This window comes from Kitasatospora sp. NPDC002522, assembly GCF_053595195.1.
Map to the genome: position 1 here is coordinate 111,025 of NZ_JBSFXE010000013.1, position 54,931 is coordinate 165,955.

The 54,931-nt window shown below is 74.4% G+C and carries 54 protein-coding genes (2 of these 54 running past the window's edge); 20 read left to right on the top strand and 34 right to left on the bottom strand.

All coding sequences use genetic code 11. The features are described 5' to 3' along the window. Window positions 1-639 carry the 3' end of an AAA family ATPase gene (locus tag ACWD4U_RS13960; protein ID WP_449787190.1) on the top strand. 2,601 nt of this gene lie to the left of the window's left edge, so 639 of the gene's 3,240 nt are visible here — the last part of the coding sequence; its start codon lies off the left edge, out of view; the stop codon is at window positions 637-639. Between the two features lie 40 nt (window positions 640-679). Here the strand turns inward: ACWD4U_RS13960 and ACWD4U_RS13965 are convergent, their stop codons facing one another. From ACWD4U_RS13965 to ACWD4U_RS13985, 5 genes are all read right to left on the bottom strand, one after another. Beyond that, window positions 680-1,480 carry an alpha/beta fold hydrolase gene (locus ACWD4U_RS13965; protein WP_363458966.1) on the bottom strand — a complete coding sequence of 267 codons (801 nt, stop codon included), beginning with the start codon at window positions 1,478-1,480 and terminating at the stop codon, window positions 680-682. A 116-nt stretch (window positions 1,481-1,596) separates the two neighbouring features. Then, window positions 1,597-1,809: a hypothetical protein gene (locus tag ACWD4U_RS13970; protein WP_363458965.1), complete on the bottom strand. Its 213-nt coding sequence runs from the start codon at window positions 1,807-1,809 to the stop codon at window positions 1,597-1,599. Between the two features lie 91 nt (window positions 1,810-1,900). After that, the gene (locus tag ACWD4U_RS13975) at window positions 1,901-2,323 is read right to left on the bottom strand and encodes a secondary thiamine-phosphate synthase enzyme YjbQ (protein WP_363458963.1); all 423 of its coding nucleotides are present in this window, start codon (window positions 2,321-2,323) and stop codon (window positions 1,901-1,903) included. Between the two features lie 265 nt (window positions 2,324-2,588). Beyond that, window positions 2,589-2,858, bottom strand: a complete 270-nt coding sequence (locus ACWD4U_RS13980; RefSeq protein ID WP_363458962.1) for a hypothetical protein — start codon at window positions 2,856-2,858, stop codon at window positions 2,589-2,591. 297 nt (window positions 2,859-3,155) lie between these two features. Next, window positions 3,156-4,031, bottom strand: a complete 876-nt coding sequence (locus tag ACWD4U_RS13985) for a hypothetical protein (protein WP_363458960.1) — start codon at window positions 4,029-4,031, stop codon at window positions 3,156-3,158. 572 nt (window positions 4,032-4,603) lie between these two features. On the opposite strand from ACWD4U_RS13985, the gene ACWD4U_RS13990 reads away from it, so the two are divergent. Both ACWD4U_RS13990 and ACWD4U_RS13995 read left to right on the top strand, forming a co-directional pair. Then, a complete protein-coding gene (locus ACWD4U_RS13990; RefSeq protein ID WP_363458958.1) occupies window positions 4,604-6,784 on the top strand; it encodes a bifunctional glycosyltransferase/CDP-glycerol:glycerophosphate glycerophosphotransferase in 2,181 nt (726 codons plus the stop codon). Window positions 6,785-6,924: 140 nt separating this feature from the next. Continuing rightward, entirely contained in the window at window positions 6,925-7,596 is a 672-nt protein-coding gene (locus ACWD4U_RS13995; RefSeq protein ID WP_363458956.1) for a lysophospholipid acyltransferase family protein, read from the top strand. 22 nt (window positions 7,597-7,618) lie between these two features. Here ACWD4U_RS13995 and ACWD4U_RS14000 read toward each other — a convergent pair whose 3' ends face one another. Both ACWD4U_RS14000 and ACWD4U_RS14005 read right to left on the bottom strand, forming a co-directional pair. Next, window positions 7,619-9,436: an ABC transporter ATP-binding protein gene (locus ACWD4U_RS14000; RefSeq protein ID WP_363458955.1), complete on the bottom strand. Its 1,818-nt coding sequence runs from the start codon at window positions 9,434-9,436 to the stop codon at window positions 7,619-7,621. A 70-nt stretch (window positions 9,437-9,506) separates the two neighbouring features. After that, window positions 9,507-10,280: an SDR family NAD(P)-dependent oxidoreductase gene (locus ACWD4U_RS14005; RefSeq protein WP_363458953.1), complete on the bottom strand. Its 774-nt coding sequence runs from the start codon at window positions 10,278-10,280 to the stop codon at window positions 9,507-9,509. A gap of 490 nt (window positions 10,281-10,770) precedes the next feature. Here ACWD4U_RS14005 and ACWD4U_RS14010 point away from each other — a divergent pair, with 490 nt between their 5' ends. Then, window positions 10,771-12,828, top strand: coding sequence for a discoidin domain-containing protein (locus tag ACWD4U_RS14010; protein ID WP_363458952.1), 2,058 nt, complete (start codon window positions 10,771-10,773; stop codon window positions 12,826-12,828). Window positions 12,829-12,900: 72 nt separating this feature from the next. Here ACWD4U_RS14010 and ACWD4U_RS14015 read toward each other — a convergent pair whose 3' ends face one another. Genes ACWD4U_RS14015 through ACWD4U_RS14025 form a run of 3 tightly spaced genes read right to left on the bottom strand, consistent with a single transcriptional unit; the run spans window position 12,901 to window position 16,336 of the window. Next, a complete protein-coding gene (locus tag ACWD4U_RS14015) occupies window positions 12,901-13,791 on the bottom strand; it encodes an SDR family oxidoreductase (protein WP_363458950.1) in 891 nt (296 codons plus the stop codon). After that, window positions 13,788-14,783 (bottom strand): alpha/beta fold hydrolase, encoded by a 996-nt coding sequence (locus tag ACWD4U_RS14020; protein WP_363458949.1) that lies wholly within the window; start codon window positions 14,781-14,783, stop codon window positions 13,788-13,790. The genes ACWD4U_RS14015 and ACWD4U_RS14020 overlap by 4 nt, the downstream gene beginning before the upstream one ends. Beyond that, on the bottom strand, window positions 14,780-16,336 hold the full coding sequence (locus ACWD4U_RS14025) for a flavin-containing monooxygenase (protein WP_363458948.1): 1,557 nt from the start codon (window positions 16,334-16,336) through the stop codon (window positions 14,780-14,782). Before ACWD4U_RS14025 ends, ACWD4U_RS14020 begins: the two co-directional genes overlap by 4 nt. A 196-nt stretch (window positions 16,337-16,532) precedes the next feature. Here ACWD4U_RS14025 and ACWD4U_RS14030 point away from each other — a divergent pair, with 196 nt between their 5' ends. Next, complete coding sequence (locus ACWD4U_RS14030; protein WP_363458946.1) at window positions 16,533-17,282, top strand: MerR family transcriptional regulator; 750 nt, start codon at window positions 16,533-16,535, stop codon at window positions 17,280-17,282. A 243-nt stretch (window positions 17,283-17,525) separates the two neighbouring features. Continuing rightward, on the top strand, window positions 17,526-18,326 hold the full coding sequence (locus ACWD4U_RS14035; RefSeq protein ID WP_363458978.1) for an inositol monophosphatase family protein: 801 nt from the start codon (window positions 17,526-17,528) through the stop codon (window positions 18,324-18,326). 21 nt (window positions 18,327-18,347) lie between these two features. Here ACWD4U_RS14035 and ACWD4U_RS14040 read toward each other — a convergent pair whose 3' ends face one another. The 4 genes from ACWD4U_RS14040 to ACWD4U_RS14055 all read right to left on the bottom strand — a co-directional run bounded on the left by ACWD4U_RS14040 (window position 18,348) and on the right by ACWD4U_RS14055 (window position 23,728). Then, window positions 18,348-19,532 (bottom strand): cytochrome P450, encoded by a 1,185-nt coding sequence (locus tag ACWD4U_RS14040; protein ID WP_363458944.1) that lies wholly within the window; start codon window positions 19,530-19,532, stop codon window positions 18,348-18,350. Window positions 19,533-19,574: 42 nt separating this feature from the next. Continuing rightward, window positions 19,575-20,306 carry a tRNA-dependent cyclodipeptide synthase gene (locus ACWD4U_RS14045; RefSeq protein ID WP_363458943.1) on the bottom strand — a complete coding sequence of 244 codons (732 nt, stop codon included), beginning with the start codon at window positions 20,304-20,306 and terminating at the stop codon, window positions 19,575-19,577. 505 nt (window positions 20,307-20,811) lie between these two features. Continuing rightward, the gene (locus tag ACWD4U_RS14050) at window positions 20,812-22,266 is read right to left on the bottom strand and encodes a pyridoxal phosphate-dependent decarboxylase family protein (protein WP_363458941.1); all 1,455 of its coding nucleotides are present in this window, start codon (window positions 22,264-22,266) and stop codon (window positions 20,812-20,814) included. Between the two features lie 94 nt (window positions 22,267-22,360). Further along, window positions 22,361-23,728 (bottom strand): diaminobutyrate--2-oxoglutarate transaminase, encoded by a 1,368-nt coding sequence (locus tag ACWD4U_RS14055; RefSeq protein WP_363458939.1) that lies wholly within the window; start codon window positions 23,726-23,728, stop codon window positions 22,361-22,363. Between the two features lie 168 nt (window positions 23,729-23,896). Between ACWD4U_RS14055 and ACWD4U_RS14060 the strand changes: the two genes are divergently transcribed. Next, the gene (locus tag ACWD4U_RS14060) at window positions 23,897-24,550 is read left to right on the top strand and encodes a class I SAM-dependent methyltransferase (protein WP_363458937.1); all 654 of its coding nucleotides are present in this window, start codon (window positions 23,897-23,899) and stop codon (window positions 24,548-24,550) included. Window positions 24,551-24,785: 235 nt separating this feature from the next. Here ACWD4U_RS14060 and ACWD4U_RS14065 read toward each other — a convergent pair whose 3' ends face one another. Continuing rightward, window positions 24,786-25,481: a response regulator gene (locus ACWD4U_RS14065; RefSeq protein WP_363458936.1), complete on the bottom strand. Its 696-nt coding sequence runs from the start codon at window positions 25,479-25,481 to the stop codon at window positions 24,786-24,788. Next, window positions 25,478-27,208: a sensor histidine kinase gene (locus ACWD4U_RS14070; protein ID WP_363458935.1), complete on the bottom strand. Its 1,731-nt coding sequence runs from the start codon at window positions 27,206-27,208 to the stop codon at window positions 25,478-25,480. Before ACWD4U_RS14070 ends, ACWD4U_RS14065 begins: the two co-directional genes overlap by 4 nt. Window positions 27,209-27,454: 246 nt before the next feature. Between ACWD4U_RS14070 and ACWD4U_RS14075 the strand changes: the two genes are divergently transcribed. Continuing rightward, entirely contained in the window at window positions 27,455-28,810 is a 1,356-nt protein-coding gene (locus ACWD4U_RS14075) for a cation:dicarboxylate symporter family transporter (RefSeq protein ID WP_363458933.1), read from the top strand. Between the two features lie 91 nt (window positions 28,811-28,901). Here ACWD4U_RS14075 and ACWD4U_RS14080 read toward each other — a convergent pair whose 3' ends face one another. The 3 genes from ACWD4U_RS14080 to ACWD4U_RS14090 are packed head-to-tail and all read right to left on the bottom strand — an operon-like array spanning window position 28,902 to window position 31,801. After that, window positions 28,902-29,867 carry a hypothetical protein gene (locus ACWD4U_RS14080; RefSeq protein WP_363458931.1) on the bottom strand — a complete coding sequence of 322 codons (966 nt, stop codon included), beginning with the start codon at window positions 29,865-29,867 and terminating at the stop codon, window positions 28,902-28,904. A 48-nt stretch (window positions 29,868-29,915) separates the two neighbouring features. Beyond that, window positions 29,916-30,617, bottom strand: coding sequence for a response regulator transcription factor (locus tag ACWD4U_RS14085; RefSeq protein WP_363458929.1), 702 nt, complete (start codon window positions 30,615-30,617; stop codon window positions 29,916-29,918). Then, entirely contained in the window at window positions 30,617-31,801 is a 1,185-nt protein-coding gene (locus ACWD4U_RS14090; protein ID WP_363458927.1) for a sensor histidine kinase, read from the bottom strand. Before ACWD4U_RS14090 ends, ACWD4U_RS14085 begins: the two co-directional genes overlap by 1 nt. Window positions 31,802-31,980: 179 nt before the next feature. On the opposite strand from ACWD4U_RS14090, the gene ACWD4U_RS14095 reads away from it, so the two are divergent. Then, the gene (locus ACWD4U_RS14095; protein WP_363458926.1) at window positions 31,981-32,601 is read left to right on the top strand and encodes a DUF2306 domain-containing protein; all 621 of its coding nucleotides are present in this window, start codon (window positions 31,981-31,983) and stop codon (window positions 32,599-32,601) included. 91 nt (window positions 32,602-32,692) lie between these two features. Beyond that, complete coding sequence (locus tag ACWD4U_RS14100) at window positions 32,693-32,881, top strand: hypothetical protein (protein ID WP_363458925.1); 189 nt, start codon at window positions 32,693-32,695, stop codon at window positions 32,879-32,881. A gap of 7 nt (window positions 32,882-32,888) precedes the next feature. On the opposite strand, the gene ACWD4U_RS14105 is transcribed toward ACWD4U_RS14100, so the two are convergent. The 5 genes from ACWD4U_RS14105 to ACWD4U_RS14125 all read right to left on the bottom strand — a co-directional run bounded on the left by ACWD4U_RS14105 (window position 32,889) and on the right by ACWD4U_RS14125 (window position 37,685). Next, entirely contained in the window at window positions 32,889-33,476 is a 588-nt protein-coding gene (locus ACWD4U_RS14105; protein ID WP_363458924.1) for a GTP-binding protein, read from the bottom strand. Then, window positions 33,457-33,783 (bottom strand): DUF742 domain-containing protein, encoded by a 327-nt coding sequence (locus tag ACWD4U_RS14110; protein WP_363458976.1) that lies wholly within the window; start codon window positions 33,781-33,783, stop codon window positions 33,457-33,459. Before ACWD4U_RS14110 ends, ACWD4U_RS14105 begins: the two co-directional genes overlap by 20 nt. Window positions 33,784-33,886: 103 nt before the next feature. Further along, window positions 33,887-34,297: a roadblock/LC7 domain-containing protein gene (locus ACWD4U_RS14115; protein WP_363458923.1), complete on the bottom strand. Its 411-nt coding sequence runs from the start codon at window positions 34,295-34,297 to the stop codon at window positions 33,887-33,889. Further along, entirely contained in the window at window positions 34,294-36,792 is a 2,499-nt protein-coding gene (locus ACWD4U_RS14120; RefSeq protein ID WP_363458921.1) for a sensor histidine kinase, read from the bottom strand. Before ACWD4U_RS14120 ends, ACWD4U_RS14115 begins: the two co-directional genes overlap by 4 nt. 110 nt (window positions 36,793-36,902) lie before the next feature. Continuing rightward, window positions 36,903-37,685 carry an MHYT domain-containing protein gene (locus tag ACWD4U_RS14125; RefSeq protein WP_363458919.1) on the bottom strand — a complete coding sequence of 261 codons (783 nt, stop codon included), beginning with the start codon at window positions 37,683-37,685 and terminating at the stop codon, window positions 36,903-36,905. 292 nt (window positions 37,686-37,977) lie between these two features. Here ACWD4U_RS14125 and ACWD4U_RS14130 point away from each other — a divergent pair, with 292 nt between their 5' ends. After that, window positions 37,978-38,664, top strand: coding sequence for an LppU/SCO3897 family protein (locus ACWD4U_RS14130; protein ID WP_363458918.1), 687 nt, complete (start codon window positions 37,978-37,980; stop codon window positions 38,662-38,664). A gap of 61 nt (window positions 38,665-38,725) precedes the next feature. Here ACWD4U_RS14130 and ACWD4U_RS14135 read toward each other — a convergent pair whose 3' ends face one another. Then, window positions 38,726-40,087, bottom strand: coding sequence for a cytochrome P450 (locus ACWD4U_RS14135; protein ID WP_363458917.1), 1,362 nt, complete (start codon window positions 40,085-40,087; stop codon window positions 38,726-38,728). Window positions 40,088-40,358: 271 nt separating this feature from the next. Between ACWD4U_RS14135 and modA the strand changes: the two genes are divergently transcribed. The 5 genes from modA to ACWD4U_RS14160 all read left to right on the top strand — a co-directional run bounded on the left by modA (window position 40,359) and on the right by ACWD4U_RS14160 (window position 44,571). Then, window positions 40,359-41,159 carry a molybdate ABC transporter substrate-binding protein gene (gene modA / locus ACWD4U_RS14140; protein ID WP_363458915.1) on the top strand — a complete coding sequence of 267 codons (801 nt, stop codon included), beginning with the start codon at window positions 40,359-40,361 and terminating at the stop codon, window positions 41,157-41,159. Then, window positions 41,156-41,995: an ABC transporter permease gene (locus ACWD4U_RS14145; protein WP_363458913.1), complete on the top strand. Its 840-nt coding sequence runs from the start codon at window positions 41,156-41,158 to the stop codon at window positions 41,993-41,995. Before modA ends, ACWD4U_RS14145 begins: the two co-directional genes overlap by 4 nt. Continuing rightward, complete coding sequence (locus ACWD4U_RS14150; RefSeq protein ID WP_363458911.1) at window positions 41,992-43,053, top strand: ABC transporter ATP-binding protein; 1,062 nt, start codon at window positions 41,992-41,994, stop codon at window positions 43,051-43,053. The genes ACWD4U_RS14145 and ACWD4U_RS14150 overlap by 4 nt, the downstream gene beginning before the upstream one ends. A gap of 103 nt (window positions 43,054-43,156) precedes the next feature. Continuing rightward, complete coding sequence (locus ACWD4U_RS14155) at window positions 43,157-44,032, top strand: glycosyltransferase family 2 protein (protein ID WP_363458909.1); 876 nt, start codon at window positions 43,157-43,159, stop codon at window positions 44,030-44,032. A 194-nt stretch (window positions 44,033-44,226) separates the two neighbouring features. Next, complete coding sequence (locus ACWD4U_RS14160; RefSeq protein ID WP_363458907.1) at window positions 44,227-44,571, top strand: hypothetical protein; 345 nt, start codon at window positions 44,227-44,229, stop codon at window positions 44,569-44,571. On the opposite strand, the gene ACWD4U_RS14165 is transcribed toward ACWD4U_RS14160, so the two are convergent. Next, a complete protein-coding gene (locus ACWD4U_RS14165) occupies window positions 44,502-44,675 on the bottom strand; it encodes a TetR/AcrR family transcriptional regulator C-terminal domain-containing protein (protein WP_363458906.1) in 174 nt (57 codons plus the stop codon). The genes ACWD4U_RS14160 and ACWD4U_RS14165 overlap by 70 nt on opposite strands. A 370-nt stretch (window positions 44,676-45,045) precedes the next feature. Here ACWD4U_RS14165 and ACWD4U_RS14170 point away from each other — a divergent pair, with 370 nt between their 5' ends. Beyond that, window positions 45,046-46,071, top strand: a complete 1,026-nt coding sequence (locus tag ACWD4U_RS14170; protein ID WP_449787191.1) for a DMT family transporter — start codon at window positions 45,046-45,048, stop codon at window positions 46,069-46,071. 28 nt (window positions 46,072-46,099) lie between these two features. Here ACWD4U_RS14170 and ACWD4U_RS14175 read toward each other — a convergent pair whose 3' ends face one another. Together ACWD4U_RS14175 and ACWD4U_RS14180 are read right to left on the bottom strand one after the other, a co-directional pair. After that, on the bottom strand, window positions 46,100-46,951 hold the full coding sequence (locus ACWD4U_RS14175; RefSeq protein WP_449787192.1) for a peptidyl-tRNA hydrolase: 852 nt from the start codon (window positions 46,949-46,951) through the stop codon (window positions 46,100-46,102). Between the two features lie 17 nt (window positions 46,952-46,968). Beyond that, on the bottom strand, window positions 46,969-47,889 hold the full coding sequence (locus tag ACWD4U_RS14180) for a hypothetical protein (RefSeq protein WP_363458902.1): 921 nt from the start codon (window positions 47,887-47,889) through the stop codon (window positions 46,969-46,971). A 176-nt stretch (window positions 47,890-48,065) separates the two neighbouring features. Between ACWD4U_RS14180 and ACWD4U_RS14185 the strand changes: the two genes are divergently transcribed. From ACWD4U_RS14185 to ACWD4U_RS14195, 3 genes are all read left to right on the top strand, one after another. Continuing rightward, window positions 48,066-48,437, top strand: a complete 372-nt coding sequence (locus ACWD4U_RS14185; RefSeq protein WP_363458900.1) for a YbjQ family protein — start codon at window positions 48,066-48,068, stop codon at window positions 48,435-48,437. Between the two features lie 220 nt (window positions 48,438-48,657). Further along, window positions 48,658-49,551, top strand: coding sequence for an ATP-grasp domain-containing protein (locus ACWD4U_RS14190; protein WP_363458898.1), 894 nt, complete (start codon window positions 48,658-48,660; stop codon window positions 49,549-49,551). A 167-nt stretch (window positions 49,552-49,718) separates the two neighbouring features. After that, complete coding sequence (locus ACWD4U_RS14195; protein ID WP_363458973.1) at window positions 49,719-50,783, top strand: NAD(P)-binding domain-containing protein; 1,065 nt, start codon at window positions 49,719-49,721, stop codon at window positions 50,781-50,783. A 15-nt stretch (window positions 50,784-50,798) separates the two neighbouring features. On the opposite strand, the gene ACWD4U_RS14200 is transcribed toward ACWD4U_RS14195, so the two are convergent. The 6 genes from ACWD4U_RS14200 to paaA form a co-directional block, all read right to left on the bottom strand. Further along, window positions 50,799-51,182, bottom strand: a complete 384-nt coding sequence (locus ACWD4U_RS14200; protein ID WP_363458896.1) for a hypothetical protein — start codon at window positions 51,180-51,182, stop codon at window positions 50,799-50,801. Window positions 51,183-51,257: 75 nt separating this feature from the next. Next, the gene (gene paaE, locus ACWD4U_RS14205) at window positions 51,258-52,325 is read right to left on the bottom strand and encodes a 1,2-phenylacetyl-CoA epoxidase subunit PaaE (protein ID WP_363458894.1); all 1,068 of its coding nucleotides are present in this window, start codon (window positions 52,323-52,325) and stop codon (window positions 51,258-51,260) included. Next, on the bottom strand, window positions 52,325-52,825 hold the full coding sequence (gene paaD, locus ACWD4U_RS14210; protein ID WP_363458892.1) for a 1,2-phenylacetyl-CoA epoxidase subunit PaaD: 501 nt from the start codon (window positions 52,823-52,825) through the stop codon (window positions 52,325-52,327). The genes paaE and paaD overlap by 1 nt, the downstream gene beginning before the upstream one ends. Then, window positions 52,819-53,700: a 1,2-phenylacetyl-CoA epoxidase subunit PaaC gene (paaC, locus tag ACWD4U_RS14215; protein WP_363458891.1), complete on the bottom strand. Its 882-nt coding sequence runs from the start codon at window positions 53,698-53,700 to the stop codon at window positions 52,819-52,821. The genes paaD and paaC overlap by 7 nt, the downstream gene beginning before the upstream one ends. 32 nt (window positions 53,701-53,732) lie before the next feature. Further along, window positions 53,733-54,029, bottom strand: coding sequence for a 1,2-phenylacetyl-CoA epoxidase subunit PaaB (gene paaB / locus ACWD4U_RS14220; RefSeq protein WP_363458889.1), 297 nt, complete (start codon window positions 54,027-54,029; stop codon window positions 53,733-53,735). Then, on the bottom strand, window positions 54,026-54,931 hold the 3' portion of the coding sequence (gene paaA, locus ACWD4U_RS14225; protein ID WP_363458887.1) for a 1,2-phenylacetyl-CoA epoxidase subunit PaaA. 39 nt of this gene lie beyond the right edge of the window; only the last 906 of its 945 coding nucleotides appear in the window; its start codon lies off the right edge, out of view; its stop codon occupies window positions 54,026-54,028. The genes paaB and paaA overlap by 4 nt, the downstream gene beginning before the upstream one ends.

Sequence of the window (54,931 nt, forward strand, 5' to 3'; positions counted from 1 at the left end):
GACCGGGTGGAGGCGCTGGCCCGGATCGGCCGCACCCTGGTCTCCCTCGCCGCGACCTTCGCCCCGGTGCTCGACGCCCACGCCCGGATCAGCCGCCTGGCCGGGCTGCTGGCCGGCGCGCCCGCCGAGAACGCCCTGCGGATGCGCCTGGAGTCGTACGTGCTGGCCGCCCGGCTGGAGCAGGTCGCGGCGGCGGCCAGCCACCGGCTGCTGAAGATGTCCGGCGGCCGCTACACCCTGGTCCACAGCGACGGCCTGGTCTCCGGCAACCGCCGCTCCGGCCTCTCCCTGCACGTCGTCGACGCGTGGACCGGGCGCGAACGCGACACCGCCACCCTCTCCGGCGGCGAGAGCTTCTTCGCCTCCCTCGCCCTCGCCCTGGGCCTGGCCGACGTGGTCACCGACGAGGCCGGCGGCATGCCGTTGGACACCCTGTTCATCGACGAGGGTTTCGGCACCCTGGACGAGAACGCCCTCGAAGAGGTGATGGACGTCCTCGACTCCCTGCGCGAGCGCGACCGCGCGGTCGGCATCGTCAGCCACGTCGCCGACCTGCGCACCCGGATCCCCGCCCAACTCCTGATCCGCAAGCACCGCCACGGCTCCACCGTCCACCACACCACCCGCGCCGACGCCTGAGCACCGCCCGCCGCCGACCGCTCCCGGCGGCCGGTCGCCGCTACCGCGCCAGGAAGTCCGCCGCGCGTTCGCCCCAGGCGCGGACCTCGGCGAGGTCGCGGGCGACGTGCAGCTCGGCGGCGGGGAGCAGCTCGGCGAGGGCTTCGGCGGTGGCGACCGGGTGGACGGGGTCGGTCTCCCAGGCGAGGAGCAGGGTGGGGTGGACGAGGCCGCGCAGGGCCGCGGGTTCGGGGAGGTCGGCCCCGGCGGCGGCCCGCAGGATGGCCGGCATCAGCGTGTCGGGGACGTCGAACTCGGTGGGGAAGGACGGGACTTCGGCGAGGACGGCGGGCGGCCCGGCGAGCCGGGCGGCAGCGCTGAGTGCGGCCTTCCCGCGGCGTTCGATCAGTGTGGCGGCGGCCCGCAGCCCGTCACGGCGGGCGGCGCGGGCCTGCCAGGCGACGGCGGGGGTGGCGAGCACCAGCCGGGAGAACCGTTCGGGCCGGGCGAGGGCGGCCCACAGGACGGTGGCGGCACCCATCGAGGAGCCGAGCGCGGCGACCGGCCGGTCGGGCGAGAGGTGGTCGCAGAGCGCCAGCAGGTCGGTGGCGAGCGCGGGGTAGGCGTAGTCGGCTTCCACCGGCCGCCCGGTGGACTCCCCGTGGCCGCGGGCGTCGTACTCGACCAGCCGGTGGGTCCGGGTGAGCGCGGACCAGTCGAACAGGTCGGCCCGCCGCTCGTGCCCCTGGCTGGAGAACGCCCCGTGCGCGTAGACGGCCAGCGGCCCGCGCCCCGCGGTGCGGTAGGCGAGCGTCGCGTGCGGGCGGTCGAACAGGCGGGTCGTGCGCTCGGACTCGGACATGCCGCGAGGCCCTTCGGGAGAGACGACCGGTCAACGGGGCCGATCATCACCGCCCGCGCACGGCCGTGTCCAACCATCCCGGTGCCGGCCGGTCCCGCCCCGGCGCTGACGCCCCGTCAGCCCGAACAGGCCTGGCGCTGCGCCTGCTGCCAGGTGCAGACCGGGCAGAGCGTGCTGCCGGGGGTACCGGCCGGGTACTCGGTCCGCTCGCCGCACAGCACGCAGGAGGCCCGCTCGCCCGGCCCGCCGTCCTGCAGCCCGCGCCGGGCCTCCTCGGGGTCGGATCCGACCTCGCACACCTGCTCGTGCTCGTGTTCGTCCACAGCCATGCGACCAGCCTACGGCGTGGGCGCCGGCTGCCGGTGCTCCGCGAGTCCCCGCAGCGGCACGGGGACGGCGGGAGGGACGACGGACGGGGCGTCAGCCGAGGAAGGAGAGCCGCAGGAGCCGGTCGGGGTTGTCGCCGTTGGTGTCGATCAGGACGACGGACTGCCAGGTGCCGAGGGCGAGGCGGCCGCCCACCACGGGGAGGGTGGCGTGCGGGGCGACCAGGCCCGGTAGCACGTGGTCGCGGCCGTGGCCGGGGCTGCCGTGGCGGTGCTGCCAGCGGTCGTCGGCGGGGAGCAGCCCGCGGAGGGCGGCGAGCAGGTCCTCGTCGCTGCCGGCGCCGGTCTCGATGACGGCGATGCCGGCGGTGGCGTGCGGGACGAAGACGTTGAGCAGTCCGTCGCGGCCGTCGGCCACCTCCCGGAGGAAGGCGTGGCAGCGTTCGGTGACGTCGAGGGCGCGTTCGCTGCGGCCCGTGGTGATCTCGAGGGTCTGGGTGTGGAAGGTGTCGGCCATGGCCCTCATCCTGGCCGATCTTGGGCCGCCGCCCGAAGGGGCACCCGGCGAGTGCCACCCGACCGCCACGGGTCACGCCAGGCCGCGCCACCCGACGCCAGCCCGCGCAAGGCCCACCGGCCCGCGCAAGGCCGTATGCCGGGCCTGCCCGGCCCCGGTCATCCGCCGCCGCCCAGGCGTCAACGCCGAACGCCCGACGGACCCCTGGTCCGTCGGGTGGTGGCGCGGGCGGCCGGGTTCCGGCCGCCCGATCGGTGCCGGGGGCTCAGCCGCGGCCGCCGAACAGGCTGCGCTTGAGGCGGCGCAGCGGGGCCATCAGCGAGACCCGCGCCATGCGGCGCGGCGTCGCCGTGGGGGCTCCGGGCCCACGCGGCGTCAGTTCTCTTATCAGGCCGAGGGCCTCGGCCGTCTCCACCGCCGGAAGGGCGGGCGCGCCGAGCACGGCGAGGTGTCGCTCGATCCGGCGGCCGGTCGCGCCGACGCCGCACTGGATCGCGGGCACTCGCGCTCGCGTCCGCACTTGCATCTGATCCATCTGATTCCCACCCCTACGAGGCGCCAGGGCCGTGAGGCGAAGACTATCCGGCTATGACGGCCTTCACACAACCGTCCTGGTGTTCTGCCACCGTATCGTGCGAACGGAAGTGACGCTCCACCAGACGACCGTGCGATCGGTCACGAGTGCGCATCGGTTGCCGTCACACTTTCGGCACACCAACGGTCTTCTCCCAGCATGGGGGTGACTCGCCGTCAGGCGCTGCGGCGGCCGGATGCGTTGCCCGGGCGCGCCCGGGCGGGGCCGGTGCGCCGGGCGCACGAACGGGCCGGCGGCTCACACCAGTTCGACCGGGCGGGGCGGGTCGGTGTCCCGGGGCGGGTCGAGTACCGCGGAGACGCCGTAGCCGCAGAGGCCGAGGCCGAGCAGGGCGGTGAGCACCAGGACGGCGACCCAGGCGGCGGGCTGGTGCCAGGCGACGTGCGCGCCGTAGCGGATCAGGCCGGCCAGTCCGAGCAGGCCGGTGAGGACGAGCGCGGCCATGCCGCTGCGGACCCGGCGCAGCTCGGCCTCGCGGCTGGCGAGCAGCAGCGCGACGCCGAAGGCGAGGGCCCAGGCGCCGAGGGCGCGGACGTCGATCGGGCGGGCGGTCCACGGCCAGGTGGGGGCGAGCGCGGCGGAGCGCAGGCTGAGGACGGCGCCCAGGCCGGCCAGCAGCAGGCCGCCGCTGACCATCGGGGCGGCGACCCACCACGGCGGCCGCGGCGCACGGGCGGGGGCGGGGCCGCGGGTGAGGAGCTGGGCGGTGAGGGCGACCAGGCCGATCGGCAGGGCGGCGAGGTGCACGGCGAGCCAGCCCCAGGCGCCGAGGAAGGCGATCAGGGAGCCGCCGTCGAGGTGCAGGCTGCCCCGGTCGGCCAGGGTGGCGGCGAGCATCAGCACCATCAGCACCGCGCTGGCGGCGGTGACCACCCGGACCTCGGCCCAGCTGCCGGCGCGGACGGCGAGCAGCAGCATCACGCCGGCGCCGCCGTAACCGGCGCCGAGCAGCACGGCGGTGACGGGGGACATCGCCCAGGCGAACAGGGTGTCGGTGGACCCGGCGGCGGGCCACAGCGCCAGGAAGGTGTAGCCCGCGCCGGCCGCGAGCGGTCCGAGCATCAGGGCCTTCAGCACCGGGCTGACCGGCCGCCCAGGCGGTTGCTGGCCCATTTCTCGCACACCCCCGTTGTGAGACGTGGCGTCAATATAGGAGCGGCCCGCCGCACCGGCAATGGCCTGCGCAGATCGCCCGGATCCGGGTCCGGCCCCCCCGCGGCACCAAGAGTTCAGAAATTGAACACAGACGAGGGATTGACGGGGCCGTAACCTCCAAGCAATATCTGTATCGACACGGAAACGCGGGCGACACCCGCACTTCTCTGATCGGATGCGTTCGAGTATGAACGGATCATCCGACTATGTTGTCTGTACTTCCGACCCCACCAAGAGTCACTGTCCGGCCGTCTCGACGCTGCGGCGGCCCGACTCCAACGTGGTGGACGGACCGGCGGTCGATCGTTGAGGGTCGGTCGGACCGCCAAACCGGGCTGCCGGTGCCGCCGCTGGTACGGCGCGGCACCGGCGGTCGCGTTTTCCCCGCGCCGCCGCCCGCCGGCCGCCCGCCCTGCACCCGGGCGGCCGCGGCACCGGCCGCCCCGGAGGGCCCCGAACACTGCTCGGTAGAGTGTGCGGTACCCGGACCCCCGGCCGGAGTCGCCCTTCCCTTCGCGGAGTGAACGCACGTGCCACCCCTGCTCAGCATCGTCCTGCCCGTCCACGGCGTGGAGCGTTTCCTTCCGCAGTGCCTGGAGTCGCTCCGGGCCGACGGCGCCGCCCCCGGCGAGGTCGAGCTGATCGCGGTGGACGACCTCTCCCCCGACGGCTGCGGCGCCCTCCTCGACGCGCACGCCGCCACCGACCCCCGGATGCGGGTGCTGCACCTGACCGAGAACCAGGGCCTGGGCGGCGCCCGTACGGCCGGCCTGGCCGAGGCGAGCGGCACCTACGTCTGGTTCGTGGACAGCGACGACTGGCTGCCCGACGGCACCGTGGACGCGATCCTCACCGAGCTGCGCGCCGAGACCGCCCGCGAGGTCCCGGCCGACGTCCTGCTGACCGACTTCACCCACGTCTACCACGACGGCGGCAGCGAGCCGAACCCCTGGCGGCACGTGCTGGCCGGCTCCCCCCTGGTCGAGGGCTGCACCGCCGCCGAGCACCCCGCGCTGTTCAACGCGGTGCTCGCGGTGTGGAACAAGGTGATGCGCCGCCAGTACCTGCTCGACCTGGACGTGCACTTCGGGCGCGGCTACTACGAGGACATCTCGGTCACCTACCCGCTGCTGCTCGCCGCCGGGCGGCTGCGCTACCTCGACCGCCCCTGCTACCACTACCGGCGCGGCCGCCCCGGCGCGATCACCGCCACCGCCTCGCCCAAGCACGCCGACGCCTTCGCCCAGTACGACGCGATCTTCGCCTTCCTGGACCGCGACGAGCGGGCGAACCGGCTGCGCACCATGGTCTTCGACCGCACCGTCAAGCAGGCGCTGACGATCTACGACACCCCGGGGCTGGTCCCGACCGACCTGCGCGCCGACTTCTTCGCCCGGATCACCGGCCACTTCGCCAAGCACCGCCCGGCCGGCTACCGCTTCCCGTCCGGCGTGCGCGGCGTCCAGTACCGGCTCGCCGCCCGCGGCTCCCGGCTCGCCTACGCCGAGCTGCGCCGCGGCGGGCGGCTGCCCGGCGCGGTCAAGCGCGGCACCCGGGCCGCGGTCCCGGGCGTGAGGAAGGCGGTCCGCAGCAGCGCCCGCTTCACGGCGTACAACGCCTTCCGGCGGCTGCCGATCGACGAGAACCTGGCGGTGTACGCGGCGTACTGGCACCGCGGGTACGCCTGCAACCCGGCCGCGATCTACCAGAAGGCCCGGGAGCTGGCGCCGCAGGTGCGCGGCGTGTGGGTGGTGGAGAACGCCGAGCGGGCCGCCGCGCTGCCGCCGGGCGTGCCGTACGTGATCGTCAACACCCCGGCGTACCTGAAGGCGATGGCCACCGCCAAGTACTTCGTCAACAACGTCAACTTCCCGCACACCATGGCGAAGCGGGTCGGCACGGTGCACGTGCAGACCCAGCACGGCACGCCGCTGAAGACCATGGGCATGGACCTGCTGCACCGGCCCGAGGCCGCCGACGGGATGGACTTCGAGCGGCTGCGCGAGGCGGTGGCGCGCTGGGACTACCTGGTCTCGCCGAACCCGCACACCAGCAAGCACTTCGCCCGGGCCTTCCCCGGCACCTACCAGATCCTGGACACCGGCTACCCGCGCAACGACCGCCTGGTGCTGGCCACGCCCGAGGAGTGCGCGGAGCTCCGCCGCGGCCTGGGCATCGCCGACGGGCAGCGCACCGTGCTGTACGCGCCGACCCACCGCGAGTCCCGCGGCGGCTACCTGCCGCTGCTGGACCTGCCCGCGCTGGCCGAGCGGCTCGGCCCCGGCTGGACCGTCCTGGTGCGCACCCACTACTTCCACGACGGCGGCGCGGGCGACCTGACGACGCCTCAGGGCTCGGCGACGGTCCTGGACGTCTCCGACCACCCGTCGGTGGAGGACCTCTACCTGGCCGCGGACGCCCTGGTCACCGACTACTCGTCGATGATGTTCGACTACGCCGTGCTGGACCGGCCGATCGCGGTGTACGCCCCCGACTGGGAGGAGTACCAGGAGGTCCGCGGCGTGTACTTCGACCTGATGAAGGAGCCGCCGGGCGCGGTGGCCGCCGAGCAGGACGCGCTGGTCGAGGCCTTGCTGGCGGGCGACCCGGAGCCGGAGGCCCGCCGGCGCTTCCGCGCGCGGTTCTGCCCGTGGGACGACGGCCGGGCCGCCGAGCGGGTGGTCAGCCGGATCTTCCCGGTCCGCAAGTGACCGCGTCCCACCAGGTGGGACGCACCATTCCCACCTGGTGGGCGTGACATATCTCGCAGCCGCGCCCGGGGTCCGAGTGGTGGACGGGGCGCGGGGTGGATGTCGTAGTCTGCGGTTCTCCGAACGGCCAGGGAGGGCCCGTGATCTACCCCCTTACCAAGCTCGTCCTCAAGCCGCTCGCCAAGGCGCTGTACCGGCCGGTGATCGAGGGCCTGGAGAACGTGCCGCGCAAGGGCGGGGTGATCCTGGCCAGCAACCACCTGTCCTTCGTGGACAGCGTGGTGATCCCGCTGACCGCGCCGCGCCAGGTGTTCTTCCTGGCGAAGGCCGAGTACTTCACCGGCACCGGCCTCAAGGGCGCGATCTCCCGGGCGTTCTTCACCCACGTGATCAACGCCGTCCCGGTGGAGCGCGGCACCTACCGCTCCGCCGCCGCCTCGCTGGACCAGGCGCTGGAGATCCTCCAGGACGGCCGCGCGTTCGGCATCTACCCGGAGGGCACCCGTTCGCTGGACGGCCGCCTCTACCGCGGCAAGACCGGTGTGGCCTGGCTGGCGCTGACCGCCGGCGTGCCGGTGGTGCCGGTCGCCCTGGACGGCCCGCAGCACATCCTGCCGGTCGGCAAGCGGATCCCCCGGCTGCGGAAGATCACCGTGAAGTTCGGCGCGCCGCTGTACTTCGACGAGCTGCACGGCCAGGCCCGCTCCGCCAAGGCCCGCCGCCAGGTCACCGACGAGGTGATGGCCGCCATCCACGAGCTCTCCGGCCAGCAGCTGGCCGAGGCGTACAACGAGACCCCGAAGGCCGCCTGACGGCCCGACGGCCCCGCCGCGCTCAGTGCGCGGCGCTCGGCACCGGCAGCGCCTCCCGGCGCAGCAGTGCCGCGTAGCGGCCCTCGCGGGCCACCAGCTCGTCGTGGCCGCCGAGTTCGACGATCCGGCCGTGGTCGAGGACGGCGATCTGCGCGGCCTCCCGGATGGTGGAGAGCCGGTGCGCGATGGTGATCGTGGTGCGGCCCGCGGCGAGGGTGTCCAGGGCCTGCTGGACGGCGTGCTCGGTCTGGTTGTCCAGCGCGCTGGTCGCCTCGTCCAGGATCAGCACCGGCGGGTTGCGCAGGATGGTCCGGGCGATGGCCAGCCGCTGCTTCTCGCCGCCGGAGAACCGGTAGCCGCGCTCCCCGACCAGGGTGTCGTAGCCGTCCGGCAGTTCGGCGATCATCTGGTGGATCTGCGCGGCGCGGGCCGCCGCCACCAGCTCCTCGTCGCTCGCGTCGGGCTTGGCGAAGCGCAGGTTGTCGGCCACCGAGGCGTGGAACAGGTAGGTCTCCTGGGAGACCACGCCGACCGCCCGGGACAGCGTCTCGAACGACAGCTCGCGCACGTCGACCCCGTCGATCAGCACCCGGCCGCCGGTGACGTCGTACAGCCGCGGCACCAGGTAGGACAGCGTCGACTTGCCCGACCCGGTCTCGCCGACCACCGCCAGCGACGTCCCCGCCGGGACGGTCAGCTCGATGCCGCTCAGGGTCGGCCGGTCCTGGCCGCTCTGGTACTGGAACTCCACCTGCTCGAAGCGGACGTCGCCGCGGATCTCCGCGAGGTGGACGGGGTTCTCCCGCTCGGCGATCTCCACCGGCAGGTCGAGGTACTCGAAGATCCGCTGGAACAGCGCCAGCGAGGTCTGCACGTCCACGCCCGTGGACAGCAGGCTGACGGTGGGTCGGAACAGGCCCTGCTGCAGGGACACGAACGCCACCAGCGTGCCGAGCGAGACGATCGGCGCACCGGCCGCGCCGGTCAGGCCGGCCGCCCAGTAGATGATCGCCGGCATGGCCGCCATCACGATGCCGATCGTCGACATCCGCCAGCGGCCCGCCATCGAGGAGCGCACCTCCAGCTCGGCGAGCTGGTCGGACTGGGCGGCGAACTCCTTGGTCAGCGAGTCCGAGCGGCCCATGGTGCGGCCCAGCAGGATGCCGCTCACCGACAGCGACTCCTGCACCGCCGAGGAGAGCCGGGCCAGTTGGCGCTGCCGCTCGGTGGTGATCTTCTTGCGCTCGCTGCCGACCCGGCGGCTGATCCACACGAAGACCGGGAGCAGCAGCAGCGAGACGATGGTCAGCCGCCAGTCCAGGGCGACCATCGCGACCACGGTGGCCACCACCGCGGTCAGGTTCGACACGAGCGAGGTGGCCGTGGAGGTGACGGTGGCCTGCATGCCGCCGATGTCGTTGGCGATCCGCGACTGCACCTCGCCGGTGCGGGTCCTGGTGAAGAAGGCCAGGCTCATCCGCTGCAGGTGCGCGTAGACGGCGGTGCGCAGGTCGTGCATCACTTGCTGCCCCACCGTGGTGGAGATCAGCGTCTGCAGCACGTTCAGCACGCTGGTGACCACCGCGGCGGCGATCATGCCGAGCGCGAGCAGCGTCAGCAGTCCCGTCCGCCCCTGCGGTATCGCGGTGTCCAGCACCGCCCGCAGCAGGAACGGCGTGGCCACCGACACCACCGCCGAGGCCGCGACCAGCAGCCCGACCACGCCGAGCCGGCCCGCGTACGGGCGGAACAGCCGCAGGATCCGCCCCACCTGCGCAGGCGGCTTCTCCTCGCCCTGCTCGCGCACGGGCGGTTTCCAGTCGATCCGGTCGGGACGCAAGGGCGGCCTCCAGGGCAGCGCGGACGGTGTGCTCGGCGACTTTACAGAGCAATACTCACCATTAGCAAACCTAAGCTTTCCGGTATTCCCGGCCGGCCGTCGTCGACACCTTGCCCAGTCCGCCCACCGGCAGCAGGCGGGCCAGCGCGACCGCGAGCTTGTAGCGCTTGCCGGGGACGGACAGCGGACGGTTCCGGGCGAGGTCGCGCAGCGAGTCGTCGACGACGCGGTCGGCGGCGAGCCAGCCCCAGGAGGGGATGGAGGAGGTGCCCATGCCGGCGCGCTGATGGAACTCGGTGCGGGTGAAGCCGGGGCACAGGGCCTGCAGGCGCACGCCGCTGCCGGCCAGGTCGCGGGCGATGCCGAGGGTGAAGTTGACCACCCACGCCTTGGTCGCGCCGTAGGTGCCGCGCGGGACGAACGCCGCCACCGAGGCCACGTTGATCACCCCGCCGCGGCCGCGCTCGCGCATCCCGGGCACCGCCGCGGTGGTGGTCCGCAGCACCGCCTCGATGTGCACCTTGAGCATGTCGAGCTCGTCCTGGACGGGGACGGCCAGGTACGCGCCGCGGTGACCGAACCCGGCGTTGTTGACCAGCAGGTCGACGGGCCGCGCGGCGTCGCGCAGGCGGTCCTCGACCGCGCCGATGCCCGCGTCGGTGGCGAGGTCGGCGGTCAGCGTCTCGACCTGGACGCCCCACCGGTCGGCGAGTTCGGCGGCGGCCTTGGCGAGGCGCTCGGTGTCCCGGGCGACCAGCACCAGGTCGCGGCCGTCCCGGGCCAGGCGGTCGGCGAAGGCGGCGCCGATTCCGGCGGTGGCGCCGGTGATGAGAGCAGTCGTCATGCGCCGACCGTACCGGGCGGTAGCCCGGGGCCGCATCGACCGCCCGGCGGACGGACCGGTCGGCTTTTCGGGCGACACTGCCGGGCACGACGGCGCGTCCCGCGGTGGCGTTGGTCGGATGACCCTACGGTGTCGGGCAGCGCCGCTGGTCCCACACGGCGCCCATCCCCCCTGGAGAACCGATGCTCGTTCAACCCCTTCCGCGCTCCATAGAAGTCGCGCCGCCGGCCCGTCACCGACCCCGTCGCTCCTGACGGCCGACGGCCGGCACCGCCTTCCTCCCTCCCGGGCCCGCCCCTCTCCACGGGGCCGGGCCCGGTGCGCGTTTGCGCGGCCCCGAAGTGAACCCCGGTCGTACTGGCCGGTAAGTCATCGCGTCCAATCCCTTGACGGCCCGTCATCAACTCAGGATTCTCGGGTGGGACCGGGTGTGAAACGCACCCGTTTCGCACCCTCTCCCATCCCCGCCTCAACCAGCCGAGGTGTGAGCATGAACGGGCACCACCAGGCCAGACGCATCGTCATCTCCCTGCTGTCGCTGATCCTCGTGGCGGTCACCGCCACGCTCGGCGCTCCCGGCCGCACCGCGCAGGCCGCCGACGGGTGGTGGAACCCCACCGCCCGCCCCGTCCCGGACTCGCAGATCAACGTGACCGGGCAGCCGTTCGGCGGCACCGCGGCCGACGGCAGCGTCCGCGGATTCGTGGACGCGCACAACCACCTGATGTCCAACGAGGGCTTCGGCGGCCGGATCATCTGCGGCGCCACCTTCTCCGAGCAGGGCGTCGCCGACGCCCTCAAGGACTGTCCCGAGCACTACCCGGACGGCTCGCTGGCGCTCTTCGAGAACGTCACCGGCGGCGCGAACGGCCACCACGACCCGGTCGGCTGGCCGACCTTCAAGGACTGGCCGGCCCACGACTCGCTCAGCCACCAGCAGGACTACTACGCCTGGGTGGAGCGGGCCTGGCGCGGCGGTGAGCGGATCCTGGTCAACGACCTGGTCACCAACGGGCTGCTGTGCTCGATCTACCCGTTCAAGGACCGCGGTTGCGACGAGATGGACGCGATCCGCACCGAGGCCGCCAAGTCCTACCAGCTGCAGTCCTACGTCGACACCATGTACGGCGGCCCCGGCAAGGGCTGGTTCCGCATCGTGACCGACTCCGACCAGGCCCGACAGGTCGTCGCCCAGGGCAAGTTGGCGGTGGTGCTCGGCGTGGAGACCTCCGAGCCGTTCGGCTGCAAGCAGATCCTGGACGTCCCGCAGTGCGACCGGGCGGCGATCGACCGCGGCCTGGACGAGCTGTACGCGCTGGGCGTGCGCAGCATGTTCCTGTGCCACAAGTTCGACAACGCGCTGTGCGGGGTGCGCTTCGACGAGGGCACCACGGGCGTCGCGGTGAACGCCGGCCAGTTCCTGTCCACCGGCACCTTCTGGACCACCGAGCAGTGCACCGGCCCGCAGGCGGACAACCCGATCGGCCTGCCCACCGCGCAGGCCCAGTCGATGCTGCCCGCCGGGGTCACCCTGCCCACCTACGGCAGCGGCGCCCGGTGCAACACCCGCGGGCTGACCGACCTCGGCGAGTACGCGGTGCGCGGCATGGTGCAGCGTCACATGATGCTGGAAGTCGACCACATGAGCGTGAAGGCGGCCAACCGGGCGTTCGACATCCTGGAGTCGCAGGCCTACCCGGGCGTGCTGTCCAGCCACAGCTGGATGGACCTGCAGTGGACCGAGCGGGTCTACCGGCTCGGCGGCTTCATCGCCCAGTACGACCACGACGCGAGCGCGTTCGTCGCCGAGGCGCACCGCACCAAGGCGCTGCGCGACCAGTACCACGTCGGCTACGGCTACGGCACCGACCTGAACGGCGTGGGCGGCTGGCCGGGCCCGGTGGGCGCGGGCGCGCCGAACGCGGTGAGCTACCCGTTCCGCAGCGCCGACGGCGGCTCGGTGCTGGACCGCCAGGTCACCGGCGACCGGGTGTGGGACGTCAACACCGACGGGCTGGCGCACGCGGGGATGATCCCGGACTGGATCGAGCAGATCCGGCTCAGCGGCGGCCAGGACGTGGTGGACGACATGCTGAAGGGCGCGCAGTCCTACCTGACCACCTGGCGGGCCACCGAACACCACGACCCCGGTCGGGAGTTGGCCACCGGTGCGAGCGCCTCGGCGAGCTCGGCCGAGTGGAACCCGTTCACCTCCTACCAGCCGGGCCGGGCGCTCGACGGCGACCGGTCCACCCGGTGGGCCAGCGACTGGAGCGACGACCAGTGGCTGCAGGTCGACCTCGGCGCCACCCACTCCGTCGACCGGGTCACCCTCGACTGGGAGCGCGCGTACGCCCGCGGCTACCGCATCGAGGTCTCCACGGACGGCGCCACCTGGCGCACCGTCTGGTCCACCACCGCGGGCGACGGCGGCCTCGACACCGCCGCCTTCACCCCGACCCAGGCCCGCTACGTCCGCTTCCACGGCACCGCGCGGGCGACGAACTGGGGCTACTCGCTCTACGAGCTGTCGGTGCACGGCGTCTGACGGCGCGAACGACGGTGGGACGGTCGGCCTCTCTCCAGGCCGACCGTCCCACCGTCGCGTGGTGACGGACCGTCACTCCGCTTTGCCGGCCCGCACGTCCTGGTCTGCCTGCCCGCCCGCGCCGACCGGGCGCAGCCGGGTGTCCGCGGTGGCCTTCAGCTCCGGGGCGAGGCGGGCGACGTCGCGGGAGCCGACCGCGGCGATCAGACCGGGCAGCATCCAGCGGATCGGCTGCATGCCGCGCAGCCACGCCTGGGCGTAGACGTGCGCGGAGCGGCGGCCGATGCCGGCCACCAGGCGGTCCACGGCGGGCTCGATCGGGTAGGTCTTGTTCGCCGGCCAGGGGAGCTTGGCGCGCATCTGCCGGAGCACCGCGTCCTGGTCGGCGCCGCGCACCATGTCGGTGTCGGTCCAGCTCAGGTAACCGACACCGACCTTGACGCCCTGGTAGGCGACCTCGGCGCGCAGCGCGTGGGCGAAGGACTCGACGCCCGCCTTGGAGGCGCAGTAGGCGGACATCAGTGGGGCGGGGGTGAGCGCGGCGAGCGAGGCGATCTGCAGCAGGTAGCCGCGGCTCTCGGCGAGCGCGGGCAGGAAGGCCCGGGCGGTGGCCACCGAGCCGAGCAGGTTGACCTCGATCACCCGGCTGTAGGTGCGGTGGTCGCTGTCCAGCATCGGCCCGCCGAGGGCGATGCCGGCGTTGGCGACCACGGTGTCGATCCGGCCGTAGCGCTCCTTGATCCGCGCGGCGGTCTCGGTCAGCGCGTCCAGGTCGGTGACGTCGGCCTCCCAGGCGGTGGCGTGCTCGCCGCAGCGCGCGGCGACGGCCTTCAGCTCGGCGGGCTCCAGGCCGAGCAGCGCCACCTTGGCGCCCTGCTCGGAGAGCTTGCGGGCCATCAGCGCACCGAGGCCGCGGGCGGCTCCGGTGACGACCACGACCTGCGAGGACAGCGGCGGGGTCATGCGATCTCCTCCACGGCGGCGGACGGGGGGTTGGCGGGGCCGGACGGGCCGGCGGCGGCCGCGCGGTCGGCCGGCGCCGCCAGGCGGTCGGCGACCAGTGCGGCGATCCGGCGGATCTCGGCGGCGACCTCGGCGGGCCGCTCGACCGGGCTCATGTGGCCGGTACCGGGCAGTTCCAGCAGGCCGCGCGGATCGGCCAGGCCCGCGACGATCCGGCGCGCCAGCACCGGCGGGGTGAGCTTGTCACAGGCGCCGGCGATCACCGCGGTCGGCGCGGCGATCCGGGCCAGGCCGGCGTGCACGTCGAGGGTCTCGAGCACCGTCGCCCACTGGTACCGGACCCGGGTGGGGCAGGCGTGCACCACCTGCGCGCAGGCGGCGACCCGGTCGGCGGGGGTGGCGGGGCCCATGGTGGCGTACTTGAGGGCGGCCCGGGAGACGCCGTTGACCGGGCCGAGCGGCAGCCGGGAGCGCAGGATCTGCCGGTGCAGGAAGCGGCGCAGGCCCTTGGCCCGGACGGCGGGCGGCAGCACCGCGAGCTCGTCGACCAGGTCGCCGGCGCCGGTGTTGACCAGCACGTTGGCGGCGGTCCGCTCGGCCACCGCGGGCCGGTCGCCGGCCGCCATGATGGTCATCCCGCCCATGCTGTGGCCGGCCACCACCGCGCGCCGCCCGGCCGGGACGGTCGCGGTGAGCACGGCCTCCAGGTCGTCGGCGAGCTTCGCGGTGGAGTAGCCGGCCGCGCTCGCCGGGGCCGGGCTGCGGCCGTGGCCGCGCTGGTCGTAGGCGACCACCCGGAAGTCGGCGGCGAGCCGGTTGACCACCGGCGCCCAGAACGCGGTGGCGCAGGTCCAGCCGTGCGAGAGCACGATCAGCGGCGCGCCCTGGGGGCCGTACTCCTCGACGTTCAGCTCGGCGCCGTCGGCGGAGCGGACGGCACGGACGACAGCCGGGACGGGCAGCACGCAGTCGGCGGGGACGGGCGGGTTCACGCGGTCACCGCCTCGGCGAGGGCGGGGCGCGCGGCGGGGGCGGTGCGCTTGATCAGCTCGTACTCCTCGAGGTCGACGCGGCGGGTGGCGCGCCGGAAGGCGGTGGTGGAGGCGGGCCACAGCACGGTGTTCTTGCCGCCCTCGTCGAGGTACCAGCTGCGGCAGCCGCCGGTGGTCCACACGGTGCGGCTCATCCGGTGCTGGAGTTCCAGGTTCCACTGGCGCTGGGCGCGCTCGGTGGGCTGCATGGCGGTGGCGCCGACCGCGTCGAGCGTGGTGAGCGCGTCGATCAGGTAGTTCAGCTGGGACTCGATCATCAGGATCATCGAGTTGTTGCCGAGCCCGGTGTTCGGGCCGATCAGGAAGAACAGGTTGGGGAAGCCGCGCACGGTGGAGCCGCGCAGCGCCTCCATGCCGTCCTTCCACGCCTCGGCGAGGGCGGTGCCTCCGACGCCGAACACCCGCTGGGCGATCGGCAGGTCGGTGACGTGGAAGCCGGTGCCGAAGACGATGGCGTCCACCTCGTGCTCGCTGCCGTCGGCGGCCACCAGGGTGGAGCCGCGCACCTCGCGCAGGCCGGCGGCGACCACCTCGGTGTTGGGGGCGGCGAGCGCCGGGTAGTAGGTGTTGCTGAGCAGGATCCGCTTGCAGCCGATCCGGTAGTCCGGGGTCAGCTTGGCGCGCAGCGCGGGGTCGGCGACGCCCTTCTTCAGGTGGCGGACGGCGACCTGCTGGACCAGGCGGAGCAGTCCGGGCCGCCGGACGAACGCGTCGACCTGGAGCTCGCGGAGCACGAACAGGCCGGCCCGGCGCAGCAGCGCGCTCGGCGGGAGCGCCCGGTGCAGTCGCCGCTCCAGCGCGGTGACCTCGCGGTCGGCGCGCGGCAGAACCCAGGCGGGGGTGCGCTGAAAGACCGTCAGCCGGCCGACCTGCGGCTGGATGGCGGGGATGATCTGGGCGGCGGAGGCGCCGGTGCCGACCACGGCGACCCGCTTGCCGGTGAGGTCGTAGTCGTGGTCCCAGCGGGCGGTGTGGACGACCTTGCCAGGGAAGGCGTCCAGGCCCGGCAGGTCGGGGATCTGCGGGTCGGCGAGCGGCCCGGCCGCGGAGACCACGGCGTCGGCGGTCCAGTCGCCGACCGCGGTGCGGATCCGCCAGCGGGTGTGCTCCTCGTCCCAGCGCAGTTCGGTGACCTCGGCGCCGAACCGCAGGTGCGGGCGCAGGCCGAAGGTGTCGGTGACCTTCTCCAGGTAGGCGCGGATGTCGGGCTGGCCGGAGAACACCCGGGGCCAGTCGGCGTTCGGCGCGAAGGAGAAGGAGTACAGGTGGGACGGGACGTCGCAGGCGCAGCCCGGGTAGCTGTTGTCCCGCCAGGTGCCGCCGACCGAGTCGGCGCGCTCCAGGATGACGAAGTCGGTGATCCCGGCCCGGCGGAGCCGGACGCCGGCGCCGAGTCCGCCGAAGCCGGAGCCGATCACGGCGACCCGGACGTGCGGGGCCGGCCGCTGCCCGGCGCCGGCGGGCTTGGGTGGCTGCTTGGTGCGGGGTGCCATGCGGGGGCCTCCAGGCGGGGGTGGGGGTGCAGTGGCGGTGCTGGAGCGGGGCCGGTGCGCCGGGTGGTGCGGGCGGGACCCCTGAATGCTGCCAGTAATCACTGGCGCGTTTGGCAGAGTAGCTCTTGTTGACACCGAGTGGAATAGCGCGGGCGCAGCGTTTCTCGGCGGCCCGGCCGGCCCTATGCTGACCGGCGTGGCGGAGATCGAGAACGACCAGGCGCACCCGCGCGAGTACCGGGTCGCCGAGCTCGCCGAGGCGGCGGGCGTCAGCGTGCGCACCGTCCGCTTCTACCGCGAGCGCCGCCTGCTGCCGCCGCCCCGCAAGGAGGGCCGGATCGCCTGGTACGGCGAGCAGCACCTGGCCCGGCTGCGGCTGATCGCCGAACTGCTGGAGCGCGGCCACGCGCTGAGCGGCATCGCCGAGCTGATCGGCGCCGGCGAGGACGGCCGGGACGTCGCCGAGCTGATCGGCCTGCAGGCCGCGCTGGTCGCGCCGTGGTCCGACGAGACCCCCGTCCACCTCGACTGGGACGAGCTGCACGCCGCGTTCGGCGACCAGCTCACCGAGGCCAACACCGCCGAGTCCATCGCCCAGGGCTTCATCACCGTCGAGGACGACGGCATCACCCACATCAGCCGCCGCCTGATGGACGCCACCGTCGCCCTCACCGACGAGGGCGTCCCGCTCGCCGCCGTGCTGGCCGTCAGCCGCCGGGCCCGCGAGTACGCCGACGCGATGGCCGACATCTTCGTCACCCTGATCAGCGACCACCTGCTCGGCGGCCTCGCCCGCGTCCAGGACCTCACCCCCGCCGAGGCGGCCCGCCTCACCGAGCTGATCCAGCGCGTCCGCCCCCTCGCCCGCGCCGTCAACGACGCCCAGTTCACCCTGGCGATGGACCGCCGCGTCCGAGCCGAGTACGACCGCCTGAACCCCACCTGACCCACCGTCGGACCACCAGCCGCCACACGGCCCGTCACCCCACCCACCACCCCGTCCCGAGCGAGCACCCTCCCGCCCCACCCCCCTCTCGCATCACCCCACCTGCCGCCTGGACCTCACTGCGTCCCGAGCGAGCACCCTCCCGCCCCACCCCCTCTCTTCACCCCACCTGCCACCTGGACACCATGCCTCCCGCACGGGCGTGCGAGAGTGGGTACGGGTGGAAGGAGCACGGGCGTGCTGATGGAGAAGGTGGCGGAGATCCTCGCCGAGGCTTCGGCGATTGCGGTCGAGCCGCGATTCCGGGCGCTGGCGGCGGGCGAGGTGATGGAGAAGGCCCCCGGCGAGGTGGTCACCGTCGCCGACCGGGAGGCCGAGCAGATCATCGCCCGGCGGCTGACCGAACTGCTGCCGGTGCCGGTGGTCGGCGAGGAGGCCGTGGCCGCCGACCCTGACCTGGCCCGCGCGCTGCACGCCGAACCGGCGGCCTGGCTGGTCGACCCGGTCGACGGCACCAAGAACTTCGTGGCGGGCAAGCCGTCCTACGCCGTGATGGCGTCCCTGGTCCGGGCGGGCCAGACCGTCGCCGCCTGGATCTGGCAGCCCGCCACCGCCACCGCGTACGCCGCCGAGCTCGGCTCCGGCGCCTGGCGCAACGGCGAGCGGCTGGTGCGCGACCGGGTCGGCACCGGGCCCGAGAAGTGGACCGGCATCGTCAAGAGCCGCTACCTGGCCCCGACCATGCACCGGCGGCTGCTCGCCAACGCCCGCGCCCTCGGCCCGCTCGACCCCGGCCAGAGCGCCGCGGGCATCGAGTACCCGCGGGTCGCCACCGGCGAACTCGACTTCATCCTCTACTGGCGCACCCTCCCCTGGGACCACGCCCCCGGCTCGCTGCTGATCACCGAGGCCGGCGGCCGCTCCGCCCGCTTCGACGGCTCCCCCTACCGGCCCGAGGCCCCGGGCGGGCAGGACGGCCTGCTGGTCGCCGCCGACCCCGACCAGTGGGAGCGGCTGCGCACCGTCCTGCTCGCCGGGATCTGACGACGCCTCGGCCGGAAGCGGCTACCAGAGCACGGGCAGCCGCTCCGGCAGCCGCTTGATGAACCCGTCCCGCCAGGCCAGCTGGTCCGCCGGGACGGCCGGCCGCAGCTCAGGCAGGCGCTGCACCAGCGCGGTCAGCGCGATCTCCGCGTGGGTGCGGCCGAGCGCCGACGCCGGGCAGAAGTGGCGCCCGCCGCCGAACGCCAGGTGCGGGTTGGCCGGCCGGTCGAAGTCGATCCGCTCCGGGTGCGCGAACACCGCCGGGTCGTGGTTCGCGCCCTCGATCAGCACCAGCACCAACTCGCCCGCCCGGACCAGCACGTCGCCGAGCTGCAGGTCCGCCAGCGCGATCCGCGGCAGCGCGTCGCCGATCGACAGGTTGTAGCGCAGCAGCTCGTCCACCGCGCGCGGCGCGAGCCCCGGCTCCCGCCGCAGCCGCTCGGCCAGCTCCGGCCGCTCGCACAGGTAGAGGACCGCGTGCAGCAGGAACGAGGAGGTGGAGACCGCGCCCGCGCCGAACAGCGACAGCGCGACGGTGGCCAGCAGTTCGTCGTCCACCCGCTCGGCCGCGTCCGACGAGCGCCGCAGCGCGGCGAACCTGCCCAGCAGGCCCTCGGTCGGCTCGGCCTTCAACTGCCGCAGCATGTAGTCGAGATCCTTGTACCAGTTGGCGGCCGAGCCCTCGAACGGGACCGGGCTGGTCAGGAAGGCGACGTCGATCCCGGCCATCAGCCGGCGCCAGTCCGTGGCCGGGATGCCGAGCAGCCGGCAGTGCAACGCGGCCGAGTACGGCTCGGCGAAACCGGTCCGCAGCTCGCCGGGCGCGCCCTCGGCCTGCAGCGCGTCGATCAGCCGGTGCGCCTCGGCCTCCAGCCACGGCCCCAACTGGGCGTCCGCGCGCGGCGAGAGCGTCTTCATGACCGCGTCGCGCAGCCCCGCGCTGGTGATGTTCCCCATGTTGTCGACCACCTCCGCCGGGATGGTCAGCGCGTACTGCCGCGGCACGCCCGGGTTGGCGGTGTCCTTGAGGCTGAACCGCTCGTCCTCCAGCACCTGCCGGGCCAGCGCGTGGCTGGACACCAGCCAGGCCGGATCGCCGGTGAGCGTGCGTACCCGGGCGACCGGGCGCTCGGCGCGCAGTTCGGCCACCTCGGCGGGGACGACGTCGCCGCGGCGGGCGAGCGGGAAGGTGAACTCGGTGGGCATGAGGTGTCGCTTCCTTTGCTGGTACGGGTGATTGACCGACCGTCAGGCGACGGCGCGGGACGCGGCCACGGCGGGAGTGACCACCGCGTAGCCCTGTCCGGGCGCTGCCCGGAGTCCCTCGGTGCGGCCGAACAGGACCGCGGTGAGCGGGAGTTCGACGTGGTACGCGGCGATCGAGGTCGGTGCTCCGAGCAGCGCCGGGGAGTCCAGGAAGAACGGCAGTTCGGCGGCGATGTAGTCCACCGCCGCGGCGAGGTGATCGGGCCGCGGCGCGCTGTCGTCCGTCCCGCGGGCGGCGAGGAAGCCGCGGGCCATCCGCTCGGTGGCGGCGCGGAACTCGCCGTCGGTGCGCAGTGCTTCGGCGGCCCGGGCGGACAGCCGGCGGTAGACCGGGTCGTCGAGGAACTCCGAGAGCAGGTGGATTCCCACCCGGGTGCGACCGGCCTCGGCGACGCCGCGCTCGATCCGCCGCCGGGTCGCCTTGACCTCCTTCTCGGCCCGCCGCCGGGCGTGTTCGGCGTCGTACCCCGCCGCGGCGAACTGCGCGTCGACGCTGACGTCCGCCTGCACGACGTCCACCGCCGCGAAGAAATCGCGCCCCCAGTCCACGAGTTCGGCAATCCGCGCGGCGCTGAAGTAGCTGTTCCCCGGACTGACCCCGATCAGCAGGTGGTCACCGCGGGCGAATACCGACCGGCACCGGGCCGAGAACGGCAGGGCCTCGAAAGCGGTGTCACGGCATGCCAAGGAAACCGCAGAAACGCGGTCACGCATGGTGGAGCCCCCTTGTGCCGCAAGTCCCTGTGGAGCCGTGCGCTCCCGGTGTGGCGGCGACTACGCGAAGCTACCGCCCGGCGCGGCCGGAATCACAAGCGGAAAGCAGGGGTTGACGGAAATCCGGCCCTCTTGGCTGAATTCCGGTGGACAACCGGAGAACAGGTGTGTTCACGGACCTAGAACGCACAACGCCGGTGCCCGTAAGGTAATGTGACGGCACTTCAGAATACGCCAGTGGAGGATTGTCCAGCGAATTCCGTCAAGGAGCGGGCGCCCTTGGTCAGTTCGCCCGAGGCACCCGGGGCGTCGAGGGCGATGCGCAGCGCAGCCACCGGTCGGCGGCGCCGGGGGTCGGCTGGGCCGGGCCGCGGAGGTCGGCTGCCGGCTGCCGGCTGCCGGCTGCCAGTAGCGTCGATCCGCTGGTCCGCGACGAGAGGGCACGCGCGGCACCGGGAGCACACAGGCGGCTGACGCCCGGTTGTGGTGCCGCGTGCTCCCGGTCTCAGCGGACCGCGTGGCCCGCCTCCGTGACGGCGGCCAGGACCTCCGCCACCTCCTGCTCCGTCGTCCGCGGGTTGAGCAGCGTGAGCTTGAGCCGGACGCGGCCCGGTCCGCTGCCGGGGAGCTCGGTGCGGCCGACCACCGCCCGGCCCGAGCGCAGCAGGAGCCGCCGCAGTTCGGCGTTGACCCGGTCGGTGTCCGCCGCGTCCGCGTCGGCGGGGCGGTGGCGGAACACCACCGTGCTCAGGATCGGCTCGCAGTGCAGCTCCAACTCCGGCGACTCCTCGACGAGTCGGGCGACGCTGCGGGCGAGTTCGTGGCAGCGGTCGACCAGCTCGCCCAGGCCGGCCCGCCCGAGCGTGCGCAGGGTGACGGCGAGTTTGAAGGCGTCCGGGCGGCGGGTGGTGCGCAGCGACTGGCCGAGCAGACTGGGGTAGCCGGCCTCCTCGTCGTCGGCCGGGTTGAGGTAGACCGCGCGGCGCGCCAGCGAGGCGTAGGTGCGGGCCTCGCGGACCAGGAAGACCCCGGCCGCGGCGGGCTGCCAGCCGAACTTGTGCCAGTCCAGCGAGACGGAGTCGGCCCGGTCGAGGCCGTCGAGCAGCGGCGCCAGCCGCTCGGAGAACAGCGCGCCGCCGCCGTACGCGGCGTCGACGTGCAGCCAGGTCCCGTGGCGCGACGCCAGGTCGGCGATCCGCGGCAGCGGGTCGATGCCGCCGGTGTCGGTGGTGCCGGCGGTGGCGACCACCGCGATCGGGGTGACGCCCTCCCAGCCCGCCTCGGTGAAGGCGTCGGCCAACGCCTCGGGGACCATGCGCAGTTCGCGGTCGACCGGGATGGCGCGGACGGCGCGCTCGCCCAGCCCGAGCAGGGCGGCCGCGCGCTGGACCGAGAAGTGCGCGACCTCGGAGGCGAAGATCCGCGGCCGGACGGCCCGCGGCAGCCCGTTCAACTCGACGTCGGGGCCCAGGCGTTGGTCCCGGGCCAGCATCAGCCCCATCAGGTTGGACTCGGTGCCGCCGGTGGTCAGCACCCCCGCCGCCAGCTCCGGTTTGAAGCCGACCAACGCGGCGAGTTCGCCCAGCAGTTCGGTCTCCAGCGCGGTGGCCGCCGGGGCCTGGTCCCAGGAGTCCTGCGAGGGGTTGAGCGCGCTCACCGCGAGGTCCGCGGCCACCGCGACCGCGAGCGGCGGGCAGTGCAGGTGCGCCGCGCAGGCCGGATCGGCGGGGTCCGCCGCCCCGTACGCCAGCAGCTCCACCAGCCGCCCGAGCGCCCCGTCCCCCTCGGCCTCCGCCAACGCCACCCGCACCGCCGAGGCCACCTCCCCCGGCTCCCCGCCGACCACCGGCCCGCCACGCCGCGCCGCCCCCGCCGCCAGCGCCCCCAGCACCTCGGCCACCAGCGGCCGCAACGCCTCCGCCCCGGCCACCCCGCCGGACAGCTCCGTCAATCCGCTCACGTGGATCTCCCCACTTCGGTGCTTGATCGATTTGTTGACAAGGAGTCAGAAACGGCTCCGCCGCCGGCAGGGCGCCTCCCCCCGCCCGACCCTGCTACGCCGAAGGCGTCTGCATCGCGTGCTCGATCGCGTCGCAGAGCCGGTCGAGGACCGCGTCGGCCTGTTCGTCGGTGATGGTCAGCGGCGGGAGCAGGCGCAGGACGGCGTCGTGGCGGCCGCCGAGTTCGACGATCAGGCCGCGGGCGAGGCAGGCTTCGCGGACCCGGACGGCGAGCCGGGGGTCGGCGGGATGGGCGCCGCAGGTGTCGGTCTCGGCGGTGGGGTCGACGAGTTCGACGCCGAGCATCAGGCCGCGGCCGCGGACGTCGCCGATCACCGGGAGCCGGTCGCGCGCGCCGTCGAGGCGGGCGGCGATCCGCGCACCGACGGTCTCGGCCCGGGCGACCAGCCCGTGGGCGGCGATGTACCGCAGGGTCGCGGCACCGGCCGCCATCGCGAGGGTGTTGCCGCGGAAGGTGCCGGTGTGGGCGCCCGGCTGCCAGGTGTCGTACTCCTCGCGGTAGACCACCACCGCGAGCGGCAGGCTGCCGCCGATCGCCTTCGACAGCACCATCGCGTCCGGCATGATCCCGCTGTGCTCGACCGCCCACATCGCGCCGGTCCGGCCGACCCCGGTCTGCACCTCGTCGACGATCAGCGGGATGCCGCGTTCCGAGGTGATCCGCCGCATCTCGCGCAGCCAGCCGTCGGGCGCGGGGACGACACCGCCCTCGCCCTGCACGGCCTCCAGGATCATCGCCGCCGGCGGCAGCACCCCGCCTGACGGGTCGTCGAGCAGCCGCTCGGTGTACGCGACCGAGAGCTCGGCGCCGCGTTCGCCGCCGACGCCGAACGGGCAGCGGTAGGCGTACGGGTAGGGGAGGCGGGTGACCTCGCCGCCGCTGGGGAGCGGGGCCTTGGCGGCGAGGTTGCCGGTGACGGCGAGCGCGCCGGCCGTCATGCCGTGGTACGCGCCGGTGAAGGCGAGGGCGCCGCGGCGGCCCGTGGCGGTCTGCATCAGCTTGAGCGCGGCCTCGACGGCGTCGGTGCCGGCCGGGCCGCAGAAGTGGATCCGCGCCTTCTCGGCGAACTCCCGGGGAAGGCCGGCCAGCAGCGTGGTGGTGAAGTCGTCCTTCTCGGCGGTGGCGAGGTCGAGCAGGTGCAGCGGGGCGCCGCTGTCCAGGGTGCGGCGGATCGCCTCCAGTACCACCGGGTGGTTGTGGCCCAGCGCCAGGGTGCCCGCACCGGAGAGGCAGTCCAGGTACCGGCGCCCGTCCGCACCCTCCACGGTCATGCCGTTCGCGCGCACCGGGACGATCGGGAAGGACCGGGCGTAGGTGCGGGCGGCCGACTCGCGGATGCGCTGGCGGCGCAGGATCGCGTCTCCGGCCGGGGCGGCGGCGGTGCCGACGGTGAGGGTCACAGCGGAGCTCCCTTAGAAAAGTTAGGTAAGGCTAACTTTACTGCCGGATATCCGGACGCCCCTGCTGCCAGGGCGATTGATCACTCGTCCGAGTGAGACCGCTCCCCCACTCCCTCAACGAGCCGGGCCCGGAGTGGTAACGGCCCTTCCCGAAGTACCCTGCGAGCCATGACCACTCCGCCCTCCGACGCCGCACCGGCCACCGCTCCCGGGGACGGCGCCGCGCACCGTCGCGAACTCGCCGAGACCCGGGCCTTCTTCGCCGAACGCGCCGCCCGCTGGGACAGCAAGTACCCGGACGACAGCCCCCGGTACGCCGCCGCCATCGCCGACACCGGGCTGACCCGCGGTCAGTTCGTGGTGGACGCCGGGTGCGGCACCGGTCGCGCCCTGCCGCCGCTGCGCGCCGCGGTCGGCCCGGAGGGCACCGTGCTCGGTGTCGACCTCACACCCGAGATGCTCGCCCAGGCCGCCGCCCACCGCGCCGACGCCGCCCTCGTCCAGGCGGACTGCGCCCGCCTCCCGCTGCCCGACGGCGTCGCCGACCTGGTCTTCGGCGCCGGTCTGATCTCCCACCTCCCCGGCCCGGTCACCGGCCTGCGCGAGCTCGCCCGGATCACCCGCCCCGGCGGCCGCCTCGCCCTCTTCCACCCCCTCGGCCGCGCCGCCCTCGCCGCCCGCCAGGGCCGACAGCTCACCCCGGACGACCTACGCGCCGAACCCCGCCTGCGCCAACTGCTCACCGCAGCCGGCTGGACCCTGCACGACTACACCGACCAACCCGAGCGCTACCTGGCTCTCGCCGAGAAAGCGGTGCGGTAAGGGAGTTGACGCAGCATCGGCCACCCGCCACGACACCGCCTGTGCCGCACACCAGGGCCGACAGCTCACCCCGGACGACCTGCGCGCCGAACCCCGCCTACGCGAACTGCTCACCGCAGCGGGCTGGACCCTGCACGACTACACCGACCAACCCGAGCGCTACCTGGCTCTCGCCGAGAAAGCGGTGCGGTAAGGGAGTTGACGCAGCATCGGCCACCCGACGCGACGCGGTCCGTCAGCGTGCGTTCCACCGGTAGCTGAGCTCCGGGCGGCCGACCTGGCCGTACTGGGGCTCGCGGTGGGCGAGTCCGGTGGTGACCAGGTGTTCGAGGTAGCGGCGGGCGGTGATGCGGGAGACGCCGGTGGCGGTGGCGGCGGCGCCTGCGGAGAGGCCGTCGGGAGCCTCGCGCAGGGCGGTGGCGATGGTGTCGAGGGTGGGCGCGCTGAGGCCCTTCGGGAGGCTGCTCCGGTCGGTGGTGCGCAGCAGGGCGAGGGCCTGGTCGACCTCGTCCTGCCCCGTGGCGTCGCCGTCCCGCCCGAGTGTGGCCCGGTAGCGCGCGTACTGCCGGAGCCGGTCGGCGAGGGCGGCCGAGCCGAAGGGCTTGAGCAGGTACTGGACGACACCGACGGTGACGGCCTGCCGGACCATGGCGAGGTCGCGGGCGGAGGTGACGGCGATGACGTCGGCGGTGTGCCCGGCGGCGCGCATGCCGCGGCAGAGCTGGAGCCCGTGGCCGTCGGGGAGGTGCAGGTCGAGCAGGACCAGGTCGACGGGGGTACCGCCGTCCCGGGCCCGGTCGAGGGCGCGCATCGCGGCGGCGCAGGAGTGCGCGGTGGCGGTGACGGTGTAGCCGGGGGTGCGGCCGACGTAGCGGGTGTGGGCGTCGGCGGCGACCGGGTCGTCCTCGACCACCAGCACGTGGATGGTCATGCGCCCACCCCGCCCACTGCGCCCACCCCGGCCGCGCCGTCCGCCGCTCCACCGTCCGCGCCGGCAGAAGCCCCACCGTCCGCGCCGGCCTGCCGCTGTCGCGCCGGCGCCGCCGGGAGCGCCAGCGGGAGGCGGACGGTGAGCACCGCGCCGTGCTCCTTGCCGACCTGCACCTCGCCGCCGTTGCGGTGGGCGGTCTGGGCGACCAGGGCGAGGCCGAGGCCGCGGCCGTGCTGCTTGGTGGTCCAGCCGCGGCGGAAGACCTCGTCCGCGGCGCCGGGGTCGATGCCGGGGCCGGTGTCGGCGACCCGGAGCAGCAGGTGGCCGTCGGCGGTGCGGGCGGTGACCTGGACTTCGGGGGCGGCCTCGGCGGCGTTCTCGATGGCGGCGTCGACGGCGTTGTCGATCAGGTTGCCGAGCAGGGTGACCAGGTCCCGGGGGGTGAGCCGGGCCGGCAGGACGCCGTCGTCGATGCGGCTGTCGGGGGTGAGGATGAGGTCGACGCCGCGTTCGGCGGCCTGCGCGGCCTTGCCCAGCAGCAGGGCGGCGAGCACGGGTTCGGCGACCGCGCCGACCACCTGGTCGGTGAGCCGCTGGGCGAGCGCGAGTTCGGCGGTGGCGAACTCCACGGCTTCGCGGTGGCGGCCGAGTTCGATCAGCGAGACCACGGCGTGCAGCCGGTTGGCGGCTTCGTGGGTCTGCGCGTTGAGCGCCTCGGCGATTCCTCGGACGGTGTCCAACTCACCCGTCAGGCCCTGGAGTTCGGTGTGGTCGCGGAGGGTGACCACGGTGCCGAGGCCCGGTCCGACCGGGGAGGTGTTGACCAGCACGACGCGCTCGGCGGTCAGGTGCACCTCGTCGCGGACCGGCTCGGTGGCCTCCAGCGCCCTGGTGAGCGAGCCCGGAAGGTCGAGTTGACGGACCGTCAGCTCGGTCAACTCTCCGTTCAGGCCGAGCAGTTCGCGGGCGGCGTCGTTGCAGAGCAGCACCCGGTGGCGGCCGTCCAGCAGGACCAGTCCCTCGCGGACCGAGTGCAGCGTGGCCTGGTGGTACTCGTAGAGGTGGGCGAGCTGGTGGGCGTCCATCCCGTGGGTCTGCCGGCGCAGCCGGGCGGCGAGCAGGTAGCTGCCGGCGCCGCCGAGGGCGAGCGCGGCGGCGGCGACGCCGACCAGGGCGAGCAGCGGGGTGCGCAGCCGGGCGGAGATGTTGTCGACGGTGATGCCGGCGCTGACCAGTCCGACGACGTGGTGCGCGTCGTCGTAGACGGGGGTGACCACCCGGATCGAGGGGCCGAGGGTGCCGGTGTAGGTCTCCTGGTAGGTGCGGCCGGCCAGCGCCTGCTCGATGTGGCCGAGGAAGGGGCGGCCGATCTGGGCGGGGTCGCGGTGGGTCCAGCGGATGCCCTGCGGGTCCATCACGGTGACGAAGTCGACGCCGGTGTCGACCCGGACCCGCTCGGCGTAGGGCTGGAGCACCCCGCTGGGGTCGGGGCCGGTGGCGGCCTCGCGGACGGTGGGCGCGTCGGCGACGGCGAGGGCGACGGAGGTGACCTGGTGGCGGGCGGAGTCCTCGGCGCGCTGCGCGGTGAACAGGTAGGCGAGGACGGCGCCGCCGGCCACCACGGCGGCGACGATGACGATCTGCAGCGCGAACAGGCGGCCGGCCAGGCTGCGCCGCCGCCGGCGCTGCGCGGCGGGTGCTCCCCGGGAGGTGCCGTTCGGGTCCATGTCGAACAGTGTGCCGCGTGTCCGGGACCGGACTCCACGCCCGCGACGGTCGGGGTGCCGCCCAGCGGGTCACGTGGCGGTGAAGGCCGGGTGCTGAACCCGGCGTGGCACGGCGTGCGTGAACTCTATGTACGCAAACGTGACCTGGCTCACTCGGGCTCGGATAGTCGTGCCCGGCCCACCACCCAGGGCCGGGCGCCCTTCCCCCCGAGGGCGCGAGGACTTGCACGGCGAAGGAGCCGCACCATGACGTCGACCGGGTCGAGAAGGGCCGATCGCACCCACTACCTGTACCTGGCGGTGATCGCCGCGGTGGTCGCGGGCATCGTGGTCGGGTTGGCCGCGCCGAAGTTCGCGGTGGAGCTGAAGCCGGTGGGCACCGGCTTCGTCAACCTGATCAAGATGATGATCAGCCCGGTGATCTTCTGCACCATCGTGCTGGGCGTGGGGTCGGTCACCAAGGCCGCGAAGGTCGGCCGGGTCGGCGGCCTGGCCCTCGGCTACTTCCTGGCCACCTCGACCGTGGCGCTCGGCATCGGCCTGCTGGTCGGCAACCTGCTGGAGCCGGGCAGCGGCCTGCACCTGACCGCCGCGCTGGCCAAGTCCGGCCACGCGCAGGCCGCGGCGGGCGGAGCCGCCTCCACCGCGGACTTCCTGCTCGGCGTCATCCCGACCACCCTGGTCTCGGCGCTGACCCAGGGGCAGGTGCTGCAGACCCTGCTGGTGGCGCTGCTGGTCGGCTTCGCGCTGCAGGGCATGGGCGCGGTCGGCGCCCCGGTGCTGCGCGGGGTGGAGCACCTGCAGAAGCTGGTGTTCAAGGTGATGTCGATGATCATGTGGGTGGCCCCGATCGGCGCCTTCGGCGCGATGGCCGCGGTGGTCGGCGCGACCGGCACCGCCGCGCTGAAGAGCCTCGCGGTGATCATGGTCGGCTTCTACGTGACCTGCGTGCTGTTCGTGGTCGTGGTGCTCGGCCTGCTGCTGCGGCTGGCCGCCGGGGTCAACGTCTTCACCCTGCTGCGCTACCTGGGCCGCGAGTTCCTGCTGATCCTGTCCACCTCCTCCTCGGAGAGCGCGCTGCCCCGTCTGATCGCCAAGATGGAGCACCTCGGCGTCAGCCGCCCGGTGGTAGGCATCACCGTCCCGACCGGGTACAGCTTCAACCTGGACGGCACCGCGATCTACCTCACCATGGCGTCGATCTTCATCTCCGAGGCGATGGACAAGCCGATGTCGATCGGCGAGCAGCTCTCCCTGCTGCTCTTCATGGTGATCGCCTCCAAGGGCGCGGCCGGTGTCACCGGCGCGGGCCTGGCGACCCTGGCCGGCGGCCTGCAGTCGCACAAGCCGGCCCTGGTGGACGGCGTCGGCCTGATCGTCGGCATCGACCGCTTCATGTCCGAGGCCCGCGCGCTCACCAACTTCGCGGGCAACGCCGCCGCCACCGTCCTGATCGGGCACTGGACCGGCGAGCTGGACCGCACCCGGATGGCCGCGGTCCTCGCCGGCGAGCTCCCGTTCGACGAGGCCGCCGAGGTCGGCCACGACGTGCCCCACGTCCCGGCCCAGCCCGCCGCCCCCGCGGTCGAGCACACGGCCTGACGCGCCCTCGCCCCCCGGCTCCCCCGTCCTCACCCCCCTGCGAGGACGGGGGTCGCGCGTCTGCGCCCGCTCCCCGCTCGTCGACGGCCGCTCAGCACGGGTCGGCGGTGCTGCCGGAGAGCGCCCAGGCCAGGCCGGTGGCGGGGTCCTCGACGGCGAGGTGGACCGGCCAGAGTTCGTCGGCGGGGTCGGTCCAGGCCAGGCAGCGCAGCCGGGCCACCAGGGCTTCGACCTCGGTCCGGGCGGGGTGGCGTTCGCCGGTCATCGCGGCGAGCACCTGCCAGACGGCGAGCCGGCCCTGCGCGGCCCCGCGGTCGGGGCGGGCGGACGCGAGGTGGACCAGCGCGGGGTAGGCGGCGGCGAACGGAAGCTCGCCGCCGGTCACCCGCCCGGCCGGGACGAATTGCGCGGCGGCGTCGGCGGCCCGGCCGCGGACGCACACGGCGGCGGTCCAGCCGGCCAGCCCGGCCAGCAGCCTGGTCGCCGTCTGGCCGATCAACCGCTGCCCTGGATAAGGGAGTTCGATGACGGTCAGGCCTTCGCGGGTGGGCGGGACGGCGTGCAGGGCGCGGCGGGCGCCGCCGGCCGGCAGGTACTCGCGGACCCGGGTCTCCGGCTCCCAGCCGCCCTCCTCCCAGGGGCGCAGGCCGTAGGGCACCCCCACCTCGTCGGTGCCGGCGGGCAGTTCCTCGCCGAGCAGCACCCGGGTGTGCCGGACCAGCCGCCGGATCGGCGGCGCGGTGAGCAGCCCGTCCAGCCGCCACCAGGGGTGCCGGGTGGCCAGCACCTCCCACAGCGGACCGGCGTCGTGGTCCCCGGCGGTGGCCGGCGCGCCCGGCCCGCCGTCGTACTCGAACAGTCCGACCCCGACGAGTGCGGGCGCGCCGTACGCGACCAGGTGACCGAGCGGTCCGGCCAGCGGGTCGCCGAGCGCGCGGGCCGTCCGGAACCGCGCCAGCAGTTCCGGCCACCGGCCCTCCGCGGCCAGCCGGCGGCCCGACGGCCCCCACCCGTACCCCGGCGGCCGCGCCGGCTGCGAACCGTTCTCGACGATCATCTTTTCAATGTACGACCGCCCGCGGTCGCCGCCCTGACATCCCGTCGGTCACGGAGCGTCGCGCCCGGCGGCGGGCGGCCGCCGGTCCATCAGGCCGAGCCGGTACGCGGCGGCGACCGCCTGCGAGCGGTCGCGGGCGCCGAGCTTGCCGAGGATCCGCTTCACGTGGGTCTTCACGGTCGACTCGGCGAGGTGCAGCAGCGCGGCGATCTCCGCGTTGGGGTGGCCCTCGGCGGCCAGCCGCAGCACCTCGCGCTCACGGGCGGTGAGCGCCGCCAGCGGGCCCTCGGCGGGCGGGGGTACGGGGTCGGGGCGCTCGAGCAGGTGGCCGAGCAGGTCGCGGGTGACCGCCGGGTCCAGCGCCGCCTCGCCCGCCGCGACCGCCCGCACCGCGTCGATCAGCCGCTCCGGCGAGGCCCGCTTCAGCAGGTACCCGGCGGCCCCGGCACGCAGCGCGCCCCAGACGTACGCGTCGTGGTGAAAGGTCGTCAGCACCAGGACCCGCGGCCCGAGTCCGGCCAGCCGGGCGGTCGCGGTGACGCCGTCGCAGCCGGGCATCCGGACGTCCATCAGCACCACGTCGGGCAGCAGCCGCCGGGCCAGCCCCACCGCCTCCAGGCCGTCGGCGGCCTGCCCGACCATCTCGATGCCCTCCGCGCTCTCCAGCACCACGGCGAGTCCGGCGCGCAGCAGGGGGTCGTCGTCCGCGAGCAGCACTCGCACGGGCCGGCCCGCGCCGGCCGGGCTCATCAGCCCTTCCCGAGCGGGAAGGTGACGCGCAGTCGGAAGCCGCCGTGCTCACCGGGCAGGTGTCCGCCGGCGCCGTGGTCGACGGCCCCGCCGAACCTGGCCGCGCGTTCCGCGATGCCGCGCAGGCCGCGTCCGGGGCGGTAGCCGTCCGGCGGTCCGGCGCCGTCGTCGCGGACCTCCACCACCGCGGCGGCGCCCGCCCGGCCGATCGACACCGCGGCCCGCGCGGCGCCGGAGTGGCGCAGAGTGTTGGTGAGCGCCTCCTGGACGATCCGGTAGGCGCAGCGGTCGAGGTCGGCGGGCAGCTCGGCGGTGTGCCGGACCGTCACCTCCAGTCCGGCCTGCGCCATTCGCCCGGCCAGCCGCGGCAGTTCGGCCAGTCCCGGCTCGGCGGCCGTGTCGTCGCCGGACGCGGTGCCGGATGCGGTGCCGCTGTCGCCGCCGCCGTCGCTGCCGCGCAACAGGCCGAGGACCCGGTCGAGTTCGCCGAGCGCGTCCTGTCCGGTGCGCTCCAGTTCGCCGAGCAGCTCGCGGCCGCGTTCGGGCGTCCGGTCGAGCACACGGCGGGCGGCGCCGGCCTGCACCAGCATCAGGGTGAGCGAGTGGCCGAGCAGGTCGTGCACCTCGCGGGCGATCCTGGTCCGCTCCTCGGCGAGCAGCAGCCGACGGGCCCGGCTGCGCTCGGCGGCCTGCGCGGCGAGCCGGTGGGCGGTGGCGTAGCCGAACGCCCAGGCGGCCAGCCACACCGTCAGCACCCCGATCGGGAGCACCGGGGCGGCCTCCTGCGCGCCGGTGAAGTACCCGGCCATCCCGGCCACCACGATCGGCGGCCCGAACAGCGCCCGCCCCCGCCCGGCGTACCGGCCCAGCGCGTACGCGCCGAGCAGGTTGGCGTACGGCGACACCGGGCTGGGCAGCACCGCCAGCGACTCGGCGGCGAGCGCGGCGGTGCCCACCAGGTACGCGGCCAGCGGGGCGCGGCGGCGCAGCGCGACGGCCGCGGTCAGCACGGCGGTGAGGGCGAGCGCCGCGGGCATCCGGGCGCCGATCCGCTCGGCGGCGCCGAACCGTTCGACCAGCATGGCGGCGAGCAGGGCGACGGCGGGGACGGTGTCGGCGAGCCGCTCCCGCCCGGCGGGGCCGAGCCGGACGGCCGGGCCGGGAGCGGCGGGGGTGGGGTGCATGGGCCCGTCCTCGGGTCTTCGGGGTCTGCCGCTGCGAGGCTAGCCAGCGCCCGTGCCCGCGGCGCCGGTTCTCGGGGGTTTCTCCGGGTGCGCTCCGGGTCGCTACCCCAGCGGGGGTACGCCGGCCGACCCCGCTGCGGGGACGCCGCCGGCGGCGCGCCGTCCCTAGCGTCGGCGGCATGGAAATCCCCACCGCCCCACGGCTGTTGCCCCGCCACCGCGTCGGTCTCGGCGTCGTCTTCCTGCTCGCCGCGGCGATCGCCCTGCTGTCCGCCCGCTACTTCGCGCTCGACCCGGACTCCTTCCTCCCGGAGCAGCGCGACACCTACCTCGCGCACGAGGTCCCGCTGCTGTTCCACATCGGCGGCGGCACCGGCGCGCTGCTGCTCGGCCCCTGCCAGTTCCTGCCCCGGCTGCGCGCCCGCCGCCCCGCCGTCCACCGCGTCCTCGGCCGGCTCTTCGCCCTGTTCGCCGCCGCCACCGGTGTCGGCGGCCTCCTGCTCACCCCGTACGGCCTGTTCCGCCCCGCCGCCCCACTGGGCTTCGCCGCCCTCGCCGTCGGCGTGCTCACCACCGTCACCCTCGGCGTGACCGCCGCCCGGCGCGGCCGGATCGCCCGCCACCGGGTCTGGATGGTGCGCTGCTACGCCCTGATCTTCACCGGCGTCACCTTCCGCCTCTGGCTGATGCTGCTCGGCGCGGCGGGCGTCCCCTTCGAGCAGGCGTACGTCAGCGGTGCCTGGGCCGCCTGGCTGCTCAACCTGGCCGTGGCGGAACGCCTGTTGCGCCCGCGCACGTGAGGCCCCGTCCGCCCGTGCCCACGACGCGGCCCGCTACCTCAGCGACATCAGCGGCATGTGGGTCCGGACCGTGCGGGTCGAGGGAGGCTCCGTGAGTCACGTCCTCGGCCACGGCGCCTTCACCGTCAGCGACGGCATTCGGGCCGCCCTCGCCGACGCCGTCCACGCGCAGCCGCTGAACTCCTGGCCGGTCGCCTCCCGTCTCACCTCCTGGCTCCGGGCGATCGCCCGGCACCAGGCCGACCAGTCCGAGCCGCCGCACGTGGAGTGCGTCAGCTGACGCCCCGTCAGCTTCTGGCCTGGGCCAGCAGCCGCGCCGAGTGCACCTTCCCGGCGTGCTCGACCAGGCGGATGAGCACCTGCTTGCCGGAGGCCCGCTCGCGGGCGTCGCAGACCACCACCGGGGTCTCGGAGTCCAGGTCGAGGGCGCGGGAGACCTCGACGGGTCGGAAGTCGCGGGTGCCGGCGAAGTGGTTGACGGCGACCACGAAGGGGATGCGGCGGTGCTCGAAGAAGTCGACGGCGGGGAAGCAGTCGGTGAGGCGGCGGGTGTCGGCGAGGACGACCGCGCCGAGGGCGCCCTGGGCGAGTTCGTCCCAGAGGAACCAGAAGCGGTCCTGCCCGGGGGTGCCGAAGAGGTAGACGGCCAGGCCCTCGCGGATGGTGATCCGGCCGAAGTCCATCGCCACCGTGGTGGTCGTCTTCCGCTCGACCCCGCCGAGGTCGTCGACGTGCCGGCCGGCCGCGGTGAGCTGTTCCTCGGTGCGCAGCGGCTTGATCTCGCTGACCGCGCCGACCAGCGTGGTCTTGCCGACGCCGAAGCCGCCCGCGACCAGGATCTTCAGCGCGAGCGCGTCAGAGAGCGCGGAGTCCATTGATGACCTCCTGGAGGATGTGCTCGTCGGGGAGCAGGGCCGGTGGGACGGGTCGGCTGACCCGGATGTGGTCGGCGTCGAGGAGGTCGCCGAGCAGGACGCGGACCACGCCGACCGGCAGGTCGGTCTCGGCGGCGAGTTCGGCGACCGAGAGGGCGTTGCCCCGGCACAGGGTGAGGATGGCGGTCTGTTCCGGGCCGATCGGCAGCGCGGCGGGGTCGGCGACGTCGGTGACCACCAGCGCGATCAGGTCGAAGGCCTGGCCGGGGCGGGTGCGGCCCTTGGTGACGGCGTACGGGCGGACCATCGGCCCGGCGTCCTCGTCGTACCACTGGACCGGGCGGTCGGGTGGCGGCGGGTAGCCGAACGGGGAGCCGGGCAGGTAGCGGCGGGGCGGGTAGGCCACGGGGTCACCCCTGGTAGGGACTGCGGGGTGCGGCGTGCAGGTGTTCGCCGACCCGGCGGACCAGGCGGGCCATCTCGTAGGCGATGAGGCCGAGGTCGGCGTCGGAGGTGGCGAAGACGGCCAGGCAGGTGCCCTGTCCGGCGGCCGCGACGAACAGGTAGCCGTGCTCCAACTCGACCATGGTCTGTCGTACTTCGCCCGCCTCGAAGTGCCGCCCGGCGCCCTTGGCGAGGCTGTGGAAGCCGGAGGCGACGGCGGCCAGGTGCTCGCCGTCCTCGCGGCTGAGGCCGGTGGAGTGGCCCATCGACAGCCCGTCGGCGGAGAGCACCACGGCGAACCGGACCTGGGCGGTGCGGGCGACCAACTCGTCGAGCAGCCAGTTGAGTTCGCCGGTGGGGTGGGTGGTGCCGATCATCGGGCGTCTCCTCGGTTCTCGGAGTGCGGGGCGGGGGCGCTGCCGCGCGCCCAGCCGCGCTGGAAGGCGGCCATGGCGTCGCGGGCCCGCTCGGGGTCGCGGTCGACGGGCCCGGCGGGGCGCTGCCCGGGCGCGGGCGGTTCGGGGGCCTCGCGCAGTTGCGGGGCGAGGCTGGCCTGCCGTACCCGGCGCGGGAGTTCGTCCTCACCGGCGGCGGGCACCGCGATCGACGGCAACGCCTGCGCGGGAGCCGGCGGCGTCGGCACGTCGACGCGCTGCGACGGCACCGCCGTCGGCGCGAGCGGCACGGACCTGGGCTGCACGGACGTGGGCGGCACCGGCGCGGGCGGCACGGGTGCTGGCGGAACAGGTGCGGGCGGAACAGGTGCGGGCGGCACCGGCCCGGGTGCCAACTCGGCTTCCAGGACGGCGGGTTCGCTCGGCCGCAGGTCGAGCATCTCGGTCGGCAGCAGCACGACGGCGGTGGTGCCGCCGTACGCGGAGGGCCGCAGCGCGACCTTGACGCCGTGGCGCTTGGCGAGCCGGCTGACCACGAACAGGCCGAGGCGGTCGCTGTCGAAGAGGTCGACCTGTTCGCTGGCCTCGATCCGCCGGTTGGCGTCGGCGAGTGCTTCGGGGCCCATCCCGAGGCCGCGGTCCTCGATCTCCACCGCGTAGCCGTTGCCGACGAGTTCGCCGCGGACCAGGACCTTGGTGTGCGGCGGGGAGAACCCGGTGGCGTTCTCGACGAGTTCGGCGACCAGGTGGGTGAGGTCGGCGACGGCGGGGCCGGTGACGGCGGCGTCGGGCATCCGGTGGACCTCGACCCGGGGGTACTCCTCGACCTCGGCGACGGCGGCCCGCACCACGTCGGTGAGCGGGACGGGCTTGCGCCAGGCCCGGCCGGGCGCGGCACCGGAGAGGATGATCAGGCCCTCGGCGTGGCGGCGCATCCGGGTGGTGAGGTGGTCGAGCCGGAACAGGTCGTCGAGCTCGGCGGGGTCCTCGGTGCGCCGCTCCATCGCGTCCAGCAGGGTGAGTTGACGGTGCACCAAGACCTGGCTGCGGCGGGCCAGGTTGACGAACACCCCGGAGACGCCGGAGAGCACCTCGGCGCGTTCCACCGCCGCGGTGACGGCGGCCCGCTGGACGGTGTCGAGCGCGCGGTGCACCTGCCCGATCTCGTCCGCGCCGTGCGGGCGCAGCGGTGCCTCGCGCTCCACGTCGACCTCCTCGCCGGACCTCAACCGCCGCATGGTGGCGGGGAGTTTTCGTCCGGCGAGCTCCAGCGCGGAGTTCCGCAGGCCCTGCAGTTCGGTGACCAGGCCGCGGCCGATCTGCACCGAGACCAGCAGTGAGCCGATCACCGCGAGCAGGCCGAGCAGCACGGCGGTGCCGGAGGTGCTGAACAGGCCGAGCGCGTACGGGTCGGAGCGTTCGGCGGCGGCTGCCCCGGCCTGCTGCTCGATGCCGGCCAGCGCGCGGGCGACGGCGTCGGCGGCCAGGTTCCACCGGTCGGCGGGGACGGCGGCGAGGGCGGCGCGGCCGTCGGCGGCGGTGCGCACCGCGTCCTCGTAGCGCTGGAGTTCCTGGTAGTCGGCGCCGCCGGTGACGGTGGCGAGGGCGGCCCGGTCCGCGCTCGGCAGGTCGCGCGCGGCGGTCTGCTCGAACTGGCGGCGGGCGTAGGCGGCGGCGGTGAACTCGCGCTGCTGCTCGTCGGCGAGCCGGCCGGAGGCGACGGCGGCGCGCAGCAACGCGTCCTCGCGGGCGAGCAGTTCGCGGGAGCGGGCGAACTCCAGGAGCACCCGGGCGTCGGCGGCGACCCGGTGGTCCTGGAGTCCGCCGAGCGAGCCGGTGACGGCGAGCGCGTCGTCGACGGCGGTGGTGTAGGTCGCGTAGGCGTCGGCCCAGGCGGCGGTCCGGGCGAACAGCTGCTCCCGCAGGGCGGGCAACCCGGCGACGGCCCGGCCGAGTTGGTCGAGCCGGGCGGCGGCCTCGGCGCCGAGGCCCTCGGCGTCGGCCCGGTTGTAGCCGTCGGCGAGGACGAGCGGCGCGGCGGCCCGGTCGGTGGCGCCGGCCGCGCTGCGCAGCTCGGCCTCCCTGGTGGCGCCGGGTCCGGCCAGTAGCTGTCCGGCGGCGGTGCGTTCGGCCTGCAGGGCGGCGACGGTGCGGTCGACGGGGGTGCGGACGGTGGCGTCGACGTCCTTGATCCGCAGCAGGTCCCAGACGTCCCCGGCGGCGGTGATGGTGGCGAACGACCACAGTGCCATCACCGAGATCACCGGGACCATCAGCACCGCGACGATCTTGGCGCGCACGGTGCGCGGGCGCAGCCCGAGGCGGGGGCCGGGGACGTCGGACCGCACGGCGGTCTCCCGGGCGGGCGGTCCGGCGTGGGCGCCGCGGCGCGGGGTGCCCGGTCCGGAGCGGGCGGGGCCGCGGGAGGTGCTGGGGGCGGGCGGTCCGCTGCGGGAGGTGCCTCGGCTTGGGCGCATCGTGGGGGCGGCCTTTCGGGGTGGGCTCCGGGGTGCAGTGACGTTTCGTCAGGCGGTCTGGTCCGGGGTGCTGCGCGGTGACGTGCCGTCGGCCGGCGTGCGACGGTCCGTCAGGCGGCGCGGCCGAGGTCCTCGACGGCGATCTCGCCGGCCTCGCGGTAGGCGGCGCGCTCCTGCGCGGTCGGGGAGAGCGCGACGAAGGCGGAGGTGAGGAAGAGGAAGGAGCCGAGGCCGACCGCGAGCGGGAAGATGAACTGCATCGGGGTGGCGCCGCCGAGGTCGCTGCGGGCGGGCACCATGTGGACCTGCACGGCGGCCATGCCGGTGTAGTGCATGCAGCTGACCGCGATGCCCATCACCGCCGAGGCGGCGCCGGCCGCGAACACGTTGCGGATGGTGACGGCGGCCCACAGTGCGGCGGTCGCGGCGGCCACCGCGATCAGCACCGACAGCGCGACCGTCCCGGGCCGGTACGCGAGGTGTCCGTGGATCCGCACGGCGGACATCCCGAGGTAGTGCATCGCGGCGACCCCGACGCCGGTGGTCAGGCCGCCGAGCAGCAGGCCGCGCCCGCGGTGCGGCCCGTACCCGACGGCGAAGACGCCGAGGCCGACCACGGCGATCGCGACCAGCAGGCTGAGGACGGTCAGCGGGACGTCGTAGCGCAGTTCGGTGCCGTCGACGGTGAAGCCGAACATGGCGACGAAGTGCATGGTCCAGATCCCGGAGCCGATGGCGGCGGCCGCGGTGAGCAGCCAGTTGCGCCGCGCGGCGCCGGTGGCGGTGAGGGCGCGCAGGGTGCAGCGCAGGCCGAGCGCGGCACCGGCGCAGGCCATCAGGTAGGAGAGCGTCGGTGTGATCCAGCCGAAACTGAAGTGGTTCATCGTTCCCATCGGGTGCCTCCGACGGCGGGTGACATATGCCACCTGCCCATGCTCTTTCGGTCTCGGATGGGCTGGACGCTACCCAGAGTTGAGAGATGGTCACCGGAAGATGTGAAAAGCACCCCGCAGTATGGGGAGATTGTGCTCAAATGGCCCGGAGTGGTCTGTCCGTGTGGTGTGCCGGAGATCGCCACGGGGCGTCAGGAGCCCGCTGACGAGGGAATATTCGCTGTCGCACGGTCTGCGGCGGCCGATAGCATCCGCCTGCTCACCGCCGTACCGCTTCCGCAGAGGATCCTCTTTGTCCATACCTTCGCCGTCGTCCCCGCCTGCCGCCGACGCGATCGTCGCCGGCCCGGCCTCCGACCCGGCACCCGAACTCTCCTGCCGCTTCTGCGGTTCGACGCCCGCCGTGGACGTGACCGTCCGGGGCCACATCGGCTTCCTGGTCATCATGAAGTTCCTGAAGCTCCGCGGCCCGTTCTGCCGCGACTGCGGAACGGCGTCCGTCCGGGAGATGAGCGCCGACAGCCTGTGGCAGGGCTGGTGGAGCATCGGCTCACTGCTGTTCAACCCGTTCGCGCTGATCTCCAACCTGGTGGCGATGCGCCGGATCCGCCGCCTGGCGCCCCCGCTCCCGGGTGCCGCCGGCACGCCGAAGCAGCCGGGCAAGCCGCTGTACCTGCGGCCGGAGATCGCCGGCCTGCTCGCGCCGGTCCTGATCGTCGGCGCGATCGTCCTGGTCTCCCAGGGCGACCCGGACTACGCGGACGTCGGCGACTGCGTCCGCAACAGCGGCAGCGTCCTGATGCCGGACGTCAAGGTGGTCGACTGCGGCGGCTCGGACGCCCAGTACCGGATCGTCGGCCGCACCGAGAACGCCGACGACGCCGCCTGCAAGCCGTACCCGCAGACCGACGCCAGCTACGTGGTCAAGGGCGGCCGCACGACCTACACCCTCTGCCTCGCCCCGGTCACGCGCTCCTGACCCGCCCATCCACCCGCTGCCCGCCCCGGAACCCCGGCGCGGGCAGCGGGCGTTCGAAGCCCTAGCGCCGGGTCAGCCGCAGGCGGACCGGGCCGTGTGTCTCCAGGGTGATGCCCTGCCCGAGCGGGACCTCCTGGTCGATCGCCTCGACCTCGAACTCCCGCAGCAGCACGCCCAGCGCCAGCACCGACTCCAGCATCGAGAAGTGCTGCCCGATGCAGGCCCGCGGGCCGCCGCCGAACGGGAACCAGGCGTAGCGGTGGCGCTGCGCCTCCCGCTCGGGGGTGAACCGCTCCGGGTCGAAGCGCTCGGGGTCCTCCCAGTGCGCGGGGTGACGCTGCGTCACGTACGGGGAGACCAGGACGTCCGCGCCGGCCGGGATCTCCACGCCGCCGATCACGGTGGCCTTGACGGCGCGGCGGCCGATCGACGGGGCGGCCGGGAAGAGCCGCATCGCCTCCTTGAGCACCTGGGTCAGGTAGGGGAGCTTCGGGTAGTCCTCGGCGGTGGGACGGCGGCCGCCGCCCAGGACCCGGTCGGCCTCCTCGCGGGCCAGCCGCTGCTGTTCGGGGTGCTTGCCGAGCAGGTGCAGGGCGAAGGTCAGCGAGGTGGCGGTGGTCTCGTGGCCGGCCAGCAGGAAGATCAGCACCTGCTCGCGCAGTTCGGTGGCGTCCAGCCGGGTGCCGTCCTCGTCCCGGGCCTCGGTCAGCAGGCTGAGCAGGTCCTCGCCGCCCTCGGCGGCGCCGTCGGCGGCGCGGCGCGCGATGATCTCGTCGCAGACCGCGTACAGCCGGCGTTCGGCCTCCAGCGCCTCGCGGTGGCCGGGGAGCGGCCACTCGCGGGGCAGCCGGACCGGGGACATGCCGCGGCCCCGGACGAAGGAGCCGAGCACCGGGAAGCTGGTGTGCACGGTCTCCACGGCCTGCTCGACGTCCTGGCCGAACAGGATCCGGGCCACCGTGCGCAGCGCGAAGCGGGACATCTCGTCGGCGGCCTCCACCTGCCCGTCCGGGAGCTTGGCCCAGCGCTCGACCAGCGAATCGGCCTCGACCGCGATCGCCTCGGCGTAGTTGTCGACCCGGCGGCGGGTGAACAGCGGCTGCACCAGGCGGCGCTGGCGCAGGTAGTCCTCGTCCTGGGAGGTGAGCAGGCCGTTGCCGAAGCTCTGCCGGATCTCGCCGTAGAAGACGTTGTCCTTGCGGAAGTTGGCCGAGTCGGCGGCCAGCACCTGCTGGGCGCCCTCGGGCGAGAAGACCATGTAGACCTCGACGCGCAGGCCGGGCGGGCCGGCCCACAGCCGCACCACGTCGCCGTGGTCGCGCCGGGCCGCGAGGTAGGTGGCCAGCGCGTCGCGCTTCAGGTCGAGCAGCGAGCCGATCAGCGGCAGTCCGGGCGGGCCGGGCACTCGGGTGGCAGTCGTCATGGAACCCCCTCCTCCAGCGGTCGAACCCCCGTGCGCGAAGGGTTCGCTGACTACTCGTCAGTATCACCTGGGCGGCGGCTCGTGGCGAGGGTAGCCTCGGTGGCCGGAACGGACGCTTGAGCTATTGCACATGCGGCCCTTAAGTTCCGCTTAAGCTCGCTTGTGCGATGAGACAGCAGTCCTGGGCCCCGCAGCTGCGGCACTATGATCACACCGTCTCCACCGGATTCGACTCAGCCTCCGCCTCCGTCTCGACCAGGGGAAACCGCCCATGCGCAGCGCCAGAAGCCTCCTCGCCGCCTCCGCCGTCCTCGTCCTCGCGGCCGGCCTGACCGCCTGCAGCAGCAGCGGCGGCACCGGCACCTCCGCGGCGGGCTCGTCCGCCCCGTCCGCTCCCAAGGTGACCGGCACGGTGACGGTGTTCGCGGCGGCCTCGCTGAAGGAGTCCTTCACCGAGCTGGGCAAGCGCTTCGAGGCGGCCTACCCGGGCACCAAGGTGACCTTCAACTTCGGCGGCAGCTCGGCCCTCGCGCAGAGCATCGTCTCCGGCGCGCCAGCCGACGTCTTCGCCGCGGCCAGCCCGGCCACCATGAAGACCGTCACCGACGCCAAGCTCGCCGGCGGCGACCCGAAGGTGTTCGTCCGCAACACCCTGGAGATCGCCGTCCCCAAGGGCAACCCCAAGCACATCACCGGGCTGAAGGACCTGGCCGGCGTCAAGACCGCGCTGTGCGCCAAGGAGGTGCCGTGCGGCGCCGCCGCACAGACCGCGCTCAAGGCGGCCGGCGTCAACCTCACCCCGGTCACCCTGGAGCAGGACGTCAAGGGCGCCCTCACCAAGGTCGAACTCGGCGAGGTGGACGCCTCGCTGGTCTACCAGACCGACGTGAAGGCGGACGCCGCGAAGATCGACGGCGTCGACTTCCCGGAGGCCGCGCAGGCGGTCAACGACTACCCGATCGCCACGCTCGCCAAGGCCCCCAACGCGGACGGCGCCGCCGCCTTCCTCGGCTACGTCAACTCCGCGGACGCCCGCAACGTGCTCACCCAGGCCGGTTTCCAGGCGCCGTGAGCACCGCCCGTACCACCACCGCACCACACCCCCGGGGCCGGCGGCGGCCCCGGGGGACCTCCCGCACCCCCGTCGCGCTGCTGCTGCCCGCGCTCGCGGGGCTCGCCTTCCTGGTGCTGCCGCTGCTCGGACTGCTGGTCCGGGCCCCGTGGAGCGCCCTGCCGGAGCTGCTCACCAGCGCCGAGGTGTGGCAGGCGCTGAAGCTCTCGCTGCTCTCCGCCACCGCCGCCACCGGCGTCTCGCTGCTGCTCGGCGTGCCGCTGGCCTGGCTGCTGGCCCGCACCGAGTTCCCCGGCCGCCGGCTGGTGCGGGCGCTGGTCACCCTGCCGCTGGTGCTGCCGCCGGTGGTCGGCGGCGTCGCCCTGCTGCTGGTGCTCGGCCGCAACGGCATCGTCGGACGCTGGCTGGACTCGGCGTTCGGCCTGACCCTGCCGTTCACCACCGCGGGCGTGGTGCTCGCCGAGGCGTTCGTCGCCATGCCGTTCCTGGTGATCAGCGTCGAGGGCGCGCTGCGCGCCGCCGACCCGCGCTACGAGGAGGCCGCCGCCACCCTCGGCGCCTCCCGGCTGACCGCCTTCCGCCGGGTCACCCTGCCGCTGGTCGCCCCCGGCATCGGTGCGGGCGCGGTGCTCGCCTGGGCGCGCGCGCTCGGCGAGTTCGGCGCCACCATCACCTTCGCGGGCAACTTCCCGGGCCGGACCCAGACCATGCCGCTCGCGGTCTACCTCGCCATGGAGTCCGACCCCGAGGCCGCGATCGCCCTCAGCCTGGTGCTGCTCACCGTCTCCATCGCCGTCCTCGCCGGGCTGCGCGACCGCTGGATGTCCACACCGTGACCACCCCCTCCCTGGACGCCCGACTGCGGGTCACCCGCGGCCCGTTCACCCTCGACGTCGGACTCGCCGCGCACCCGGGCGAGGTGCTCGCCCTGCTCGGCCCGAACGGCGCCGGCAAGTCCACCGCGCTGCGCGCCCTCGCCGGGCTGCTCCCGCTCACCGACGGCCATCTCCGGCTCGACGGCGCCCCGTTGGACTCGCCGTCCACCGGCCTGTTCGTGCCCGCCGAGCGGCGGCCGATCGGCGTGGTCTTCCAGGACTACCTGCTCTTCCCGCACCTGTCGGCGCTCGACAACGTGGCGTTCGGCCTGCGCTGCCAGGGACTTCGCCGCGCCGCCGCGCGCACCGAGGCGCTCCCCTGGCTGGAAAAGATGGGCCTCGCCGAGCACGCCGGCACCCGCCCCGGCCGGCTCTCCGGCGGCCAGGCCCAGCGCGTCGCGCTCGCCCGCGCCCTGGCCGTCCGGCCCCGACTGCTGCTGCTGGACGAGCCGCTGGCCGCGCTGGACGCCCGCACCCGCCTCGAGGTCCGCGCCGAACTGCGCCGCCACCTAGCCGAGTTCGAGGCCGTCGCGGTGCTGGTCACGCACGACCCGCTGGACGCCATGGTGCTCGCCGACCGCCTCGTCGTGATCGAGGACGGCCACGTCGTACAGACCGGGCGCCCCGCCGAGGTGGCCCGTCGGCCGCGCACCGACTACATCGCCCGGCTGGTCGGCCTGAACCTCTACCAGGGCACCGCCGACGGCCGCCAGGTCACCCTCCCCGACGGCCAGGTGCTGGCCACCGACGACGAGTTGCACGGCCCCGCGTTCGTCGCCTTCCCGCCCGCCGCGGTCACCCTGCACCGCCACCGGCCCGAGACCAGCGCCCGCAACCTCTTCTTCACCACCGTCGCCGGCCTCGACCAGCACGGCGACCGCATCCGCGTCGACCTCGCCGGCCCCCTCCCCCTCGCCGCCGACCTCACCCCCACCGCCGCCGCCGACCTCGACCTCACCCCCGGAGCCCGGGTCTGGGCCGCCGTCAAGGCCACCCAGACCCACGCCTACCCGGCCTGAACCGGCGTCGGACGCCCTGGCCGCCGACGCCCCCATGGCCTGGTGGCCTGGCGGCGCTAGCATCGGCCCCGCACCAGTCGTCCCCGTACCACCGGAGTCCCGTATGAGCGCACCACGGATCGGCGTCGTGATCGTCACCATGGGCAACCGCCCCCGCGAACTCGCCGCGCTGCTGGACTCGGTGGACCGGCAGGACGTCCCGGCCGCGCGGGTCGTGCTGGTCGGCAGCGCCACCCCGCTGACCGACGTCGACCACCCCGCGCAGAAGCTCCCGCTCGCCGACAACCCGGGCTGCCCGGGCGCGCGCAACGTCGGGCTGCAGGCGCTGCTGGACGCGGGAGACGTCGACGTGGTCGTGGAGTTGGACGACGACGGGCTGCTGATCGCCGCCGACGTCTTCCGCCGCGTGGCCGAACGCTACGCGGCCGACGCCGAGTTGGGCATCCTGGCGTTCCGGATCGCGGACGAGCACGGCGAGACCCAGCGCCGCCACGTACCCCGTCTGCGGGCGGGCGATCCGATGCGGGCCGGGCAGGTGACGTCCTTCCTCGGCGGCGGGCACGCGTTCTCCGTCCCGATGCTCCGTCAGACCGGCCTGTGGGCGGGCGAGTTCCGCTTCGGCCACGAGGAGACCGACCTGGCCTGGCGCGCCGTGGACGCCGGCTGGACCATCCACTACGACCCGGCCCTGGTCCTCCAGCACCCCAAGACCTCGCCCGCCCGCCACGCGGTCTACCACCGCTACACCGCCCGCAACCGCGTCTGGCTCGCCAAGCGCCGCCTGCCCGCGCCGCTCATCCCGCTCTACCTCACCACCTGGCTCGTGCTCACCCTCCTGCGCACCCGCTCCCTCCCCGGCCTGACCGCCTGGTTCGGCGGGTTCGCCGAGGGCCTGCGCACCCCCTGCCCGCCCCGCCGCCCCATGCGCTGGCGCACCGCCTGGCACCTCACCCGCCTCGGCCGCCCACCCGTGATCTGACCGGCCCTGCGCCCGTCCGCTGACGGCCGTCCGGGGGCGGCGAATAACCGGTTGGCGCGTACCGGGGGTTCGGCTACGGTGACGGTCGCGGGCGGCTCCGCGGCGTGCTTCCTTCTCTTCCCCCCTGCCAACCAGCAGCGCGCCCCCTCTCCGTCGCATTCTCCTGTTCGTCCTCCGTGGGGGGATCCTTCCGCATGCCCCGAGCCATCACGGCTCCCTTCGACGTGTCCGTCGACCTCGATCTCGGTTCCTTCCTGTTGCGCCGCCGCTCCGCCGTCGCGGTCGATCCCGGCGCACTGCGCCCGACCGCCGACCCGCGCAATGCCCGCGGCCTGCAGGCTCTGGACGCCGACCTGGCCGAACGCGGCTACCTGCTCGGCTCCGAACTCCGCACCGCACTGGCCCGGTTGACCCCGCTGGCGCTGGCCGACCTGGGCACCCGGCCTGACCGCCCCCGGTGCCCGGGCCGTCAGGCCTGGCGCAGTGCGGCCGTGCCCGCGACGATGATCGCGAGACCGCGTTCGAAGCGGCGGTCGTAGTCGGTGAACAGGGCCGCGCTCGCGGCGGCGGCCAGCGGGTGGGCCGGGCCGATGCGTTCGGCGCGGGCGGCCGGGTCGTAGCCGGGGGCCTGTTCGCCGGGCATCGGGTGGACGGCCTGTTCCTCCCCGTTCCCCCGCGACCTCCCCGCCGCCGTCCCGGTCGTCCGCACCCCCGCCTACGGCCCCGGCCTCTTCCTGGTCCGCCCGGACGGCTACCTCGGCCTGGCCACCGAGAACCCGGCCGACCTGGCCGACTACGCCCGCGCGGTGGGCCTGTCGGCCTGAGCGCCGCGGATGCCGGCAGCGGGCGGACGACCTGCTGCCGGCACCCGCACCCGCTCGCGTACAGTGACCGCATGCACGTGGGCGTCCTGCCACCTCCCGCCGTCTGAGCGGGCGGCCGGCCACTTCCTGAGCCAACCCGGGCCGATGCCCCGGGCCGGTCGGTGCTGCCCGCACTCGGGACCACCGACCATGACGGCCCTTCTCGGGAGTACGCCCGTGTCCACGCTGCACTCTGCCCTGCCCGTCCGGCGGGGCCTGCTCTACGTCGCCCTCGCCGCCACCGCCTGGGGCACCGCCGGGGCGGTCGCCGCCCTGCTGTTCCGGCACAGCGGCCTCGGCCCGCTCGCCCTGACCTTCTGGCGTTCGCTCGGCGGCGCCGCCGTCCTGCTGGCGCTACGCCCGTTCACCGCACCGCGCCGCCGCAACGGCGCCGGCCGGACCGCCCGAGCCACCCAAGCCGCCCGGAACGGCAGGGTCGCCCAGAACGGCCGGCTCGGGCGGATCCTGCTCAACGGCCTCGGCCTGACGCTCTTCCAGGCCGCCTACTTCCTGGCCGTCCGGCACACCGGGCTGGCCGTCGCCACCGTGGTCACGCTCGGCGCGGCACCGGTGCTGGTGGCGCTCGGCGGCCGGCTCCTGATGGGCGAACGGCTCGGCCGCGCCGGGGCGTTGGCGGTGACGGGCGCGCTGCTCGGCCTGGGCGTCCTGGTGCTCGGCGGCGCCGGCGACACCGGCGTGCAACTGCCCGGCCTGGCCTGGGCGCTGGCCTCCGCGGCCGGCTACGCGGCGATCACCCTGGCCACCCGCCACCACGCCCGGACCGGCGTCGCCGACGACCCGGCCGACACCACCCTGTGGTCGTTCGCGATCTGCGCGGTCTGCCTGCTGCCGTTCGGCCTCGCCGAGGGCCTGCTCCCCGCGGCCGGCGCCGACCTGCCCGGCACCGCGCTGCTGCTCGGCTACCTGGCGACCGTGCCGACCGCTCTCGCCTACGCGCTCTACTTCGCCGGCGCGGCCGCGATCCGGGCCGCCACCGCCTCGGTGATCGCCCTGATCGAACCGCTCAGCGCCACCGCCATCGCCGGCGCCTTCCTCGGCGAGCCGCTCACGCCCGCCACCCTGACCGGCACCGCCGTCCTGCTGCTCTCGGTCACGGCCCTGGCCCGCGCCGAGCTGCGCAGCACCGGACAGCGCACCGGGCCGCGGGCCGCCTGACCCTGCGTCAAGGCCGACCGACTCGGCGTCAGGCGGTGCGGAACGCCGGGTGGTCGGCGACGACGGTGCAGCTGCCGGGGGCGATCTCGGTGAAGCCGGCGTCGCGGACCACCGGCAGCGAGCCGTCGGTGAGGGCGGGCCAGGCGTCGGCGGGAGCGGTCCTGACGGCCAGTCGGAAATCGTTGTCCGCCCACTCCTTGCGCTGCGCGTCGTCCAGCCGCCACCAGGCGAGCTGGGCGGCGTGGCCGGTCTGCGCCATGGTCTTGCCCGCGCTCATCTCCAGCTCGGGGTTGAGCCACAGCACCGGGACGCCCTCGGGGGCCGGGCCGGGGTCCGCGGGGTCGTCCAGGTCGGTGCCGGAGACCTGAAGCTTGGCGAGCTCCTTGGGCCAGCCGTCCAGCGGGATCGGCGGGAAGACCCGCACCTCGGCGCTCTCGCCGGTGACGGTGATGCCGGGCAGTTCGCCGGCCTTGCGCCACTCGCCGCCACGGGCCCGCCGCACCACCTTGCGGATCCGGGCGTCCTCCCAGGCGGCGATCCGCTCGGCCCACTCGCCGCCGTCCACCGCCCGCTCGTCGGCGAGCAGGGTGAGCACGGCCCGCGCCGAGGTCTCCAGCGCGTCGGTCCGGCCGGGCGGGTCGACCCGCTCCAGCCGGACCACCAACGGCAGCACGAACTGCGGCCGGGCGTCCCGGTCCTCGGCATGCCCGCCGACCGCGGGAAGGGGAACGCCCTCCGCGGGAACGGGAACGCCCTCCGCGGGAACGCCCCCCGCGCCAACAGCAGCCGCGGGTGCATCCGGGCCGGGCGCACCCCCGGCCGGCACGGCGGCGGACGCGGCGGACGGACGGTCGGCGGGGAGGTCGAACGGTGAGCTCACCCCACCAGCATGCCAGTTCAGCGCCGGTAGCCCCGGCCCGGGTCGCGTTCCTCGGCGTCCTCGTACCCGAGGAACCAGCCCTCGGGGTGGGTGGCGCCCAGCAACCGGTCGATGCGCTGGGCGGCGTCCAGGTCGGAGCCGTCGTCCTCCGGGCCGTAGACGCCGAAGAGTTCGTCGGTGCAGCCGTCCCAGTCGTAGTCGTACAGGTCGGCGGGCAGGTCGCCCATCATGTCGGCGACCGACTCCGGCTGGGCGCCGAGCAGGGCGCGGGCGTCGGCCAGCGCGAGGCGCAGCGCCAGGTCCTCGGCGAGGCTGCGCGGCAGCGGCCACTCGCCGAGCGCAAGATCGTCGGCGAGGTCGTCGAAGGCACGGGCGAAGGCCCGGCGCCAGCCGCGGTGCTGGTTCCAGGTGCGCTGCGGGAGCCGGGCGAAGACCGTCCAGTCGGTCTCGTCGGCGACGGTGACCGGGTCCTCGCCGTGCTCGTCGAGGTCCTCGTACGCGGCGTCGGCGAGGCCGATCAGCTGGGTGTGCACCAGGCAGGCGGTGCGCGGGGTGAGGGTCCAGTCGCCGGTGTCGCCGTCGTCCCCGTCGAGCGGGAAGAGTTCGGCGAAGTCGGGCCCGAACTCGTCGGTGACGCTGATCTCCAGCGTCCCGCCGAGTGCCTCGATGCCGGGGATCGCGGCGACCAGGCGGTCGGGGTGCAGCAGTGCCCCGAGGGCCGCGTTCGGGTCCTCGGAGACCTCACGCAGCAGCTCCGCGCGCTGGCCCGCCGGATCGATCCCGGCGAAGTCCAACTCCTCGACCGCCGCCCGCGCGGCAGCCCGCAACGCCGGCCAGTCGGTGATCCGGATACCCAGCACCACCGTGGCCTCGATCTCCTGCGCGCCGGATTCCTCCGCCGCGCCAGGCCCCTGTGGATGATCGCTTCGCTCGCCCATGCGACAAGGTTGACAAACCCGGGCACCGGTGTCCATCAGCTCTCCGGAACCGATCGATCGGACACCCGTCCGACCGGCCCGAGCTGGGCCGACGCGAGGTGCCGGGGCGACCGGTCCGGGCCGCGCCCGGCGTGGCTGCTTGGGCCGGGGGCGGGGGATGCCGGAGGGTGGGGCCCATGGGAAATCTGGACGACTTCGGCGGCGGGCAGGACCCGGCCGGCGGTGTGCTGGTGGTCACCACCAATGACGTGCCGGGCCACCGCGTGGAGCGGGTCATCGGCGAGGTCTTCGGCCTGACGGTGCGTTCGCGCCACCTCGGCTCGCAGATCGGCGCGGGCCTGAAGTCGCTGGTGGGCGGCGAGTTGCGCGGCCTCACGAAGACGCTCGTGGAGACCCGCAACCAGGCGATGGAGCGGCTGGTCGAGCAGACCAAGGCCCGTGGCGGCAACGCGGTGCTGATGATGCGCTTCGACGTCACCGAGGCCGCGGACGTGGGCACCGAGGTCTGCGCGTACGGCACCGCCGCGGTGATCGCGCCGATCGGCTGACCGCGAGGGCCCGGCCGGGGTGCCGGTGCGGTTCGACGCCGCCTTGGTGACCGACCTGGGCACCGACGCGGGCACCAGCGGAACGGTCCGATGATGTGAAGGTCATGAGATGACTTTGTGACGGTCATTTAGTCGGACGGTACGTAATACCGGTTGACACTGCTCAGGGGTGCATTAGAGCCTCGCTGCGGACCATCCCGCGCGACGCCTGGAGCCTCTCGTGAGCACCGCCCTGACCGCCCCCGTCCGCCCGCGCACCCCCCGGGTCGCGTACGCGACCTGCCAGGGCGTCGAGGACGTGGAGATGCTGCCGGTGCTGGCCGCGTTCGCCCGGCTGGGGGTGGTCGCCGACGCGGTGGTCTGGGACGACCGGAGCGCCGAGTGGACCGGCTACGACCTGGTGCTGGTGCGCAGCGTCTGGGACTACATCCTGCGCCGGGACGCCTTCCTGTCCTGGGCCCGGCGGACGGCGGCGCTCACCCGGCTGGCCAACCCGGTGCCGGTGCTGGAGCGCAACACCGACAAGACCTACCTGCGCGAGCTGGCCGCCGCCGGGGTGCCGATCGTGCCGACCGCCTGGGTCGCCCCCGGCGAGGAGCCGGCCGGGTTCGACTGGCCGGAGCTGGTGGTGAAGCCGACGGTCTCCTCGGGCGCCCGCGACACGCTGCGCACCACCGACCACGGCGCCGCGCTGGCCCACATCGCCGGCCTCACCGCCGCGGGCCGCACCGCGATGGTGCAGCCGTACCTGTCGATGGTGGAGGACGAGGGCGAGACCTCGCTGCTGTTCCTGGGCGGGGAGTTCAGCCACGCGGTGCGCCGCGGGCCGATGCTCGGCGGCGGTTTCGCGGACGTCGCGCGCGAGCCCGAGGCCGACCAGCTGGCGCTCGCCGAGCAGGTGCTGGCGACGGTTCCGGAGCGCCGCGAGCTGCTCTACGCCCGCCTCGACCTGGTCCGCACCGAGGACGGTGCACCCGCGCTGATCGAACTGGAGCTGACCGAGCCGCGACTCTTCCTCGCCCTCCACCCCAAGGGCCCGGACCGGCTCGCCGCCGCCGCGACCCGCCTGCTGCCGGGGAACACCCGGCCGCGGCCCGATGTTTCACCCTCGTGACTGTTTACGGTGCAACCATCGCCCGGCAGCAGGACCTCGCCCCGCGGCAGGACCTCGCCCCGCGGCAGGACCTCGCCCCGCAGCGGAACCCCGCCCCGCGGCGGAACCCCGCCCCGCGGCGGGACCTCACCGGGACGGCGCCCGACGCGCCCGCCGAGGTCGACGCCCTGGTGATCGGCGCGGGCCAGGCGGGCCTGTCCGCCGCCTACCACCTGCGCCGGCGCGGCTTCGCCCCGTACACCGGCTTCGTCGTGCTGGACGCGGACGACGCCCCCGGCGGGGCCTGGGCGCACCGCTCCCCCTCGCTGACCATGGCCACCGTGCACGGCTTCCACGACCTTCCGGACTTCGAGCTGCCCGCCACCGACCCGGCCACCCCGGCGCGGGTCGCCGTCCCCGGCTACTTCGCCGCGTACGAGGCCAGGCACGCCCTGCCGGTGGTGCGGCCGGTCAAGGTCCTGGCGGTGCGCGACCAGCCGGACGGCCGGCTGCTGGTGGAGACCGACGCGGGCCGCTGGCTGACCCGCGCGCTGCTGAACGCCACGGGCACCTGGACCCGCCCGTTCCTGCCCCGCTACCCCGGCCGCTTCGCGGGCCGCCAGCTGCACTACGCGGACTACCGCGGACCGGCGGAGTTCGCCGGCCGGCGGGTGCTGGTGGTCGGCGGCGGGGCCTCCGCGATCCAGGTGCTGTCCGAGGTCGGCGCGGTCGCCGAGACGGTCTGGGTCACCCGTACCCCGCCGGTCTTCCATGAGGGCCCGTTCACGCCCGAGTACGGCCGCGAGGTGGTCGCCAAGGTCGAGGAGCGGGTCCGCGAGGGCCTGCCGGTGCGCAGCGTGGTCTCGGTGACCGGGCTCGGCCCGTCGGTCGCCTACCGCCGCGCCGAGCAGCTCGGCGTGCTGCACCGCCGACCGATGTTCGACCGGCTGACCGAGCACGGGGTGGCGTGGGGCGACGAGGAGGTGCCCGTCGACGCGATCATCTGGGCGACCGGCTTCCGCGCCGAGCTCACCCACCTCGCCCCGCTGGGCCTCCGCGCCCCCGGCGGCGGCATCCGGCTCACCGGCACCCACGTCACCGGGGACCCCCGCATCCACCTGCTCGGCTACGGCCCGTCCGCCTCCACCGTCGGCGCCAACCGCGCCGGCCGCACCGCGGTCAACGAGGTCGTCCGCCTGCTCCGCGCCGGAGACGCCGAACACGCCGACTCGCCCCAGCCGGTGGCCCGCTGAGGCCCTGCGAACGGGTCAGTCCTCGGGGCTCTCGTCGCTGACGGGCACCTCGCGGCCGTCCCGGTAGGTGACCGTGCCGAACCAGGACACCACCCACACGGTGAGCCGGCCCGGCTCGTGCACGGTCTCGAACGGGTAGTCGGCCCACTCGCCGTAGGAGGTCACCATGACCTGCTCGCCGGGCTGCAGCCGGTACGCGCGGGCCATCGGTTCGACGAACAGTTCCAGCGGCTCGCCGCCCTCGTTGATCACCATCATCGGGACGGGGTTGCCCAGTGCTTCGATGCCCGCGCGCCCGAAGTCGCCGGCTCTCGGCATGTTCGCGCGCAGCGGGGCCATGAACTGGTCGATCGTCAGTCCCTCGACCGGGGCGGGGACGTCCTCGGGGTCACTTGACATGACGGAGATTCTGCTCGGCGGCCCGAGCGGCCGCGACGGCACCCCCCGGAACCGGTCCGGCGGGCGCCGCCGCGGTCAGCGGTCGTAGTCGACGGTCACCCGGTCGGACACCGGCCGGGCCTGGCATGTGAGGACGTACCCGGCGGCGAGTTCGGCGGCCTCCAGGGCGAAGTTGCGGCGCATCTCGACCTTTCCGTCGCAGACCAGCGCCCGGCAGGTGCCGCAGACGCCGCCCTTGCAGGCGAACGGCAGGTCCGGACGGGCGCGTTGGGCGCCGTCGAGGATCGAGCGGTCGCGCGGAAGGGCGAGGGTGCTGGCCCGACCGTCCAGAACCAGGGTGACCTCGCTGGCGTCGGTGTCGGCCGCCGGCTCCTCCGGCCGCTCCTCGACGATCTCGTCCTCGGCGTGGAACAGCTCCTGGTGCACCCGCTCGGCGGGGACGCCCACTCCGGCGAGCAGTTCCTTGGTGCCGGCCACCATCCCGAACGGGCCGCACAGCCACCAGTGGTCCACCGCCGGGACGTCGACCAGCGCCTCCAGCAGCGCCTTGACCCGGTCGGGGTCGAGGCGGCCGCTGAGCAGTTCGGCGTCGCGGCTCTCCCGGGAGAGCACGTGGACGAGTTGGAACCGCTCCAGGTAGCGGTCCTTCAGGTCGGCCAGCTCGTCGGCGAACATCACGGTGTCGCTGCGCCGGTTGCCGTACAGCAGGGTGACCCGCGAGTCGGGGTGGCCGGCCAGCACCGAGCCGGCGATGGACAGCATCGGGGTGATGCCGGAGCCGGCGGCGATCAGCACGTGCTCGCCGGGCTCGCCCGGGTCGGCGGTGAACGCGCCTGCGGGCGGCAGGACTTCGACCTGCTCGCCGACCGCGGTCTGCCGCACCAGCCAGTGCGAGAACAGCCCGCCGGGGACCTCGCGGACGGCGATCCGCAGCGGCCCGCCGACCGGGGAGCACAGCGAGTAGGAGCGGCGCTCGTCGACGCCGTCGACGATCCGGCGCAGCGTGAGGGTCTGGCCGGGGCGGAAGGCGAACTCCTCGGCCAGCTCCTGGGGGACGTCGAAGGTCACCGCGACGGCGTCCTCGCAGAGCCGTTCCAGGGCGCCGATCGGCAGTTGGTGGAACACCGGGCGGCGGGCGGCCATCAGATCTCCTTGATCCGGTCGAAGGGTTCGCGGCAACTGCGGCACCGCCACAGGGACTTGCACGCGGTGGAGCCGAACCGGGAGAGCTCCTCGGTGTCGGTGGAGCCGCACTGCGGGCACGACACGGCCAGCCGGGTCGGGCCGAGTGCCAGCAGGCCGCCGGGAGTCGGCGATCCGCCGCGGGTGGGCGGGGCGATCCCGGCCTCGGCCAGCTTGCGGCGGCCCTCCGCACTGATCCGGTCGCTGGACCACGGCGGGTCCAGGCGCAGCCGCACCCGCGCCGTCGGGAACCCGGCGGTGTGCAGCCGGGCCGCGACGTCGGCGGCCATCTCCGCGATGGCGGGGCAGCCGGAGTACGTGGGGGTGAGCCAGGCGGTGAGTTCGCCGTCCCGTTCCTCGACCTCGGCCAGCACGCCGAGGTCCGCGAGGGTGAGCATGGGCAGTTCGGGGTCGGGCACGGCGGCGGCGACCTCCCAGGCCCGGGTGATGGTGGTCACCACGTCGCCCCCGGGTGGGCCCGGGCCACCACCTGCAGTTCGGCGAGCATCGGCCCGAGCGCCTCGGTGTGCACCCCGTGCCGCCCGCCCCGGCCGTTGACGAACGCCCGCGGCAGCGTCTGCGGCACGCTCAACGTGGCCTCGCCCAGCACCGCGGCCAGCCGCTCCAGCACCGGCGCGCGCAGCGCCGACGGGTCGACGCCGAGCCGCAGTTCGACCTCGTGCGGGGTGAACAGCTCGTCCAGCCACGGCCACAGCGCGTCCAGCGCGGCCTGCATCCGCTCCCGCGAGTACGCGGTGCCGTCGCCGAGCCGCAGCACCCACGACTCGGCGTACTCGCGGTGGTACGCCAACTCCTTGACGCCGAGCGCCGCGACGGCCGCCAGCACCGGGTCGGCGAACGACGCCAGCCGCCGGTACAGCTCCTCCCGCGCGGTGGCGAACAGCAGCAACCGGGCCACGCACTGCGCGAAGTCGCCGTTCTCCAGCTCCACCAGCCGCACGTTGCGGTAGGCGGACTCCTCGCGCCAGTACGCCAGTTGGTCCTCGTCGCGGCCGCTGCCGTCGGCCTGCCCGGCCCGGGTGAGGAGCCGGCGGGCCTGCCCCAGCAGGTCGAGGCCGAGGTTGGCCAGCGCCACCTCCTCCTCCAACTCCGGTGCCCGGGTGACCCATTGGATCAGCCGCTGGGCCAGCACCAGCGCGTCGTCGCCGAGCATCAGGCAGTACGCCGCGAGGTCGGCCCCGTCGACTCCGGCCGGCAGCTCGGCGTCCACGCCCAGCAACGGGTCGGCGAAGCCGGTGCCGTACGCCCAGCGGGCCTCGCCGTCCGGCTCCGGCCCGGCCTCGGCGAGCGAGAGGTACACGTGGTCGTCGGTCATGTCGCGTTCCCTGCGGGTCGGTTGACGGTCGGTCAGATGTGCGGGACGTCCTCGGGAATCTCGTAGAACGTCGGGTGGCGGTACACCTTGTCGCCGCTCGGCGCGAAGAACGGGTCCTGCTCGTCCGGGGTGGACGCGGTGATCGCGTCCGACCGCACCACCCACAGGCTGACGCCCTCGTTGCGCCGGGTGTACAGGTCACGCGCGGCCAGCAGCGCCATCCGGTCGTCGGCGGCGTGCAGCGAGCCCACGTGCACGTGGTTCAGCCCGCGCCTCGGCCGCACGAACACCTCGTACAGCGGCCAACCCGCCCGGTCCGCTCCGCTCATCGCGCGCTCTCCTTCCGCCCGTGCTTCTCCGCGTACGCCAGCGCCGCCTCGCGCACCCACGCACCGTCCTCGTGGGCGGCGCGCCGCCGCTCCACCCGCTGCGCGTTGCACGGGCCCTGGCCCTTGATCACCTGCTGCAGCTCCGACCAGTCCGGCTCGCCGAAGTCCCAGCTGCCGCGCTCCTCGTTCCACGCCAGCGCCGGATCGGGCAGCGTCACGCCCAGGTGCTCGGCCTGCGGAACCGTCATGTCGACGAAGCGCTGACGCAGCTCGTCGTTGCTGTGCCGCTTGATCCGCCACGCCATCGACCGCTCGCTGTTCGGCGACGCACCGTCCGGCGGGCCGAACATCATCAGCGACGGCCACCACCAGCGGTCCACCGCGTCCTGCACCATCGCGCGCTGCGCGTCCGTCCCCGCCATCAGCGTCATCAGCAGCTCGTAGCCCTGCCGCTGGTGGAAGGACTCCTCCTTGCAGATCCGCACCATCGCCCGCGCGTACGGCCCGTAGCTGCACCGGCACAGCGGCACCTGGTTGCAGATCGCCGCGCCGTCCACCAGCCAGCCGATCACGCCCACGTCGGCGAAGCTCAACGTCGGGTAGTTGAAGATCGACGAGTACTTCTGCCGCCCGTCGACCAGCTTCTCGGTCAGCTCCGCGCGGTCCACCCCGAGGGTCTCCGCCGCCGCGTACAGGTACAACCCGTGCCCGGCCTCGTCCTGCGCCTTCGCCAACAGGATCGCCTTGCGCCGCAACGACGGCGCCCGGGTCAACCAGTTGCCCTCCGGCTGCATGCCGATGATCTCGGAGTGCGCGTGCTGCGCGATCTGCCGCACCAACGTCGCCCGGTACGCCTCCGGCATCCAGTCCCGGGGCTCCACCCGCTGCTCCGCGGCCACCAC

Excerpts from the sequence above, each read along its gene's own strand:
- ACWD4U_RS14090 (WP_363458927.1), bottom strand. The coding sequence starts at position 31,801 with ATGCACCCCACCCCCGCCGCTCCCGGCCCGGCCGTCCGGCTCGGCCCC.
- ACWD4U_RS14080 (WP_363458931.1), bottom strand. The coding sequence starts at position 29,867 with ATGATCGTCGAGAACGGTTCGCAGCCGGCGCGGCCGCCGGGGTACGGG.
- ACWD4U_RS14075 (WP_363458933.1), top strand. The coding sequence starts at position 27,455 with ATGACGTCGACCGGGTCGAGAAGGGCCGATCGCACCCACTACCTGTAC.
- ACWD4U_RS14045 (WP_363458943.1), bottom strand. The coding sequence starts at position 20,306 with ATGCGTGACCGCGTTTCTGCGGTTTCCTTGGCATGCCGTGACACCGCT.
- ACWD4U_RS14035 (WP_363458978.1), top strand. The coding sequence starts at position 17,526 with ATGGAGAAGGTGGCGGAGATCCTCGCCGAGGCTTCGGCGATTGCGGTC.
- ACWD4U_RS14010 (WP_363458952.1), top strand. The coding sequence starts at position 10,771 with ATGAACGGGCACCACCAGGCCAGACGCATCGTCATCTCCCTGCTGTCG.
- ACWD4U_RS14165 (WP_363458906.1), bottom strand. The coding sequence starts at position 44,675 with ATGCCCGGCGAACAGGCCCCCGGCTACGACCCGGCCGCCCGCGCCGAA.
- ACWD4U_RS14065 (WP_363458936.1), bottom strand. The coding sequence starts at position 25,481 with ATGACCATCCACGTGCTGGTGGTCGAGGACGACCCGGTCGCCGCCGAC.
- ACWD4U_RS14015 (WP_363458950.1), bottom strand. The coding sequence starts at position 13,791 with ATGACCCCGCCGCTGTCCTCGCAGGTCGTGGTCGTCACCGGAGCCGCC.
- ACWD4U_RS14160 (WP_363458907.1), top strand. The coding sequence starts at position 44,227 with ATGCCCCGAGCCATCACGGCTCCCTTCGACGTGTCCGTCGACCTCGAT.
- paaC (WP_363458891.1), bottom strand. The coding sequence starts at position 53,700 with ATGACCGACGACCACGTGTACCTCTCGCTCGCCGAGGCCGGGCCGGAG.
- ACWD4U_RS14105 (WP_363458924.1), bottom strand. The coding sequence starts at position 33,476 with ATGGACTCCGCGCTCTCTGACGCGCTCGCGCTGAAGATCCTGGTCGCG.
- ACWD4U_RS14180 (WP_363458902.1), bottom strand. The coding sequence starts at position 47,889 with ATGGGCGAGCGAAGCGATCATCCACAGGGGCCTGGCGCGGCGGAGGAA.
- ACWD4U_RS14025 (WP_363458948.1), bottom strand. The coding sequence starts at position 16,336 with ATGGCACCCCGCACCAAGCAGCCACCCAAGCCCGCCGGCGCCGGGCAG.
- ACWD4U_RS14125 (WP_363458919.1), bottom strand. The coding sequence starts at position 37,685 with ATGGGAACGATGAACCACTTCAGTTTCGGCTGGATCACACCGACGCTC.
- ACWD4U_RS13975 (WP_363458963.1), bottom strand. The coding sequence starts at position 2,323 with ATGGCCGACACCTTCCACACCCAGACCCTCGAGATCACCACGGGCCGC.
- paaB (WP_363458889.1), bottom strand. The coding sequence starts at position 54,029 with ATGAGCGGAGCGGACCGGGCGGGTTGGCCGCTGTACGAGGTGTTCGTG.
- ACWD4U_RS13980 (WP_363458962.1), bottom strand. The coding sequence starts at position 2,858 with ATGGATCAGATGCAAGTGCGGACGCGAGCGCGAGTGCCCGCGATCCAG.
- ACWD4U_RS14120 (WP_363458921.1), bottom strand. The coding sequence starts at position 36,792 with ATGCGCCCAAGCCGAGGCACCTCCCGCAGCGGACCGCCCGCCCCCAGC.
- paaE (WP_363458894.1), bottom strand. The coding sequence starts at position 52,325 with ATGGCCGCCCGCCGCCCGGTGTTCCACCAACTGCCGATCGGCGCCCTG.
- ACWD4U_RS13970 (WP_363458965.1), bottom strand. The coding sequence starts at position 1,809 with ATGGCTGTGGACGAACACGAGCACGAGCAGGTGTGCGAGGTCGGATCC.
- ACWD4U_RS14005 (WP_363458953.1), bottom strand. The coding sequence starts at position 10,280 with ATGACGACTGCTCTCATCACCGGCGCCACCGCCGGAATCGGCGCCGCC.
- ACWD4U_RS14170 (WP_449787191.1), top strand. The coding sequence starts at position 45,046 with ATGACGGCCCTTCTCGGGAGTACGCCCGTGTCCACGCTGCACTCTGCC.
- ACWD4U_RS14110 (WP_363458976.1), bottom strand. The coding sequence starts at position 33,783 with ATGGTCCGCCCGTACGCCGTCACCAAGGGCCGCACCCGCCCCGGCCAG.
- ACWD4U_RS14060 (WP_363458937.1), top strand. The coding sequence starts at position 23,897 with ATGACCACTCCGCCCTCCGACGCCGCACCGGCCACCGCTCCCGGGGAC.
- ACWD4U_RS14135 (WP_363458917.1), bottom strand. The coding sequence starts at position 40,087 with ATGACGACTGCCACCCGAGTGCCCGGCCCGCCCGGACTGCCGCTGATC.
- ACWD4U_RS14155 (WP_363458909.1), top strand. The coding sequence starts at position 43,157 with ATGAGCGCACCACGGATCGGCGTCGTGATCGTCACCATGGGCAACCGC.
- ACWD4U_RS13965 (WP_363458966.1), bottom strand. The coding sequence starts at position 1,480 with ATGTCCGAGTCCGAGCGCACGACCCGCCTGTTCGACCGCCCGCACGCG.
- ACWD4U_RS14115 (WP_363458923.1), bottom strand. The coding sequence starts at position 34,297 with ATGATCGGCACCACCCACCCCACCGGCGAACTCAACTGGCTGCTCGAC.
- ACWD4U_RS14070 (WP_363458935.1), bottom strand. The coding sequence starts at position 27,208 with ATGGACCCGAACGGCACCTCCCGGGGAGCACCCGCCGCGCAGCGCCGG.
- ACWD4U_RS14040 (WP_363458944.1), bottom strand. The coding sequence starts at position 19,532 with ATGCCCACCGAGTTCACCTTCCCGCTCGCCCGCCGCGGCGACGTCGTC.
- ACWD4U_RS14200 (WP_363458896.1), bottom strand. The coding sequence starts at position 51,182 with ATGTCAAGTGACCCCGAGGACGTCCCCGCCCCGGTCGAGGGACTGACG.
- ACWD4U_RS14095 (WP_363458926.1), top strand. The coding sequence starts at position 31,981 with ATGGAAATCCCCACCGCCCCACGGCTGTTGCCCCGCCACCGCGTCGGT.
- ACWD4U_RS13985 (WP_363458960.1), bottom strand. The coding sequence starts at position 4,031 with ATGGGCCAGCAACCGCCTGGGCGGCCGGTCAGCCCGGTGCTGAAGGCC.
- modA (WP_363458915.1), top strand. The coding sequence starts at position 40,359 with ATGCGCAGCGCCAGAAGCCTCCTCGCCGCCTCCGCCGTCCTCGTCCTC.
- ACWD4U_RS14185 (WP_363458900.1), top strand. The coding sequence starts at position 48,066 with ATGGGAAATCTGGACGACTTCGGCGGCGGGCAGGACCCGGCCGGCGGT.
- ACWD4U_RS14085 (WP_363458929.1), bottom strand. The coding sequence starts at position 30,617 with ATGAGCCCGGCCGGCGCGGGCCGGCCCGTGCGAGTGCTGCTCGCGGAC.